Source organism: Streptosporangium sp. NPDC002524 (assembly GCF_040295985.1).
GTDB lineage: Bacteria > Actinomycetota > Actinomycetes > Streptosporangiales > Streptosporangiaceae > Streptosporangium.
This window is the reverse complement of sequence record NZ_JBEOWK010000005.1, coordinates 229843-287513: the sequence shown is the minus strand read 5'-3', so window position 1 is coordinate 287513 and position 57671 is coordinate 229843. Positions and strand designations below refer to the sequence as shown.

Below are 57671 nucleotides of genomic sequence, written 5' to 3'. Positions count from 1 at the left end.
GGTCGGCGGTTGAACCGGCGGGACTAAACAGGGAGTCGACAGCCGGATCAACGGCCGAGAAGGCCGGACGGACGCGCCGGGCGGACGCCGAAGCAGCGCGACAGCGGGCGGTTCACCTGTGACGGAGGGTGTCCGCCGGACAGGTGATCCCGGCGTGACACGGTGGTGTCCACCACGTGACCGGATAACCCTTGTCCGGTGCAACTCCCCTGCGGCACTGTGAAGCGAGTCCCACAATATAGGGTTATCAGCCCACCACGATTGGTCACGTCGTGCCCGAAGGTGCTTCCTCGTCGATCGTTCGCCGCATGCCGCCGGACCATGCCACCGGCCGGCTGACCGGTGCGCGCCACGGCCTCCCCACGGCCTATCGCGGGGCGGACCTCATCGTCCTCGGCGTCGGGGTCATGATCGGCGCGGGCATCTTCAGCCTCGCCGCCCGTCAGGCGGCGAACATGGCCGGACCGGGCGTGATCCTCTCCTTCATGATCGCGGGAATCACCAGCCTGCTCGTGGCCTTCTGCTTCGCCGAGCTGTCCTCCGCCATGCCGAGCTCGGGAAGCGCCTACACCTTCGCCTACGTCATCTTCGGCGAGGTCTGGGCCTGGATCGTAGGCTGGGCGCTGGTCCTGGAACTCCTGCTGGCCACGGCCGCGGTGGCCCGCGCCTGGTCGCTCTACGCCGCCCAGATGCTCACCGACTTCGGCGTACGCCTTCCCGAGGTGGTCGCGGGCATGGTCGGCCAGGTCACGGGTTTCGACCTTTTCACGCTGTTCATCCTGGCGATCCTCACAGCCGTGGTCGCCCTGGGGGCCCGCGTCGGACTGCGCACCCTGTGGGTCATCGTGGTCGCCAAGCTGCTGGCCATCGGCGCGGTCATCGTGGTCGGCGCCCTCCACTTCGACCAGCGCAACCTCGCGGCCATCCCGGTTCCGGCGGTGCCCGCGGGCAAGGCCGAGGAGGCCCTGCAATCCCCGCTGCTCGGCCTCCTCCTCGGCCAGACGGGCACGTTCGGCTGGTTCGGCATCTTCGCCGCCTCGGCGGCCATCACCTTCGCGTACATCGGGTTCGACGTCGTGGCCACCGCCGCCGAGGAGTCCGAGGACGCCCCCCGGTCGATCCCGAAGGGCATCATCCGCGGGCTGGTGCTCACCACGGTCATCTACATCGCGGTCGCGGTGATCATGGTCGGGATGACCCCGTACGACAAGATCGCCGCGGACGCGCCGCTCGCCAGTGCCTTCCGCGAGGCGGGCGAGGGCTTCATGGTGCACGTCATCAACGTCGGGGCGGTGCTCGGCCTCACCACCGTCGTCCTGGTGCTGCTCGTCGGCCTGACCCGCGTGCTGTTCTCCATGGCGCGCGACGGGCTGATCCCCCGCTCGCTCTCCAAGATCAACCGTAGCTACCGCAGCCCGACGAGGGTCACGCTGATCATCGGCTTCCTCGCGATCCTGCTGGCCGAGTTCGTGGACGTGCTGACGCTCGAACCGCTGGTCGTGATCGGCGCCCTGTTCGTCTTCATCGCCGTGGCCGCCGGGGTGGTCAGGATGCGGCAGACGATGCCGGACCTGCCCCGGGGCTTCCGCACCCCGCTCTCTCCCGGCGTGCCGATCGCCTCGATCCTCGCCTGCCTGTGGCTCATGGTGAACCTGCAGCTCATCACCTGGCTGTACTTCATCATCTGGATGGCCATCGGCGTGCTGGTCTACCTGGTGTACGGCAGGCGCAACAGCGTCCTCGCCGCGGCGGCGAAGCCCGTCCCGGAGCCTCCGGCGCGTCCTCCCTCTCCGGGGCAGTACCAGTACGGTCCCGTGGACGGGCGGACGGGCCAGCCCTGGCCTCCCGGACCTGCCGGACCTCCCTGGCCTCCCGGACCACCTGGGCCGCCCGGACCTCCGCCCGGCCCTCCCGGCGGCCCCGGCCCAGGATCCACCGCCGGTCCCCGCGGCAGGCACCGCCGCTGAGACCGCGCGCCTCTGAAGCTTTGAAGCGGGAAGAGGTCAGAGGCGCCGGGCGTCGATCACGCTCTGCACGAACTCTCTGGTACGAGGCTCGCGAGGGTCGGTGAAGATCTGCTCGGGAGTGCCTCGTTCCAGGAGCACGCCGCCGTCGAGGAAGCAGACGGTGTCGGCGATCTCGCGGCAGAAACCCATCTCGTGGGTGGTGAGGATCATGGTCATACCCCCCTCCTTGAGCTCCCTGATGATCCCGAGCACCTCCTTGACCAGCGCCGGGTCCAGGGCCGAGGTGACCTCGTCCAGCAGCATCAGGCGAGGCTTGGTGGCGAGGGCCCTGATGATGGCGGCACGCTGCTGCTGGCCGCCGGAGAGCTGGTCGGGATAGGCGCCCGCCTTGTCCGCCAGACCGAACCTGGCCAGCAGGTCGCGGGCCTGCTCCTCGGCCTGCCTCCTGCCCGTCTTGTGCACCTTGCGCGGTGCCAGCGTGATGTTGTCCAGCACGCTCATGTGCGGGAACAGGTTGAACGCCTGGAACACGATGCCCATGCGCTTGCGCACGTCGTCGGGATCGGTCCTGGCGTCGGTGATCTCCTCACCGTCCAGGGTGATCGTGCCGTCGTCGGCGGTCTCCAGCAGGTTGACGCAGCGCAGCAGGGTGGACTTGCCGGAGCCGGAGGCGCCGATCAGGCAGACCACCTCGTGCGGCTCGACCTCCAGGTCGATGCCGCGCAGCACGCTGTGGCCGCGGTAGTTCTTCCACAGGCCCTCGATGGACAGCAGGCTCATGCCCTCTCCTCCCGTGCCGCCGTCTCACCGGGCGGCGGGACGCTGCCGCCGTACGTCCCGATCCGGCCGCTCACTGGCCCCGCCGCCGCTGCGAACGGGCCGCCAGGTAGTCGGTGAAGCGGGCCATCGGGATGGTGAGCAGGATGAACAGCAGCGCCGCCGCCAGGTAGGGGGTGTAGTTGAAGGTGCTGGCGACGTGGATCTGCGCCTGCCGCAGCGCCTCCAGGGGGCCGATCGTGGCGACGAGCGCGGTGTCCTTCTGCAGCGAGACGAAGTCGTTGAGCAGCGGCGGCACCACCCTTCGCACGGCCTGCGGCACCACCACGTAGCGCATCGTCTGGCCGTGACTCAGCCCGAGGGAGCGGGCGGCGGCCCGCTGGCTAGGGTGCACCGACTCGATCCCGGCCCGGAAGACCTCCGCCACGTACGCGCCGTACGAGAGGGTGAGCGCGATGATGCCCAGCGTCGCGAGGTCCGTCGGCGTGCCCTGCAGGCCGAGCGCGGGCAGGCCGAAGCCGACGAGATAGATGACGAGGATCGTGGGCACGCCGCGGAAGACGTCGGTGTAGATCACCGCGAGGGCGCGCAGCGGGAAGAACACCGGCGCCGTGAGGTTGCGGGCCAGCGCGACGAGCAGCCCCACCACGAGGATGAGCGGCTCGGCGATCAGGAAGATCTTGATGTTGAGCAGGAACCCGCTCAGCACGTCCGGCAGCGCCCCGGTGAACTGGTCGAGGTCGAAGAACGTCTCCCGCACCCGGGGCCAGCCGGGCGAGGTGGTGAAGAGCCAGAGCAGCAGGACGATCACGAGGATCGTCGAGACCGTCGCGACGGAGCCCGACCGGATCGACGACCTCCTGCGGAGCCGCTCCCGCTCGACCTGCCGCTCGCTCCTCTCCCAGCCGGTGGGAACCTCCAGGCGCTCGTCGTTCCTCATCGGGCGCCGCCGCCGTGACGCGGACCGTACGCGCTCCGCGACCGCGGCCCGGTCCCATTCGTGGACATGCGCGCGGGCGGCGCCGGAAGGTACGCGCTCCGCGACCCGGCTCCGCTCGTGGACATGCGCGCGGGCGACGCCGGAAGGTACGCGCTCCGCGACCCGGTCCCGCTCGTGGTCGTGCGCGTGGGCGACACCGGAGGGTACTCCAGGGTCACTTCAGCTCCGGCGCGCCCGCGGCGGAGCCGAGCCACTCGGTCTCGATCTTCGCCAGCTCACCGGAGGCGGTCAGCTTGTCGATGGCCTCGTCGACGCAGCCCACCAGCGGGCTGCCCTTCTCGAAGACCGCGCCGAAGACCTCGGGCTCCCCGGAGGCCGTGCCGAACTGGCCGACGATCTTGGAGTTCTCGACCTGGGCGGCGGTCACGTAGAAGGCGGTGGGCAGGTCCACCACCACGGCGTCGACCTGCTTGTTCTTCAGCGCGTTGACGGCGTCGATCTGCTCGTTGTAGACGTTGAGCTCGGACGACGGCTTGATGACGTCCTTGACCGCCTGCAGCGAGGTGGTGCCGATCTGCACACCGATCTTGGCGTCCTTCAGGCCCGCCAGGTCCGTGGCGGAGGCGACCTTGGAGCCGTCCAGCGCGACCACGGCCTGCTTGACCGTGTAGTAGCCCTTGCTGAAGTCGACGACCTTGGCCCGGTCGGGGGTGACCGAGACCTGGTTGACGTCGAAGTCGAACTGCTTGGCGCCCGGCGCGAACGCGGAGTCGAACTTCACCGTGGCCCAGGTGACGTCCTCCTTGGCGTAGCCCAGCTGGCCCGCGATGGCGTAGGCGACCGCGCTCTCGAAGCCCTTGCCGTTGGCGGGGTCGTCCTCGCTGAACCACGGGTCGTAGGCGGGCTTGTCGGTGCCGATGGTCAGCTTGCCGGGGGTCTTCAGCGCGGGGCTGTCCTTGGCGCAGGCGCTCGCGGCCGTGGAGGCGGCACCGGAGGCGCCTGAGGACGCGGGACTCGCCTGGGTCGTCGTTTCCGAGGCCGGCGCACAGGCCACCGCGGTCGCCGCGAGGGCACCGAGCGCGAACAGCGTCGAGGGACGGACCATGACAAGACCTCCAGGGCGAAGCAACGGTTCCCGAATTGTATGTACTCGCGGTGACCTGGGGTAACGGGGTATCAGAATATGAAATTTCCCCGGCGGGAAAGAGGGTTTTCGTCGGTCCCCACGGGCCTGTGGAAGGACCGGGATCTCCGGACGCGCGGGAGGACCCGGGCCTTTCGCGCCGGCCGGAGAGCCCGGTTGTCCCGCTGACTCGCGGGAGGCCGGCTCGCGGGAGAACGCGGGCCCCGGGCCCGCTGAAGAACCGAGCCCGCTGAAGAACCGAGCCCGTGGAAAACCGAGTCCGCAGGAGAACCGAGCCCGCAGGAGAACCGAATCCGCGGGAGAGCCGGGTTTTCCGGGCCCGCGGGAGAACCGGGAAAGGGGACAGAGGGTCCGCGAAAGGACGAGGGGTCCAGGAAGAGGACGACGGACCGGTGGAAGGACAGCGGACCGGTGAAAAGGACAAGGGCCCCTCCCCGCGAGCGGAGAGGAGCCCTTGGTCACACGGGGCCTGTCAGGCCGCGACGACCTCGACATCGAGGGACGCGGAGACCTCCGGGTGCAGCTTGACGCTGACCCGGTGGGAACCGAGGCTCTTGATCGCGGAGGCGATCTCGATGCGACGGCGGTCGAGCAGGGGGCCACCGGCGGCCTTGACGGCCTCGGCGACGTCACCCGTGGTGATGGAGCCGAAGAGGCGGCCGGACTCGCCGGCCTTCGTCTTCAGGACCACCTTCAGGGCCTGCAGCTGGCCGGCGACTTCCTTGGCGGTGCCGAGGTCGCGAATCTCGCGGGCGTCACGGGCCTTCTTGATCGAGGAGATCTGCTTCTCGCCGCCGCGCGACCACAGGATCGCGAAGCCGCGGGGAAGCAGGTAGTTGCGGCCGTAGCCGCTCTTGACCTCGACGATGTCGCCGGGGGCGCCGAGGCCGGTGACCTCACTGGTGAGAATGAGCTTCATCTGTCCGGACCTCCTTAGCGCGCGGTGCTCATGTACGGCAGGAGCGCCATCTCACGAGCGTTCTTGATAGCGGTCGCCACGTCACGCTGGTGCTGGGTGCAGTTGCCCGTCACCCGGCGGGCACGGATCTTGCCGCGGTCGGAGATGAACTTCCGAAGCAGCGCCGTGTCCTTGTAGTCGACGTAGGAGATCTTGTCGTGGCAGAACAGGCAAACCTTCTTCTTAGGCTTGCGCAGTGCCGGCTTGGCCATCGTGGTGCTCCTTTCAGAGCCCCGCCGTCAGGCGGGAATGGTCGCTGCGGATATGGACTGGGATGCCGGGACGCGGTCGTGGCCGTCCCGGAGGGGCGTCCCTAGAAGGGCGGCTCGTCGCTGAAGTCGCCGCCGCCGAAGCCGCCGCCACCCTGCTGCTGCTGACCGCCGCCGCCCCCGTAGTTGTTGCCACCGCCGCCGGAGAAGCCGCCACCTTGCGGTGCGGCCGGCGCCGCGGAGGCCCACGGGTCGTTGGCGGGGCCGCCGCCGAAGCCGCCACCGCCGCCACCGCCCTGACGGGCGGTCTTGTTGACCTTGGCGGTCGCGTTTCTCAGGGAGGGGCCGACCTCGTCGACCTCGACCTCGTAGACGGTGCGCTTCTCGCCTTCCTTGGTCTCGTAAGACCTCTGGCGGAGCCGCCCCTGAACGATGACCCGCATGCCGCGCTGGAGGCTCTCGGCGGCGTTCTCCGCCGCCTGCCGCCAGACGTTGCAGGTCAGGAACAGGCCTTCGCCGTCTTTCCACTCGTTGGTCGTCTTGTCGAGGAACCTCGGAGTGGACGCGATGCGAAACCGGGCCACCGCTTGCCCCGTGGGGGTGAAGCGCAGCTCCGGATCGTCGACGAGGTTGCCGACGATGGTGATCGTGGTGTCGCCTGCTGCCATGGCTAGCGCTGCCCTTCCTGCGGCCTTCGCTGGTTATCGGCTCAGAGTACGGCTGCCGCCCGACAAAATGCCGGAGATTAGTGCACGTCCGGGCGCAGGACCTTGGTGCGCAGGATTCCCTCGTTGAGGTTCATCTGCCGGTCGAGCTCCTTGACCGTGGCGGGCTCGGCGCTCAGGTCGATGACGGCGTAGATGCCCTCGGGCTTCTTCGCGATGTCGTAGGACAGCCTGCGGCGACCCCACACGTCGACCTTCTCCACGGTGCCGCCGTCGTTGCGGACGACCGTGAGGAACTGGTCGAGGGAAGGGGCGACCGTACGCTCATCGAGCGAGGGGTCAAGAATGACCATCACTTCGTAACGGCGCATGCTGACTTCCAACCTCCTCTGGACTCTTGCGGTCACGACACCGTGCCGTGACAGGAGGACGCTGACGTACGCCACCTCGGGCTCCCATTTCGGCGCTCGGGGTGGAGGGTGGGCCATGACACACCCATTCGACGTAGCCGTGCCAGCCTACCAGTCCGGCAAGGGTTGGGCCGTCACCTCGCCGGGCACGTCCCCATCAGGGAAAACGGGCGTGTCCCCACGGGGACGCGCCCCTTCACGGGGAAAGGGGGGCGGTGAGGATGTCACGTGCGCCCGGACGCGGCCGGAGCGGGCCGTCCCGGTTCAGGCTGAACAGCGACGGGCGGCGCCACCCCCTGGAGAACGTGCTGAGCGTCGGCACGATCCTCTGCGGATTGATCGCCTTCGTGACCGGATTCATCCCCTCCGCGCACCCCGTCGCGTCGTTCCTGGGGGTGCTGGGGTTCGTCGGCGGCCTCTACTCCCAGTACATCTCCGCGACGACGCCGGAGCGCGCGCTGAACATCGTGGGCATCGTGGCCTCGTTCGTCGGGGTGGCCTTCGGCATCCGCCACGGGGGTTTCCTCCCCTAGGGCCCCGAGCCCCCGGGGTCCCGGGCGCTGGGCTCCCCGGCCTGACGCGGCCACACCGGCGAGGGCCGGGCCGAGAGGCCCGGCCGGATCACGCGGCACGCGAATGGGGAACGGAGAACGGGGAACGGGGAACGGGGAACGGAAGCGCGGAGCGGCTAACCCGCCAGGCGCAGGTCCACTCCCAGCAGGATGAGGAACCACAGGAAGACCGCGAGAAGGGCCTCGGCGATGTCCTTCAGGAGCGCGGGGGTGATGTAGTCGTACACCCAGGCGACGTAGATGCCGATCAGGATGTAGATGAGGCCTATGAGACTGATCCCTCTGCGATAGCGAGCAGCCACTTGGAACTCCTTGGGGTTGGCCCGTGGGGGCGGGCGGTGGGGCGCGACCTGCGTCTGCCCGAGCCCTCGGCGTTGAAACGGCTACTCTCGGATACATGCCGCTTATCGGAGCTCATGTCGATCAGGACGACCCGCTGGCGCATGCCAGGTCACGCGACGCGGAGGTCGTCCAGTTCTTCCTCGGTGACCCGAAGGGGTGGAAGGCCCCGGTCATCGGCGAGAAGACGCGGGAGATCAAGGACTCGGACGTGGAGGTCTACGTCCACGCCCCCTACGTGATCAACGTGGCGACCGCCAACAACCGGGTGCGCATCCCCAGCCGCAAGCTGCTGAGCGCGCACCTCGCGGCGGCGGCCGAGCTGGGCGCCCGGGGGCTGATCGTCCACGGCGGGCACGTCGGCGCCGGGGACGACCCGCAGAAGGGCTTCGACAACTGGCGCAAGGTGTTCGAGCGCCTGGAGGAGCACGAGGTCCCCGTGCTCATCGAGAACACCGCGGGCGGCGGCAACGCGATGGCCCGCAAGCTGGAGCGCGTCGCCCGGCTGTGGGACGCGCTCGACGGCTTCGACGTGGGCTTCTGCCTCGACACCTGTCACGCTCACGCGGGCGGCGAGGACCTGGCGGACGTGGTCGAGCGGGTCATGGCGATCACCGGCAGGATCGACCTGATCCACTGCAACGACTCGCGCGACGCCTTCGACTCCGGCGCCGACCGGCACGCGAGCCTCGGCTCCGGCCAGATCGACCCGGAGCTCATCCTGGGGGTGTGCCGGAGCGCGAACGCCCCGATCGTGGTGGAGACCCCCTTCGACGGCCAGGCCGAGGACATCGCCTTCCTCAGGACGAAGCTCTAAGAGGCTCCACGTGGCTCTACGCGGCTCTACGCGGCTTTAGGACGAGGCTCCGGCACGAGAACTTGGGAAAGCTCCAGGACGAGACCTGGGAAAAGCCCGGGACGAAGCCCCAGGTCAGGCTCCGGCGCGGCTCCGGGCCGGGAATTGATCCACAGCCTGTGGATAACTTCATGGGATTACTTTTTCCGGGAAGTGGGTAAGGAGCCATCCCCGCGGCTCAGCCCACCCAGGCCCCGTCGGCGAAGATCAACACGTTGAGCGCCATCAACGGGCCCACCACCAGCGCGTAGACGACGATGATCCATCGTCGCCACGGCGCCGGTCCGCCGCTCGCCTTGGCGATGAGGATGAAGAGCGGCCACCACAGCAGCGCCGAGCGCGGGACCGACAGATAGTAGGCGGAGCACAGCAGGGCGCCCACCTGGAGCCCCACGTAGACGAACTCGCTCCATCTCCGCAGATAGAGCAGGACCAGCACGAGCCCCACCCCGACGATCGCCCCCGCGATCTCCAGCCGGAACGCCCAGGCGAACCGCCCGTCGCCCGCGGTGGCGTTCCAGGTCGTGATCAGCGACTCCCAGGGCCACACCAGGTGGCGTCCCCATCCGGCCTCCTGCGCGCTCTTCCAGGCCAGCCAGTCGCCCGTACGGGAGTACTGGTACGCGGAGTAGAGCGCCAACGGCACGAACGGGAGGAGCAGCCACGCCGCCCGCCGCAGGGGCTGCCTGCGGACGAGGAACTCCACGATCAGCGCGACGGCCAGGAACAGGCCGGTGATGCGTACACAGGAGGCGCCCGCCGCCAGGGCCGCGGCGAGCGGCCAGCGGCCCCGGCGCGCCGCGAGCCAGGCGGGGACGGCGAAGGCCAGGAAGAGCGACTCGCTGTAGCCCGCGAACAGGAACACCGCCATCGGCCAGAGCAGCAGCGCCAGCACCGCGCGCCTGCCGGTCCCCTCCGGCCCCTCGAACTCGGCCAGCCTGGCGAGCGCCGCCATCGCGACGGCACCGGCCACCAGGGAGATCAGCAGACCGGCGATCGTCCAGTCGTCGATCACGAGATGCACCACGCGGAGCATCAGCGGCATCCCGGGGAAGAAGGCGGGCAGCCCCTTGTCGGGCTCGCTGCCCGGGGCGCCGTCGTAGCCGTGCTCGGCGATGGTGACGAGAAGACCCGCGTCCCAGTTTCGCCAGCGCTCCAGGAACGGCTTCGGCAGTGCCTCGCCCTCCATCAGCGCCTGGGCGCCGACGGCGACCAGGACGACGATTCCCAGCCGGGAGGCGAGCCAGAGCAGCAGCCCTTCCGTCGCGGTGTCGCTGTCACGCGAAGAGGTGTCGCGCGGGGGAGCGGGAGGAGTGGTCACAAGGTCGGATTGTCCCGGATCACCTCGGCGGACCGCCAGACTCGGACGCTCGCTGAACAGCCCCACTCCGCCTCCCGCCACCTCGCCGGACCCGCCGGGCGCTCGGCGAACGCCCCCGTCCCGGCCCTGCCACCTCGACGAACCCGCCGCGCGGACGCCCCGCGGAGCCACACGAACGCCCCGCGGACGTCCGGCGGACGCCCCCGCACGGACGCCCCGCGGACGTCCGGCGGACGCCCCCGCCCCGGCGCTAGGAGAGCGCGAGCCGGAAGCGGTCGGGTGCCCCGTCGAAGACCCCGCCCGCCTGGTCGTCGGTCCCGTCCTCGCGGATCACGTCCTTGTCCGGGACGAAGATGTCCCGTACGACGAACGCCATCATGATCAGAATCGTGATCGCGCGGGCCCACACGGCCGTGAAGTAGGTGTCGCCCGCGATGCCCAGGGCCTCGTTGCCCGGCTGGATGCCGACGAGGTACAGCCAGATCGCGAAGAAGTACCAGCACTCGGCGAGCTGCCAGAGCGCGATCGGCTTCCAGCCCGGCCTGGCCAGCACCGCGAAGGGGATCAGCCAGAGCACGTACTGCGGCGACCACACCTTGTTGGTCAGCATGAACGCCGCCAGGGTGAGGAAGCACAGCTGCATCAGGCGCGGACGGGTCCTCGCCGTCAGGGTGATCACGGCGATCGCCAGGCAGAACGCGGCGAGCGAGACGACGCCCAGCTTGTCGAGGAGCTCGGAGTCGCCCAGGATCGGCCACTGCTTCTGGTTGAAGAAGTACCAGATGGAGCCCCAGTCGGCCGGTCGCTCCTGGCTGAAGACGTAGAACCTCTTCCAGCCGTCGAAGGCGAAGACCATGATCGGCACGTTGACGACGAGCCAGGCGCCCGCGACGCCGCCGATCGTCTTGAGGAACGGCACCCATCTGCCGGTGCGCAGCGTCAGCAGGAACAGCGGGCCGAGGAACATCAGCGGGTAGAACTTGGTGGCGATCGCCAGGCCCAGCAGGATGCCCGCGAGCCACTGCCTCCGCTTCGACCAGGCCAGCAGCGCGCCCAGCGCGAGGGCGTTGGCCGCCAGGTCCCAGTTGATGTACGCGGTGAGGATGAGCGCGGGGGCCAGGGCGTACCAGAGCGCGTCCCAGCGCCTGGCGGGACCGGCGAGCGTGGCCATCAGCAGGACGCCGACGACCAGGCAGATCGCCATGAGGATGACGGTGAGGTCGTAGAACGCCGTCCCCTGGTCGCTCATCGGGGTGACGATCCGGCGGAAGAACTCCATGATCCCGCCGATGCCGACGGGGTACTCGACCGGATAGTCGAAGTAGGGGATCTTGCCCTCGTTGAGCTTCTCGTTCCACCACAGGGGATAGATGTCGGTGTAACAGAAGTTCGTGAACTGCAGGGTCCCGTGGTTCCACGCCCCGTCGACGCGGCACGGCCACTTCCAGAACCAGGCCAGGACCGCCCCCAGCCCCGCGAACAGGGCCAGGGGCACGTACGGGATGGCCCGGGTGCCGAATTCGGGCAGCGGGCTCCGCGGCGACAGGAGGTTCTTCATCAGGGACGTCGTCCGCTCGGGGAGGGGGTCGGGACGAGTGCGGCGGCGGGCGTGCCGGGGGCGCCGACCGCGCCCGGCGAGCCGCCGTTCTGTTCGAGCTCGCCGTTCGGCGGATCGTTGCTCGGACCGCCGTCGGTGCCGACGTCGCACGAGCCGTCCCAGGGCAGGCACTCGCGGCCTTCGGGCTCGCCGGGACCGCCGCCGTCTCCGCCGCCGTCGTTGTTGTCGTCGTTCGGCCAGCCGCCGTCGTCGCCGTTCTCGTCGGGGAACGGGTTGGTGTCGTCCATCGTCGGCGTCGGGCTGGGCGTCGGGCTGGGCGTGACCAGGTTGTTGCGCGTCCCGGTGTTGGCCCTCGGCGGGAACTGCAGGACCTCGTCCTTGGCCGTCACGACCTGCATGTAGTCGTGCCAGATCTGGGTCGGGGTGCCGCCGCCGCCGATGAACTCGGGCATGCCCTCCTCTTTCCAGAGGATGTTCTCGTTCTTGATCTTCGAGCTCGGCAGGCCGTACTTGTTGACCTTGAGCTTGCGCGTCCCGGCCCTGTTGTAGGGCACGTCGTTGGACATGCCGACCGCGGTGACGATCTGCGGGGTGAAGCCGACGAACCAGGCGTCCTTGTAGCCGTTGTTCGTGCCGGTCTTTCCGGCCACCGGCCGCGTGCCGAGGTTGGCGGCGCCGCCGGTGCCGCCCCTGACGACCTGCTGCAGCGCGACGGTCGTGTCGGCCGCGGTCTCGGGGGTGATGACCTGCCGCTCGCCGAGCTGCTCCGGGAGCACCAGGGTGCCGTCGATCTTGGTCACCTTGGTGACGGTGTGCCAGCCGAAGTGCTTGCCCTCGTTGGCGAAGATCCCGTAGCCGCTGGCCTGCTCGACCGCGGTAACCGAGGCGCTGCCGATGGTGACCTGGTACTTCTGCTCCTCGATCGCGTAGTCGACCGCGTTCTTGCGCTTGTAGAGAGGGTTGTACTTGGTCGTCTCACCGACCCCCGCCTCCTTGGCGATCCTCGCCACCTCGTCGAGGCCCACCTCCTCACCCATCTGCGCGAAGACCGTGTTGACCGAGCTGGCCATGGCCCTGACCATGTCGATCGGCCCGAACGCCTGGTTCCCCGAGTTACTGATCGGGGTGGTGTTGGGCATCTCGATCGTCCGCACGCCGTCGACCAGGCTGTCGAGCGACTTGTCGTTCTCCAGCCACGCCGCGAGCACGTAGGGCTTGAACGCCGACGCCGCCTGCTTGGTGGAGTCGAACGCGCGGTTGACGGAGTCGTTGACGAAGTCGTCGCCGCTGTAGAAGGCGAGCACCCGGCCGTTCTTCGGGTCCACCGAGGCGACCCTGGCGTGGATGGTCCGCGCCAGGCCGGCGGTGCGGGCCTTCACCGCTTTCTGCGCCGCCTCCATCATGCCCTTGTCGAAGGTGGTGTAGACCTTGTAGCCGTCGGTCTCCAGCTCCTCCTGGGTGATGTTCCGCCCCTTGAGCTCCCGGAGGACGATGTTGAGCATGTAGCCCTTGAGGCCCTTGTAGGTATTTCCGATCGCGACCTTCTTGAACTTCAGGTCGTCGAAGGAGCTTCCCGCGTACTTGCCGTACGCGGCGGGGTCGAGCTCCCCCATGTTCTTGATCGCGGCGTTGAACCGCCACTTGATCGCGGAGTAGTCGCCGGACTTCTCCTGGACGTCGAAGGCGCTCGGGTTCTGGACCCGGGCGGCCAGGTAGGCGCCCTCCGGCACGGTCAGCTCGTCGACGTCCTTGTCGAAGAACGTCTTCGCCGCCGCCTGGATGCCGTGCGCGCCGCGACCGAAGTAGATGAGGTTGAAGTACTCCTGGAGGATCTCGTCCTTGGTCTTCTCCTTGCTCAGCTTGACCGAGACGAAGATCTCCTTGATCTTGCGCTGGATCGAGACCTCCTGGCTGAGGCCCTCGTAGTAGCCGCGCGCCATCTGCTGGGTGATGGTCGAGGCGCCCTGGAGCTGGGTGCCGCTCACGGTGCTCCAGAGCGAGCGGGCCATGCCCGCGATGTCGATGCCGCTGTCGGTGCGGAAGGTCTGGTTCTCCAGGGCGATCACCGCGTCCTGGACGTGCTTGGGGATCTGCTCGAGCTTCACCGGGACGCGCTGGACGCCGATCCGCGCGATCTGCGTCTTCTTGTCGCGGTAGTAGATCACGCTGCCCCGGTCGTCCACGCTGTCCTGCGCGGAGTTGGGGATGGGCGTGTTGGCGTAGGCGACCGCGATCATGCCGAAGACGCCCGCGCTGAGGACCACGAAGCTGGCCATGACGATCTTCCAGTTGGGCAGGAAGCGCGTCCACCGCCTGGCCTTGGGCTCGTCGTCGTCGGGGCCGTCTCCCCCGGGGCCGCCGGGGCCCTCGGGACCGCCGGGCCCGCCCGCGGCGGGACCGCTCGCGCCACGCCCGCGGCGCCTGCGCCCGCCCTCGCCCGGCCTCGAACCGGCGGAACGCCCGCCCGCCTGGGCGGCGAGCATCGACTGGGTGTCCTCGAAGGCGGCCTCGGCGCGACGTCCGGTCGGGTCGGTGTCGCGGCGGCGCATCTCACCGGGGGCACCGGGACCGCCGGGAGCGCCAGGAGCACCGTGACCGGGACCGCCGGGAGCGCCGTGGCCACCGGGAGCGCCAGGGCCGCCAGGGCTGCCAGGGCCGCGTGGCGGCATGCCGCCGGGGGCGCCCGCGTCGCGCCGCGGCGGTCCGCCGGGCTGCTGGGACGCGGCGCCGGGGTAGGGCATCCCGCCGGGCTGGGACCCGGGCTGGGGCATCATCGCAGTCCGGGGATCGGCTCCCGCTCCCTGCGGGGGCCGGCCCTGCGGAGCCTGCGGTGCCTGCCGGGAAGAATCCCAGCCTGCGCCGGTTTGGGGGTTTTGTGAGGGGGGAACTGCACGGGGAGCGGCTCCTGGGCTTGAGCGACGGCGCCGCCCCTGGCGAGCCGGCCCATCGGCGCCGTCCTGGCGCCCGTCCGGCTCCGGGTCATTGCTGTGGCTGTAACTCACGCGTCCTCGTTTGGTCATCGGGGTCTACGACGGCGTGCAGGCGGGCGAGACTACCTCCCGATCATCGGAGATCTCGCCGCCTTGGCTCACTGGTAGCCGGCCTATTCGGGTGGATCTCCGTTCCCGGTGACGAACGAGATCGTCGAGTGGTTCCGGCAACAACCTTGGCAGACCTCTCCCAGGTTGACGCGGGATTCCGGGTATTGGAAAGCGGTCCACGCCGCGCGAGGACCGTGTCCCACGACCGCCTGCTGTGACCACATACGCGCCAGACTACGGCCTTTTTGTCGTTTGCTCCCAACCACTTGGGAAAGTCGCTGATTGCAGCCTTATGTTGGATGGACGTATCCTGTCGATGTATCGGTTCGATACATCGACGCGAGAGGTGGTGGTTTCCAGTGGCCGGCGGACGAGGCGGCGTGCTGGAGCTGGCCGTGCTCGGGTCGTTGCACGAGACCCCGCTCCACGGCTATGAGCTGCGCAAACGGCTCAACGCCCTGCTCGGCATGTTCCGGGCGTTCTCCTACGGCTCCCTCTACCCGTGCCTCCGTCAGTTGCTCACAGACGGGCTGATCGTCGAAGACGGCGACGCCGCCGCGGCCACCACGGCCGCCGACAGCGCCATCGTGCTCCCCGGCCGCCGTTCGAAGATCGTCTACAAACTGACCGCGGAGGGCAAGGAACGCCTGCAGGAACTCCTCACCCAGGCAGGCCCGTCCGCCTGGGAGGACGAGAGCTTCGGCGTGCACTTCGCCTTCTTCAGGCACACCGAGGCCGAGGTGCGCCTGCGCATCCTCGAAGGCCGCCGCAGCCGGCTCGAGGAGCGTCTGGACGCCGTGCGCACGGCACTCGCCCGTACGCGCGAACGGCTGGACAGCTACACCCTCGAGCTCCAGCGTCACGGCCTGGAGTCGGTCGAACGCGAAGTGCGCTGGTTGAATGAGCTGATCGCCACCGAACGGCGAGCATCGCCGCCGGAGGGGGAACGGCGGCCCGCGCGAGATGAGACGTCCAGGGCGCCCGCGCCAGGGACGGGCACGACGGGGCGGCATGCCACCCCGGAAGAAAACTGACCACTGAGAAAGAACAAAGGGGAGCGAGTGCCATGGGTTCGGTGCGCGTAGCCATTGTCGGTGTAGGCAACTGTGCCACGTCGCTCATTCAGGGCGTGCACTACTACCGGGACGCCGACCCCGGTGCCCGGGTGCCGGGCCTGATGCACGTCAAGTTCGGCGACTACCACGTCGGTGACGTGGAGTTCGTCGCGGCGTTCGACGTGGACGCGAAGAAGGTCGGGCGTGACCTGTCCGAGGCGATCGTGGCCTCGGAGAACAACACGATCAAGATCTGCGACGTGCCGCCGCTCGGCGTGACGGTCCAGCGCGGCCCCACCTATGACGGTCTCGGCGAGTACTACCGGGAGATGGTGGAGGAGTCCGACGAGGCCCCGGTCGACGTCGTCCAGGTCCTCAAGGACAGCCAGGTCGACGTCCTCGTCTCCTACCTGCCGGTGGGCTCGGAGGAGGCCGACCGCTTCTACGCCCAGTGCGCCCTCGACGCGAAGGTCGCGTTCGTCAACGCGCTGCCGGTGTTCATCGCCTCCGACCCCACCTGGGCCCAGAAGTTCGTCGACGCGGGTGTCCCGATCGTCGGTGACGACATCAAGTCGCAGGTCGGGGCGACCATCACGCACCGCGTGATGGCCAAGCTGTTCGAGGACCGCGGCGTCGAGCTGCTCCGCACGTACCAGCTGAACTTCGGCGGCAACATGGACTTCATGAACATGCTGGAGCGCAAGCGCCTGCAGTCCAAGAAGATCTCCAAGACCCAGTCGGTCACCTCGCAGATCCCGCACGAGATGCAGAAGGCCGACGTGCACATCGGCCCGTCGGACCACGTGCCGTGGCTCGACGACCGCAAGTGGGCGTACGTGCGCCTGGAGGGCAGGTCCTTCGGCGACACTCCCCTCAACCTGGAGTACAAGCTGGAGGTCTGGGACTCCCCCAACTCCGCCGGAATCATCATCGACGCGGTGCGCGCCGCCAAGATCGCCCTTGACCGGGGCATCTCCGGGCCGATCCTGTCGGCGTCCTCGTACTTCATGAAGTCACCGCCGGAGCAGTACTCCGACGACGAGGCGCGCGACTACGTGGAGAAGTTCATCCGCGGCGAGGTCGAGCGCTGACCTTCCGGCGTCGCACGACGATCGAACGGTGAACGGCGAGATCCGAAGCGGTGAGACGTGCCGGATCGTCGGGATCGACCGGCGCAACGGCCGGGCGCGAACAAGGCAGACAAGATGGGGGCACCACCGGTCGTCTGACCGGTGGTGCCCCCATCTTGCGCGTGACACGGGAGCGGGGCATCTCCCGGCCCCGCGATCGCGCCACGGTCGCCCAGGCCGTTAGCCTCGGACCGCTGTGGGCCCGCCAGACTCCCACCTGATGAGCACGGGTCGGTGGCCGAGCTGCGTACCGGTGTGAGGGTCGATCTTGAAGGCGCCGAACAGCGTGGTCGTCTCCAGTGACGCGGCAGCCGCCCACAAGGCGTCGCGCCCTGTGTCACCGGCTGCCGTCGCGCAGTGAGCCGCGATGGTCGCGGCGGCCACCGCCTGGACGGCCGGGTAGTCAGGGAGTGCCCCGGCGCGGTCTTGATAGGCGGCGAGGAAGTCAGGTTCGCCGATGCCCATTTCGGCCGGGTCTCCGGTGCCGGGGAACCACTGTCCGACCCCGTAGATGCCGTGAGGGTCGTGGAGCGCCTGGCCGAACTCGCGGACACCCGCCGCTATCGCGCACACCGCCTGTGGTGGCGTAGGCAGTGATCTGGCCCACTTGATCGTCTCGATGTCCTCTTCGAAGGCGCCGGTACAGAGGAGGGCCCAGGCGCCCCCGGTTGTTCGTGGCAGGTCGTCCCCAGGGCCGAGCCGGACCGTATCGATGCCGAGGGAATGCGCGATCACCTCAGCACCGGCGGCCACCTGCCGTCCGAAACTGCCCTTGCCGCAGACGATCCGTACGGGGAGTGCCTCGGTTTCGGCCAGATGTCGCAGGAACGGCTCCGCGTATCGGCTGGTAGGTGTCAGGACCGAGACGACGTGTCCGGGGTGGGCCGCCTCGACGTCGTCACCTGACCCGCCGTGGTTCCAGACCAGGCGGTCGAGCTCGGCGGCGACGTCGCCGGCCTTGCGCATCAGCTGGGTCGAGTACGGGCCGAGCAGGATGTCGCAGCGATCCGCCAGCTCGCGGAGGGATGCCCGCAGAACTGCGGGGTCGCTCTGGTCGTCCTGGATCACTAGGTTCACCGCGCTGTTCGAGGTGTGCCAGATCTCCAAGCCGAGCTGGGCCTGCTTGCCGAAGCGGGCATGTTTGCCGGAGAGGGACAGACAGGCGCCGATGGTGAGGGGCGTCATCGCATCTTCACCTCGTTTCGGAACTCGTGGCGGCGGTCACGCTTCCCAGGCGTTGCCGCCGCGCTGTACGAGGGCGCGCATAAACGACACAGGGGCGCCCGTCGTGTGCCTCACAAGGAAGACTTCAGTCCGGGATGGTGAAGGCGTACGACCATACGAACCGGCTTGCCGCGTGCACGCCCCGGGCGTACTCGACCACCTAGCCGTCAGCCGTACGAGTCACCCGGCGCACCTCGACGACGGGTTCACCTGACGGAAGATCGAGAAGTAGTGTCTCGTCGGCCGTGGGCATCCGAGCATGGAGCTCTTCGGCGATCTCGTGGGGCGAGAGGCCCTTGTCGGCCAGCACCCGGAACCCACCGCCCTGCCCGGCGATTCCCGGCGAAGGGTCGACCAGGGGCGTGCCTTCGACGTCGCCGGGACGGTAGTACGAGGTCATCGTGTGAGTGGGGATGTTGTCGCGGGTCATGACGCGGGCCCGCTCGTACACGGAAGAGCCGACCTCGACACCGAGCGCGGCGGCGGTCAGCTCGTCGGCGGCGACCAGGGAGACGTCTTGTGTCTGATGTCCCTGCTGTTGAGCCGACCCGCTTTCCGGATGCTCGGAGGCGAACACTTCGACCGTGGTCCGCTCCCAGCGGTGCCGGGCGTAACGGTCCGGTCCGAGGCGCCGAATCGGATGCGACTCGCGTACGTAGGCACCCGAGCCGTGCCGGGTGACCACCAGCCCTTCCGTTTTGAGCTGAATCAATGCCTTGCTGGCCGTATTGCGGGACACGCTGTAGCGATCGGCAAGATCCCGAACGGACGGCAGCTTCCCACCTGCGGGCAAGCGGCCAGTAGCGATGTCGGCCCGCAGGTCAGCCGCTATGCGACGTGCAGGCGAATGCTCATCTATATGCACACGAAACACCCTACCTAAGTGTCATACGCCATTTCCTTGACGGCCGCCCTGGCCTCCCCTAACGTCTAGTGTCCTACGACACTTTAAAAGCGGACTCGCCCGGCGCTTGCGACGTCCGGACGAGCCCTTGATCAGGAAGGGACTCCTGACCCGTGAACAACCCTAGTGCTTCGGTTCTCAACCGGACTGCGGCGAACGGCTGTGGCTGTTTCGCCGACAGTCCGCCGCTGCCGATGGGCTGCGCCGACTGCGGGCACGCGCCCTACGCGCACGGCTGCCCCGGCCAGGTCACCGACCACGAGTACGCGCAGCCGACCGGCGCGCTGATGGCCGAGCGCCTCGACGCGCGCCGCCGCCTCGGACTCGGCCGCACCCTGCCGACCGTCGAGCCCGCCCGCGAGGTTCCGGTGCAGCCGATTCCGCTGGTGCCCGCGCCCCGCCAGGCCGACCACGAGGCGACACCACCGCGCACCCGGCCCGCCGGACGCACCGACACCCGCCGCCCGACAACCCCCGCCGCCCGCCCGCACCGGCCGGTCGAGACGCCAGAGAGCCGCGCGGTCCGCCTGGCGCTCGCCCGCGACCCCCTCGCCCGCCGCCGGGCCCGCACCGTCGCCCGCGTCCACGAACACGGCGCCCCGCCTCCGAGCGCCGCCCTCCCAAACGCCCGGCCGCCACTCTCACTCCTCGACCACCAAACCCACCGGCCGGGACCCGCCGCCGCCCCCGGCCGGGGCCGCTCCCCGGAGGCCCTTCCACCCCGACGGCACCAGCCCTACCAGTGGGAGGCCGCAGCATGAACGTGGCCCCGCACCAGGGCGACCCCATGAGCAGGCGCGGCGGCGTGTCTCCTTCCCGAACACGCGTCGCCGCGCCATCGGCCGACACCGAGAGCCGGGCCGTCGCGCGGGCCACGGACCTGACCGTCGTGCTCGGCGAGGTGTACGGCATCTCGGCCGACGTCCACACGCTGCGCTCCGGCAACGCCGTCGTGTCCCTCTATCACGGGCTCCTGGCCTACACCGACGGCGAGAGGTTCTGGTGGACCGGCCCCAGGCTCAGCGACTCCGGCGCGCCCGCGCTCAGCTCCGAGCTGACGCTGCCCGTCGCCGCCGAACAGCTCGCCAAGCACTACGCGATCCTGCGCGGCGAACCGCCACGCCTCGCCGACGAACTCATGACCGATCACGCCGGGCCGGTCTGAGGAAGGAGGCGGTCGTGATCCCATCACCCGGCACACCGGCGGGCGACCGGCTCGGCGCGGCCACCTGGCGGCCCGGCGCCGTCACCGCCCTGCGGCACCTGCGCACGGCTCTGCACGACCACCGGATCTACCCGGCGATCTCCTACGACGAGGGGCAGCCCCGCCTCGTGATCAGTGCCGACCTGACCGTGTGGGCCGACCGCGAGGGCGAGTTCTTCACCTGGGGAGCCGTCCACATGGAGGAGCCCGCCGACTCCGCTCGGGCCGACGACGTGCCACGGGTCGCACGCCAGATCGCCCAGCGACTCGGCGAGCACTACACCGAGCCGACCACGGCCCCATGAGCGGCGCGGCGGCACGGCGAGTGGCCTCCCGCGCCGTCGCGCTCACCCTCCCCGCATCCCCAGAGAGGAGATCCGGATGCCGACCACCCCCGGCGCCCCGGGCGGTGACCTGGACGCCCGCGACGAATGGACCTGCCCCGGCGTCAGCGCGCACCCCGTACGCGGCGCCCCCGGACGTCGGACGCTCGACTGGAAGCCGGTGTCGCTCGGTCCCTACCGCGTGCTGGAGCACACGTGTGCCTGCCGGGCGGTCTTCTACGAGCTGATCTCCTGCGGTGGCTCCCACATGATCCACAGGGTGGTCCAGGGCGGGCCGGTCGAGCATGCCTTCACCGGGCGGTGGACGTCCCGCGAGGCGCGGGAGATGTGGCTGCTGTTGCTGACCGGGCAGGCGCGGTAATCGACATCCGGACCCGCGGAAAGGCATCGAGGTGGAACGGCCGACGGTGTGAGGGACCCTCACACCGTCGGGACGGGAGATCACCGCCTCGGCGGGCGGCGGGCGGGTCAGCGGGCGGCGGGTGGGAGGCCGGCCGGGTCGGCGGGCCGCCAGGTGAGCGGGTCGGCACCGAGCTCGGCCAGCTGGGGGACCTGCTCGCGGCACCAGGGGGAGATCGGCAGGCGGTCGCCGAGCACCCCGTCGGTGAACTCCTTCCACGGCATCCAGCGGACGTCGTCGACCTCGTCGGGGTTGGGCGCCGCCTCCGCGGTCACGAGCACCCGGTAGACCGGGCACAGCTCCCGCTCGACGGTGCCGTTGTCCATGACCGCGCGGTAGGAGAAGCGCGGCAGGAGGAGATCGACCTGACCGGCCGCGAGGCCCAGCTCGTGGGAGAGCCTGCGGGTCACCGCCTCGGGAAGCGGCTCGCCGGGCAGGGGGTGGCCACAGCAGCTGTTGGTCCACACCCCCGGCCAGGTGATCTTGTGCAGTGCGCGGCGGGACAGGAGGACCCGCCCCTGCTCGTCGAACACGTAACTGGAGAAGGCCAGGTGGAGGGGAGTGTCGAGACCGTGCACCGTGGCCTTGGCCGCCGTGCCGATCGCGTTTCCCTCGGTGTCGACGAGCACAACGTGTTCATCAGGTGTCACTCGACCGAGGGTACGTGATCATGTCGGTTTACCGCGCCCCCTAAGTGATACGTAGGCAAAGGTACTAAATGTCCATTTGGCTAATCAGGGATGTACCCGATGCCCGGCCGGGGCCGCCGCACATAGGCTGAGCGCGTGTCCTTCGTATCCGATCTACGCGTGGTCCTGGAAGGTCGGGACTTCCGGAGGCTGTACGCGACCCGCCTGGTCTCGCAGTTCTCCGACGGGATCTTCCAGTTCGCCGTGGCCGGGTTCGCCTTCTTCAGCCCGGAGAAGAGCACGAGCGCGGTGGAGATCGCCGCCGGGCTGGCCGTGCTGCTGCTCCCGTACTCGATCCTGGGTCCCTTCGTCGGGGTGTTCATCGACCGCTGGTCGCGACGGCAGATCCTCGTGATCGCGCCGCTGGTCCGCGGGGCGCTGCTGCTCGCCGCGGCGGCGCTCGTCGCCGCGGGCGCCCCCGACGGGATCTTCTACGCCGCCGCGCTCGGCGTGCTCGGGGTGAACCGCTTCTTCCTGGCCGCGCTGGGGGCCTCGCTCCCGCACGTCGTGCCGGCCGACCGGCTGATGGTGGCCAACGCCGTCACCCCGACCTCGGGCACCGTGCTCACCTTCGTGGGCATCGGCGCCGGCTACCTGCTGCGGGCGGTCTTCGGCTCCGACCACCGGGGCACGGCGGTGCTGCTCGTCGTCTCCGGTCTCGTCTTCGGGCTCAGCGCGCTCATCTCCATGACCATGGGCAGGCGGCTGCTCGGCCCCGCCTACGACCCCGCCCGGCCCCAGGCCCGCGAGGCCGTGCGCCACGTGCTGACCGGCCTGGCCGACGGCGCCCGGCACCTCGCCCGGCACCGCTCCGCCGCCGCGGCGATGGGCGCGATGGCGACCCACCGGTTCATGTACGGCATGTGCACGGCCATGATCGTGCTGCTGTCGCGCTACTACTTCGCCGAGAACGCCGAGGACGCGCTGAACGCGGTCTCCATCGTGGTCGCCACCTCGGGGGTCGGCTACTTCCTCGCCATCCTGGTCACGCCGTGGGCCACCGAGCGCTTCGGCATCGAGCGGTGGGTCCCGGCCATGCTCGTCACCTCCGGGGTGCTGACGCTGGCGCTCTGCGCGCCGTTCCAGCAGTGGGGGTTCGCGGCCGCGGGCTTCGTCCTCGGCATCGCCGGGCAGAGCATCAAGATCTGCGCCGACACCGCCGTCCAGCGGGACGTGCAGGACGCCTACCTCGGCCGGGCCTTCTCCATCTACGACATGCTCTTCAACGGCAGCTACGTGCTGGCCGCGGCCCTGGCGGCGGCGCTGCTCCCGCCGGACGGCAGGTCGCTGCTCGTGCTGGTGGTCATCGCCGCCGGATACGTCGCGGGCGCGGTGATCTACCGGATCGTCACGCCGTCCCGGGTGACCGAGCCGCTGCCGTCGTCGCCGTCGTCCCCCTCACCGTGACCGGGGAGCCGTCGCCGTCGTCGCGGGCCTCGCTGTGAACGGGGCGCCGTCGTCATCGGCACCGTCGCGGGCCTCGCTGTAACCGGGGCGCCGTCGCCACCGTCACCGTCGCGGGCCTCGCTGTGACCGGGGAGCCGTCGCCGTCGTCGCGGGCCTCGCTGTGACCGGGGCGCCGTCGTCACCGGCGCGCCTTCACAGTGACCGGGCCGCCGCCGTCATCGCGGTGGTGACCCTCTCCAGGTCGCCGTCGCCGATCGAGTAGGGCGGCATCGCGTAGATCAGCCGTCCGAACGGGCGGAGCCAGACGCCGTGCCGCATGACGAGGGCCTGGACGGCGGGGACGTCGACGGGCTCGCGGGCCTCGATCACCCCGATCGCGCCGAGGACCCGCACGTCCCGCACCCCGGGGGCCTCCGAGGCCCCGGCCAGGCCCGCGAGGAGACCGGCCTCGATCCGGCCGACCTCCTCCCGCCACGGGCGCTCCCGCAGGAGCTCCAGGGAGGCGCTCGCGACGGCGGCTGCCAGCGGGTTGCCCATGAAGGTCGGCCCGTGCATCAGCACGCCGACGCCCCTGGCCACCCGCTCGGTGCACAGCGTCGCGGCCAGCGACATGTAACCGCCGGTCAGGGCCTTGCCCAGGCACATGATGTCGGGCCTGATCCCGGCGTGGTCGCAGCCGAACAGCTCCCCGGTCCTGCCGAACCCGGTGGCGATCTCGTCGGCGATCAGCAGGACGCCGTGCTCGTCGGCCAGCTCGCGGAGCAGCCGCAGGTAGGCCGGGTGATAGAAGTGCATGCCGCCCGCCCCCTGGACGACCGGCTCCACGATGATCGCGGCCAGCTCCCCGGCGTGCCGGGCGACCAGGTCCGCCAGCCGGGCCGCGTAGCCCTCGTCGTACTCGCGCGGCGGCCGGTCGGCGAACACGTGCTCGGGCAGCACGCCGGAGAACAGGTGGTGCATGCCGTTGACCGGGTCGCAGACCGACATCGCCCCGAAGGTGTCGCCGTGGTAGCCGCCCCGCACCGTGAGGAGCCGTCCCCTGCCGGTGAGCTGGAAGGCCATCTTGATCGCGACCTCGACGGCGACCGACCCCGAGTCGGCGAGGAACACCTTCGGCAGCCCGGTCATCGCGGCGAGCGTGGCGGCCAGCCGCACGGCGGGCTCGTGGGTGAGCCCGCCGAACATGACGTGCGCCATGTCCTCCAGCTGGTCCTTCAGCGCCCGGTTGAGCCGGGGGTGGTTGTAGCCGTGGATCGCCGCCCACCAGGACGACATGCCGTCGACCAGCTCGCGCCCGTCGGCGAGCGTCAGCCGCACCCCGTCGGCGCGGGAGACGACGTGCGGCGCCACCGGCTGGGGGGTGGCCGCGTAGGGGTGCCACACGTGCTCACGGTCGAGCAGGGCGATCTCCGCCTCGCCGAGGTCAGGAGCGCCGTTCAGAGTCCACCTCACCACCGACACCACCGGTCCGGCTGTCCGTCCCGTCCACCCCGTTCGCCCGTGCCCACTCGCGGAGGGCGTCCGCGGCGGCCTCCTTGCCGAGGACGCCCTGGTCGAGGCGCATCTCCAGCAGGAACTTGTAGGCGCGGCCCACGAGGGGACCAGGCGGGACGCCGAGGAGCTCCTGGATCTCGTTGCCGTCGAGCTCGGGGCGGATCTTGCCGAGCTCCTCCTCCTCGGCCAGCCGGGCGATGCGCTCCTCCAGCTGGTCGTAGGTCTGCGACAGGGCCTGGGCCTTGCGCCGGTTGCGGGTGGTGCAGTCGGCGCGGGTCAGCTTGTGCAGGCGCTCCAGCAGGTGCCCGGCGTCGCGGACGTAGCGGCGTACGGCCGAGTCGGTCCACTCGCCCGTGCCGTACCCGTGGAAGCGCAGGTGCAGCTCCACCAGGCGGGAGACGTCGGACACCACGTCCTTGGGGAACTTCAGCTCCGCCATGCGCTTCCTGGCGAGCTGGGCGCCGACCACCTCGTGGTGGTGGAAGGAGACCCGGCCGCCGGGCTCGTGGCGGCGGGTCTTCGGCTTGCCCACGTCGTGCAGGAGCGCGGCCCAGCGCAGGATCCGGTCGGGGCCGCTCTCCTCCAGGTCGATCGCCTGCTCCAGCACGATCAGCGAGTGCTCGTAGACGTCCTTGTGCCGGTGGTGCTCGTCGATCTCCAGACGGAGCTTGGGCACCTCGGGCAGCACGTGGTCGGCGAGCCCGGACTCGACGAGGAGCCGCAGGCCCTCGCGGGGGTGGTCGCCGCCGATGAGCTTGTCCAGCTCGTCGCGGATGCGCTCGGCGGAGACGATGTCGATCCTGTCGGCCATCGCGCCCATCGCGGCGAGCGCCGCCGGGTCGACGGTGAAGCCGAGCTGGCTGGCGAACCTGGCCGCGCGGAGCATCCGCAGCGGGTCGTCGCCGAAGGAGCGCTCGGGGGGGCCCGGGGTGCGCAGCACCCTGGCGTGCAGGTCGTCGAGGCCGCCGTGCGGGTCGACGAACTCGCGGGACGGCAGGCGCAGCGCCATCGCGTTGACCGCGAAGTCGCGCCGGGCCAGGTCGCCCTCCAGCGTGTCGCCGTAGGCCACGTCGGGCTTGCGCGACTTGGGGTCGTACGACTCGCTGCGGTAGGTGGTGATCTCCAGGAGCCACCCGCCCTTGCGGACGCCGACGGTGCCGAAGTCGATGCCGATCGTCCAGATGGAGTCGGCCCAGTCGCGGACGAGCTCCAGGACCGTCTCGGGCCTCGCGTCCGTGGTCAGGTCGAGATCGTTGCCGATCCTGCCCAGGAAGACGTCGCGGACGGAGCCGCCGACGAGGGCGATCTGGTATCCCCTGGCGGCGAAGAGCTCGCCGAGCTCGTCCGCCACGGGTGCGATCTTCCGGAACAGCTCGCTCATGCCGTGGCGCTGGCTCTGGGTCAGATTTGAAAGGGACAAGCCGGGTAGGTCCTTCGGTTACGGAACATGTTCCCCTGCGGGGATACACCTGAAGCGATCACCAGGTTACGGTCGGTCAGGGAACCTCGGGGACTGTGCGTCGAGGCAAGGAGCACACACATGAAGGATGCGCTCGCGATCCACCGCTGGCTCCTCGCACACCAGGTCCATCATGAGATCGTACGCCTTCCGCGCGCGATGACATGCTCGGACGAACTCCCCGAGGTGCTGTCGGCGAGTCCCGAGATCTGCCTGGGAGTCACGGTCCTGGAGGTCACGACGCGAATCGGCCGCGAGCCCGTGGCGGTCCTCACCTCCGTCGGCTCCCCGCCGCGCCCCGGCGTGGTCGGCGGCATCCTGGAGGCCCGGCGGGTCCGGCAGGCCTCGGCCTTCACCGTCAACTCCGCCACCGACTACGCCTCGGGCCTGGTCTGCCCGCTGCTGCTGCCCCCCACGCTCACCGTGCTGGTGGACGAGCGGCTCACCCGTACCGCCACACCCGTTTACGTGCCCACCGGAGAGCGTCGTACGGCACTCCTGATACGTGCAGACCACCTGCTCACACTGGTGTCAGGAAAGATCGTCGACCTGACCCCGCATCGCTCCCGCAGCGAACCGGCGACCTTTCCCCTCGCCGGTTAGGCCATAGCATTACCGGCGTGCGCCGTACTCGACCCCTGGCCGGCACGTGATCCACAAGGCCGCGCTACTCGCCCTCCTCGCCACCACGCTGCTCGTTCCCGCGGCCGTGGTCGTTCCGGGTACGGCGAACGCCCGGACGACCCCGGCCCCGGCCTCGGCGAACCGGGCGGGCCTCCAGGTCGTGCTGGAGGCGATCGGTCCCGACGCCCCCCGTGACCCGGACACCGAGATCAAGCTCTCCGGCTCCCTGGTCAACTCCGGCGCCGAGCCCCTGAACGGGCTGCGCATCCGGATGCACTTCTCGTCCCAGCCGTTCGCCCGGCGCGCCGACCTGGAGGCCTACCAGGCGGGACAGACCCTCCCGACCCGGTGGTGCTGCGAGAGTTTCGTCCAGGCGCCGATCGCGCCCTCGGGGAAACTGCCGTGGGAGTTCTCCTTCACCCCGCTGGAGCGGGGGTTCTCCGCCTTCGGCGTCTATCCGATCATGGTCGAGGTCGTCGACGCCTACGAGCAGCAGGTCGCCACCATGCGCACCACGGTGACCTACATGCCCAGGGAGACCCGGGTGGCCCGCACCCGGCTCGCCACGGTGCTGCCCATCGTCGACCAGCCGCGCCGGGCCGTCGACTCCACCTTCGTCGACGAGGGCCTGCCCGCGGCCATGGCGCCCGGCAAGCGCCTGGGCGACCTGCTCAAGATCGCCCAGGACACGTCGTCCGCCAAGGGCCTCACCTGGATCGTCGACCCCGCCCTGCTCGACGACGCGCGGGCCATGGGCGGGCCGCACACGGTCAGGGTCAAGGACCGCTCTCAAGAGCGTCCCGCGACCCCCGAGGCCGCGCAGTGGCTGAGCGACCTCCGCGACGCCGTCGCCGACCACCCGGTGGTCGCCACCCCGTACGGCGACCCCGACGTGGCGGCCCTCGCCCACAACGGCGTCGACGACGCCACCGCGACCGGGATCGCCGCGGCCGCGATCGTCGCCAGGGAGACCCTCGGCCGCGACGTGATCACCAACGTGAACTGGCCGGTGGGCGGCCTGATCGACTACGACGGGTTGGACCTGCTGGCCACCGGCGGCGTCGGCACCGTGCTGCTGAACGTGCCGAACCTGCCGCCGGCGACGCCCCCGCTCACCACCCCCGACGCCTCGGCGACCCTGGAGAGCGTGAACGGCCCGCTCACCGCCCTGGTCGCCGACGCGGCGCTGAGCGAGACGGTCGGCGCCGACACCTCCGCCCCCGGCGCGGCGCTGGCGAACCGGCAGCGGTTCATCGCGGAGACGGCGATGATCGCTTCGGAGCCCGGCGCCCCGGTCAGGACGGTGATCGCCGTCCCGCACCGCCGCTGGGACCCCGATCCCGAGTACGTGACCGACCTGGTCGAGACGGCCGCCGCCCTGCCCTGGCTGGCACCCGTCACGCTCGACGCGGTCAAGCGCGGCAAGGGCGCCCCGGTCGCGCGGGCCGGCCTGACCTACACCGACCAGGACCGGAAGCTGGAGCTCTCCAAGCAGTACCTGACGGGCGTCAAGAGGGTCGGCGCCCGCGCCGACCTGACCGCCGCGATCACCACCGCCCAGGACCTCGACGCCTTCGACCTGGCGCTGCTGCGCCTGACCTCCTCCGCGTGGCGCGGCAGGACCGGCAACGCGGCACCGTACGTCCAGCAGCTCGCCGAGGCGGTCGACGGCCGGATCGCCATGGTCAACATCACCGGCAGCGAGCAGTCGCGGCTGCGCACCCTGGCCGGCAGCAACGGCGACGTGCCGATCAGCGTGCGCAACGGGCTGAGCGGCGAGGGCAGCAGGGTCGCGGTCCGGCTCAAGGTGACCTCCGACCAGCCCGAACTGCTCAAGATCGAGCCGTACGACGACAAGCTGGAGATCTTCGGCGGCCAGAACCAGACCATCCGGATCCCGATGACCTCCAGGGAGAGCGGCCAGTCGACCGTGACGGTCCAGCTCACCACCGAGGACGGCCGCAAGTACGGCAAGCCGATCGAGCTGACCGTGCGGACGACCGGCTACACCGGGGTCGCCCTGGTGATCGTGGGGGCGGCTCTCGTGGTGATGCTGGCGGCCGTCGTCCTGCGCGTCCTGCGCAGGCGGGGACGCCGCCGCCCCGCCGCGGCCCCGCCGCCGGAGCGCGAGCGCGAACCCGCCGGCACCGAGTCGTGAGCGCCCGGCGCTCCGAGCACCTAGCGAAGGAAAGCGCATGAGCAGGGTCCTGCGCGCGAGCGCGATCATGGCGGCGGGGACGATGGTCTCCCGCGTCACCGGCTTCGTCCGGACGGCGGTGCTCGCCGCGGCCATCGGCACCTTCGCGCTGGGCGACGCCTACAACGTGGCCTACACGATCCCGTTCATCCTGTTCGACTCCCTCCTCGGCGGGATCCTGAGCAGCGTCGTGGTCCCGATGATCATCCGGCGGCAGAAGTCCGACCCCGACGGCGGCCGGGCCTACGAACAGCGGCTGATGACGCTCGGGGTGCTCGCGCTGACGGTGGTCGCGGTGGTCTCCGTGCTCCTGGCCAAGCCGCTGATCGGCCTCTACAGCACCGACTGGGGCCCCCGGCAGACCGAGGTCGCGGTCCGGCTGGCCCAGTACATCCTGCCGATGATCGCCTTCTTCGGGGTCGGCGCGATCGCCGGGGCGATCCTCAACACCCGCGACAGGTTCGCCGCCCCGATGTGGGCGCCCGTGCTCAACAACCTCGTGATGATCGCCGTCGCCCTCGTCTACTACGTGAAGCTGGGCGGCGCGGGCACGGACGTCGACACGATCACCGACGCCGACCTGGCCCTGCTCGGGCTGGGCACCACCGCGGGCATCGTGGCGCAGTGCGCGGTGCTGGTCGTCTCGCTGCACCGGGTCGGCTTCCGCTTCCGGCCCCGGCTCGACCTGCGCAACGCCGGGCTCGGCGAGATGGGCCGGACCGCGTCCTGGACCTTCGCCTACGTCGGGATCGGCCAGATCAGCTTCCTCGTCACCACCAAGCTCGCGACCGGCGCGGGCAACCGGGCACCCGGCGCGGGCAACGCCGCCTACGCCTACGCCTACCAGCTCTTCCAGCTCCCGTACGGGATCATCGCGGTCTCGGTGATCACCGCGATGCTGCCCAGGATGAGCCGGGGGGTGGCCGACGGGGAGCTCGACACGGTCCGCGAGGAGTTCGCCTCGGGGGTGCGGCTGGTGTCGGTGCTGCTGGTGCCCGCCGGGCTGCTGCTGATGGTGCTGGGGCCCGCGGTGACCGTGCTGATCTTCTCGTGGGGCAACATGACCGTCGACTCGGCGGTCTACATCGGCAACGTGCTGCAGGTCTTCGGGCTGGCGCTGGTGCCGTTCTCGATCTTCCAGCTGCTGCTGCGGGTCTTCTACTCCTTCGGCGACACCCGCACCCCGGTCCTCCTCGCCCTCGGCAACCTGGCGGTGAACGCCACGCTCAGCCTCGTGGCCTACTACACCCTTCCCCCCCGCTACATCGTGATGGGCCTGGCCTCCGCGTTCACCGCCGCCTACGTGGTGGGCGCGGCGGTCGCGTGGATCATGGCCGCGCGGCGCGTGGGGGGCCTGGCGGGGCGCAGGGTGGCCGCCGGGCTGTCCCGGATGTACGTGGCCGCGCTCCCCCCGGCCGCGCTCGCGCTCGGCGTGCTGTGGCTCACGCAGGAGCTCACGGGACTTGACGCGCTGAGCGCGGCCATCATGCTGGCGGCGGGCGGCGGACTCGGTATGGTTCTTTACTTGGCGATCGCCCACCGGATGCGCATCCCCGAGGTGAGTTCGATCGTTGGAATGGTGGCAGGACGGGTAGGCCGGTAACCCAAAGACTTGTCTCAAACGTCTGACAAGACGAACACGGGCGGAACCGGCGCGGGACTACCATGGTGCGACGCGTGTGGTGACATGCGGCTAATGGAAGCAGGAGGGCGTGGGCGGATCCACCCAGCATCGTGTGATGTGTCGTGATGTGCTGACCGGGCATGGTGCTGTCGTGTTCTCAGGTACGGGGTCCTCGTGAGTTCCCCCGCCGTCGAGCCCGGCACCAAGCTGGCCGAGCGTTTCCGGCTCGAGGACCGCGTCCACGAGTCGGGCGGCGCCACGCTGTGGAAGGCCATCGACGAGGTGCTCGCCAGGCCCGTCGCCGTCCACACCTTCGATCCCGACTTCCCCCGGTTGAACGAGGTCGTCACGGCCGCCAGGGTGGCGAGCCGGCTGACCGACCCCCGTCTCACCCAGGTCTTCGACGCGACCGAGGACGACGGCCACTCCTACGTCGTCAGCGAGTGGGTGAGCGGCGAGTCCTTCGGCGACATGATCGCGGGAGGGCCGCTCGACCCCGAGCGGGCCGCCGCGATGGTCGCCGAGGCCGCGGAGGCGCTGGCCCACGCGCACGAGGCGAACCTCGCCCACCTCTGCCTCACCCCCGACCACCTGGTCTGGACGGCGGGCAGCACGGTCAAGCTGCTCGGCCTGGGGGTCGACGCGGTCCTGGACGACGTGACGAGCGACGACCCCGCCCGCGAGGACGCCGAGGGCCTCGGCCGCCTGCTGTACGCCGGGCTGACCGGCCACTGGCCGGGCGACGAGCGCGACGGCGGCGGCCTGCCCGTCGCGCCCATGGGCGACGGGCACTTCTGCACGCCCCGCCAGGTCACCGCGGGCGTCCCCGGCTACCTGGACGCCATCGTCTGCCGGGCGCTGCTGCCGGAGACCAGGCGCGGGCTCGAACCGCTCACCACGCCCGCCGAGGTCGCCGAGGCCCTCGCCTCGGTGTCGCGGCCCAGTCCCCTGCCGATGCCGACGCCGATGCCCATGACGACGCTGCCGGTGGCGGCCTCCCGTTCCGAGGGCATCGACACGGCGGCGCCCCAGCGCCACACGCCCCCTCCCCAGCACCACCACCAGACCCAGCACCGCCCGATGCCCCGCCAGGCGGGCGGCATGGTCAACAAGGTCGCCATGACCGTCGTCGTGCTGCTGGTGATGGTGGCCGTCGGCCTGGGCGCCTGGACCCTCGGCCGCAGCATCGGCAACGCCGGCACCCCGGTGCCCGGCGAGGAGAGCGCCACGCCCACGCCGACCGCGGCCGCCGGCACCCGGGAGGTGAAGTCCTCCTCGGTCACCGGCTTCGACCCGCTGGGCGACAACGAGGAGCGCGGCGAGCTCGCCGTCAACGCGACCGACGGCAGGGAGTCCACCGACTGGCACTCCGAGTCGTACGACTCCGCCGACTTCGGCCGGCTCAAGACGGGGGTGGGCCTCCTGCTGGACATGGGCGAGAGCGTCCCGGTCAAGCAGGTGACGGTCAACTTCGGCAGCACCTCGGGGGGCACCGCGGAGCTCAGGGTCGGCGACTCCCCGCAGCTCGACGACCTGTCCGTGCTGCAGAAGGTCAACGGGCTCTCGGGCAAGAAGACGTTCACCGCGGAGGCCCCGAAGAAGGGCCGCTACGTGCTCGTCTGGTTCACCAAGATGCCCACCTACCAGGGGAAGTACCGCGGACAGGTGCTGGACATGAAGGTCTTCGCGACCAAGTGACACCGCCCCGATTTGATCTGTTTTACGTGGCTTCTTGCAGATCATCGGAGAATCCGTGGCACCATCTATCCCGTAGAGGTGTTCTCCCCGGATCGGTATAGCAGGACTCTCCTTGTGAATTCCCCACCCGAGACCCCGCCAGCGGCGGACGAGCAGACGGCGAAGGCCCCCGTGTCCGACGCCGACCTGCTCACCCGGCACATCGCCGGGGATCCGCACGCCTTCAGTGAAATAGTCAAGCGACATCGAGACCGCATGTGGGCGGTCGCCCTGCGCACGCTGGGCGACCCCGACGAGGCGGCCGACGCCGTTCAGGACGCCTTCGTCTCGGCCTACCGCAAGGCCGGGAGCTTCCGCGGCGAGGCGGCGGTGACCACGTGGCTGCATCGCATCGTGGTCAACGCGTGCCTCGACCGCATGCGCAGGAAATCGGTGCGCCCGGTGGCCGACGACGAGCTCGTCGAGGCCGCGGAGCGCGAGACCCCGGTGCTCGACCAGACGGCCGAGCGCGAGGTGTCCATGGAGGTCTCGGCGGCCCTGAAGCTGCTGCCCTCCGACCAGCGCGCCGCGCTGGTCCTCGTGGACATGATGGGCTACTCGGTCGAGGACGCGGCCCAGGTGCTGGAGGTGCCGAGCGGCACGGTGAAGAGCCGGTGCGCGCGCGGAAGGGCGAAACTCGCCCCGATTCTTTCCCATTTACGGAACCGATCAGACCTGTCTCGCGTCTCATCCGCGAAGGGAGCAGAACTTCGTGACGGGTGATACGCACTACGACCTGGAGATCTTGGCCGAACTGGCCGAGGGGCTCCTCGACGCCGCCACGGCCATGCGGGTACGCGAGCATCTCGCGATCTGCGATCCCTGTGGTGAGAGCCTCGCCGACCTCGCGGCAGTTCGTGAGGTGCTGGCGGCGACTCCGACACCGGCGATGCCGATGGGAGTCGCGCTGAGGATCGACCGCGCGCTGGCCGCCGAGGCAGACAGCTTCCGTGGAGGTGGAGTGGGCCTGGTGGAAGCACCGGCCTGGGACGACATAATGCGCGACGCGCCGTGGGAGACGTCCTCTCCCGCAGAACCGGCGCCATGGGAGACGACCCCGCGGAGGGCTCCGGCCCCGGAGCGGGAGCCGGAGCTTGAGCCGGTGCGGCTGGGGGTCGTCGGCGACGACGGCACCGTGGTCCCGGTGGTCCCGGCCAGGCGTCGCGGCGCGGACCGGCGGCGCCGGTGGGCGATGCCCGCCGCGGCGGCGGGCGTGGCCGCGGCGGTGATCGGCGCGACCGTGCTGGCGACCGGGACGCTGACGGCGTCCGGCCCGGACCGCGTGCCGGTGATCGCTAAGCCCGTGCCGGCGGACACGATCCAGTACACGCTGACCGACAGCAACTACAACTACACCGACGCCGAGCTGCGCGACTCGCTGCTCGAGTACATCAGCCCGGCGACCATCGTCGGGACGACCGAGAACTCGAGCATCGACAAGTGTGTCCGGCAGGTCTCAGCACAGGTCGGCCTCTCGCCCTTCGCCGTGGACCAAGGGTTCTACAACGGGCAGGAGGCCAACATCCTGCTCTTCTGGCAGAACCAGGCCAAGAACACGGTGCGCGTCCACGTCGTGGGCCCGCAGTGTGACGACGTGCGCAGGCCGGGCCTCGCGCGCTGGGAGTGACCGAAGCGGATCGGCTCCGGGTGACCTCGACAGGCCACCCGGGGCGACCGTGGTAAGACGTCCGGGATACCGGTGACAGAGGTCCCGGGGACGGGTGAGACGCCGGGAACAACCGGTGACAGAGGTTCCGGGGACGCGGTGAGACGCCATGACAGGGGTTTCGAGGGCCGGTGACAGGGTCTCGGGGACCGGTGACAGGGGGCTCGGGGAATCGCGGTGACAGGTCCGGGACGGCCGGTGACAGGTGGCCCGGGGTGATCCGTGACGGGTAATCCGTTCCCAAAACCCGCGCCCCCGCCAGGGTTGCCCGGCATGGATTCGTCCGTGCCGGGCTTTCCGGTTCCACCGGGGGATCCGTCACCGCGCCGGGCGGGAATCACCGGCCCCTAGGATCTGTTGACGCCGGTGGCATCGACAGAGGGAGAGGCGCGAGCACTGATGGACGTCCGAAATGTGATCATCATCGGGTCGGGTCCCGCGGGTTACACGGCGGCCGTGTACTCCGCGCGTGCAGAGCTGAATCCGCTGGTCTTCGAGGGGTCGGTCACCGCGGGTGGCGCCCTGATGAACACCACCGAGGTGGAGAACTTCCCCGGCTTCCCCGGCGGCATCATGGGCCCGGACCTGATGGACGGGATGCGCAAGCAGGCCGAGCGGTTCGGTGCCGAGCTCGTCGCCGACGACGTGGTCGAGGTCGACCTGGCCGCCACCCCGAAGGTCGTCAAGACCGCCACCGACACCTACTACGCCACGTCCGTCATCCTGTCGATGGGCTCGGGATACCGCGAGCTGGGCGTTCCCAACGAGAAGCGCCTGTCGGGCCACGGCGTCTCGTGGTGCGCCACCTGTGACGGGTTCTTCTTCCGCGGCCAGGACATCGTGGTCGTCGGCGGCGGCGACACCGCGATGGAGGAGGCGATCTTCCTGACCCGGTTCGCCGCCTCGGTGACGGTGGTGCACCGCCGTGACGAGCTGCGCGCCAGCAAGATCATGCAGGACCGGGCGTTCGCGAACGAGAAGATCCGCTTCCTGTGGGACAGCGAGGTCGTCGACGTGCTGGGCGAGACCAAGGTGAGCGGGTTGCGGGTGCGCAACCTCAAGACCGGCGCCGAGGCGGAGCTGGCGGCCACCGGCCTGTTCGTCGCGATCGGGCACGACCCGCGCACCGAGCTGGTCAAGGGCCAGATCGATCTCGACGACGAGGGCTACATCACGGTCGACGCGCCCTCGACGCGCACGAACCTGGAAGGCGTCTTCGCCGCGGGCGACGTCGTCGACCACACCTACCGCCAGGCGATCACCGCCGCCGGCACCGGTTGCGCCGCCTCGCTCGACTCCGAGCGCTGGCTGGCCGAGCACGGCGCGTGACGACGGCGTGTGACGCCCCCCGCGAGGCGGGCCTCGCGGGGGGCGTCACACCGCCGGCCACCCATCGGCAACGTCATCAGGGACAGCCCCCGGACAAGAGGGCAAGAGGAGAGCAGGAACCTTGGGCACCATCAAGCACGTGACGGACGCCAGCTTCGAGGCCGACGTCCTCAAGAGCGACAAGCCCGTGATCGTCGACTTCTGGGCCGAGTGGTGCGGCCCGTGCCGCCAGGTCGCGCCGATCCTGGAGGAGATCGCCGGGGAGCAGGCCGAGAAGCTCACCGTCGTCAAGCTGAACGTCGACGAAAATCCGACAACGGCGACAAACTACGGCGTACTCCAGATTCCCACTCTGAACGTCTATAAGAACGGAGAGGTTGTGAAGCAGATCATCGGCGCCAAGCCGAAGGCCATGCTGCTTCGCGAGCTCGAGGGCATCATCTAGGCCCCCTGCGGGTCGGCCGCCCCCCACGGCGTCCGCCCGTATCACCCGCTTCCGAGCGGCACACCCACCCACTGAAAGCCCCCCGTCTCACCGCGGGGGGCTTTCACATGCGCCCGGTGACGCCACCGCTCCGGGAGGGCTCGTACGGGCCCCGGGAAGGCGCGTCCGGCTGCAGAGCGTGCCGGACGGGCTCCAGGGGGTCTCAGACGGGCCGCAGCGCCCTCTCCGGGCTCATCGACCCGAGCAGCCTCTCCAGCGCCACCTCGACGTCCTCACGCCACGAGACGGCGTTCTTCAGCTCCAGGCGGAGGCGGGGGAAGCGCAGGTGCGGGCGGACCGTCTTGAAACCCACGGAGAGCAGGTAGTCGGCGGGCATCAGGCACGCGCCCGGCTGCTCCCACTTCAGGTCGCCGAACGCCTCGATCGCGCGCACCCCGCGCCGGGTCAGGTCCTTGGCCACGCCCTGGACCAGCATCCGGCCCAGGCCGCCCCCGGAGAACTCCGGGATGATGTGCGCGGTCATCAGCAGCACCGCGTCCGCGCTGACCGGGGAGGTCGGGAAGGCCACCGAGCGCGGCACGTAGTGGGGCGGCGCGTAGAGCACGAAGCCGGCCGCCACCCCGTCGACGTAGACGATCTTCCCGCAGCTTCCCCACTCCAGGAGGGTGGAGGAGATCCAGGCCTCCTTCTCCAGCCCCGGGTCTCCGGCCTTCACGGCCCGGTCCGCGTTGACGGGGTCGAGCTCCCAGAAGACGCACCGGCGGCAGCGGCGCGGCAGGTCGTCGAGATTGTCGAGAGTGACGTTTGCCAGCCGACGCGACACCTGTTGGCCCCAATCCTGGCGAGACGAGTGCAAGCCATGGCGAAAAACGCGCGAAAACGGCGTCTCCAGCTGGCATCGTAGCCCAGTAAGGGTCTTGGTTTCAGGAGGTCCCGTCCCCACACGCAGGCGACTACAACCCCTGACGTAACCTGGTTTCTCTAGTATGAGCGCTTTGCGCTCCACACAACCTAGGAGGTGGACCGTGCCCCAGGATCACGATCACGGTCAGGCCATCGCCCCCACCCAGGGGTCGCGCATCGACGCCTACGTCGACCGTTACGCGGCACGGGCAACCGGGATGGTCGCCTCCGAGGTGCGAGCTCTCTTCTCCGTCGCGTCGAGGCCCGAGGTGGTCTCACTCGCCGGAGGCATGCCCTACGTCACCGCCCTCCCCCTGGACGTGGTGGGGGAGCTGGTCGCCGACCTGATCGCCAAGCGCGGCCCGGTCGCGCTCCAGTACGGCTCCGGGCAGGGCGACCCGCACCTGCGCGAGCAGATCTGCGACGTCATGCGGATGGAGGGCATCGAGGCCAACCCCGACGACGTCGTCGTGACCGTCGGCTCCCAGCAGGCCCTCGACCTGATCACCCGGATCTTCATCGACCCGGGTGACGTCGTGCTCGCCGAGGGGCCCTCCTACGTCGGGGCCCTGGGCACGTTCTCCGCCTACCAGGCCAGGGTCATCCACGTCGCGATGGACAGCGAGGGGATCATCCCCGAGTCGCTCGCCCAGACCATCTACGCCCTGAAGAGCGCGGGCAACCGGATCAAGTTCCTCTACACGATCCCCACCTTCCAGAACCCCGCCGGGGTGACGCTCAGCGTCGCGCGCAGGCAGCAGGTCCTGGAGATCTGCCAGCGGGCCGACGTGCTGATCGTCGAGGACAACCCGTACGGCATGCTCGGCTTCGACGGCGACCCCATGCGGGCGCTGCGCGCCGACAACGCCGACGGCATCGTCTATCTCGGCTCGTTCTCCAAGACCCTCGCCCCCGGCTTCCGGGTCGGCTGGGCCCTCGCCCCGCACGCCATCCGCGAGAAACTGGTGCTGGCGATGGAGTCGGCGGTGCTGTCGCACTCCTCCTTCACGCAGCTGGCCGTCGGCCAGTATCTCGCCACCCAGCCCTGGCGCGAGCAGATCAAGTCGTTCAGGGAGCTCTACCGCGAGCGACGCGACACCATGCTCGCCTCGCTGGAGGCCCTGATGCCCGACGGCGTCACCTGGACCCGCCCCGGTGGCGGGTTCTTCGTCTGGGCCACCCTCCCCGAGGGGCTCGACTCCAAGGCGCTCCTGCCCCGCGCGGTCGCCGAGCGGGTGGCCTTCGTGCCGGGCACCGGCTTCTTCGCCGACGGCGGCGGCGCGCGGCACATGCGGCTCTCCTACTGCTACCCCGAGCCCGAGCGGATCCGCGAGGGCGTCCGCCGCCTGGCCGGGGTGATCGGGCAGGAGCTCCGCGTCCGCGACACCTTCGGGACCGGCTCGCCCGCCGAGCGCGCCGGGATCGACACCCCGGGTCCCGACCTCGCGTAACCCCGCCCTCCGGGGGTGCTCCGTACCAGCGGGGCACCTCCGGCATGAGCTCCTCCCCGCCGGTACCGTACGGTGACTTCCTGCGCCGGTGCGCGGTGATCGATCCGGTTCGCCGGGACAGCCGGACCGCGCGTGACGAGAGCGACAGGACAGGCTCGGAGCGGGCCTTGACGAGAGGTATGTCGGATGAGTGACCTGGGCCATGTGCTCGTCCTGGCGGGCGGGCTCTCCTACGAGCGGGAGGTCTCGCTGCGTTCCGGCCGCCGGGTGAGCGAGGTGCTGCGCGGGGCGGGCGTCTCCGTGGAGACCCGCGACACCGACGCGTCCCTGGTTCCCGCCGTGCTCGCGGACCCGCCGGACGCGGTCTTCGTCACCCTGCACGGCGGGGCGGGCGAGGACGGCGCCATCCGCTCGGTCCTGGAACTCCTCTCCGTCCCGTACGTCGGCGCCGGCCCCGACGCCTGCCGGGTCGCCTACGACAAGCCCACCGCCAAGACCGTCGTCCGCTCCGTCGGGCTGCGCACCCCCGAGTCGGTGACGCTGCCCAAGGAGACCTTCCACGACCTCGGCGCCTCCGCGGTGCTGGCCCGCATCGTGGACCGCCTCGGCCTCCCCCTGTTCGTCAAGCCGTCCCGCGGCGGCTCGGCGCTCGGCGCGTCGATCGTCCGCAGCGCCGAGGAGTTCCCCGCCGCGATGGTCGGCTGCTTCGCCTACGGCGACACCGCGCTGATCGAGCGCTGCGTGGAGGGGGTCGAGGTCGCCGTCTCCGTGGTCGACCTCGGGAACGGGCCGGTGGCACTGCCCCCCGTGGAGATCGTCGCCAACGAGGGCGTGTACGACTACGCGGCCCGCTACACCGCCGGGCACACCGAGTTCTTCGCCCCGGCGCGCCTCTCGCCCGAGGCGTCGGCGGCCTGCGCCGCGATGGCCGTGACCGCGCACACCGCCCTCGGCCTCAGGGACGTCTCCCGCACCGACCTGATCGTCGACGCGGACGGCCTGCCCCACTTCCTCGAGGTGAACGTCGCCCCGGGCATGACCGAGACGTCCCTCCTCCCCATGGCCGCGGAGGCCGCCGGGGACGACCTCGGCACCCTCTGCCGCGTTCTCCTGGAACAGGCCGCCAGCCGCGGCGCCTGACCTCTCGCGTCACCCATCACCCCTCTCGCGCCCGTCCCCTCGTGCCCGGCTCCTCCGCGTGGCCCACCGCGGGCGCGGGCCGGGCCGAATCGTGAGCGGCCCGGATCGTGAGAGGCCCGAATCGGGAGAGGCCCGGATCGTGAGCGGCCAGGATCGTGAGCGGCCAGGATCGTGAGCAGACCAGATCGGGAGCGGGCCGGGCCGAGCCGGGCAGGCGGGCAGGACGGATCGGATCGGCAAGCGGGGCCGGGCCGGGTCGGGCGGGCAGGATGGACCGGCCCGCGAGCGGGGCGGGTCGGTGGGCGGGGCGGATCGGATCCGGCAAGCGAGGCCGGGGCGGGTCGGATGGACCGGCCCGCGAGCGGGCGGGGCGGGTCGGAGGCCGGGGCGGGGTTCCCCCTACGCTGGCCGTGTGCTGACCTCCACCCCATTTCCCAAGAGCTTCGCCAGCGACAACCACTCGGGCGTGCACCCCGCGGTCCTCGCCGCCATCCTCGAAGCGAACACCGGAGACGCCCCCGCCTACGGCGGTGACGCCTGGACCACCGCGATGCAGGACGCCTTCCGCGCCGAGTTCGGCGCCCACGCGACCGCCTACCCGATGTTCAACGGCACCGGCGCCAACGTGGTCGGCCTCGGCCTCGTGCTCCGGGCGTACGACGCGGTGCTCTGCCCGGCCACCGCCCACATCCACACCAACGAGTGCGGTGCCGCGGAACGCTTGCTGGGCGCCAAGCTGGTCACCCTCCCGACGGGGGACGGCAAGATCTCCGTGGACGACGTCCGCGGCCAGCTGTCCGTGCTGGGGGACGAGCACCACTCCCAGCCCAGGGTCATCTCCATCTCCCAGGTGACCGAGTGCGGCACCTGCTACACCGCCGACGAGATCGCCGAGCTCGCGGAGTTCGCGCACGCGCACGGCCTCTTCCTGCACATGGACGGCGCCCGGCTGGCCAACGCGGCGGCCGAGCTCGGCTGCTCGCTCCGCTCCCTCACCACGGACGCGGGCGTGGATCTGCTCAGCTTCGGGGGCACCAAGAACGGCGCCATGGGCGCCGAGGCGCTCGTGATCCTCCGCCCGGAGCTGGACGCCCCGGCGCTCTTCCTGCGCAAGCAGGGGATGCAGCTCGCCTCCAAGATGCGCTTCGTCTCCGCCCAGCTGACCGCCCTCCTCACCGATGACCTCTGGCGCGAGAACGCCGCCCACGCCAACGCGATGGCCCACCGCCTGGCCGACGGCATCGCCGATCTCCCCGGCGTCTCCCTGCGCTACCCCGTGCAGTCCAACGCCGTCTTCCCCGCCCTCCCCGAGAAGGCCGTCGCGGAGCTGCAGCAGCGCTATCTCTTCCATGTCTGGGACGCGGCCGAGAACGTGGTCCGCTGGGTGACCGCCTTCGACACCACCCCAGAGCACGTCGACACCTTCCTCGCCGACATCCGTCTCGTCGTCCAGGAGACCACCGGCTCCTGACCGGCCCCTGTTTCACGTGAAACAGCCCACTCCCAGCGCGGCGGCTGTTTCACGTGAAACACCGCCCGCCGCCCCCGGGCCGCCTTCTTCTCCCATACGTCAACCGCAGCCGCCTTCACCGCGAAGCAGGCCCCGCTCCCCTTCCACCGAGGAGCGACCCTCACGGGCTTCGGTCGCGCCACCCCGATTCGTGTTTCACGTGAAACAGCACCGCCTCCCCCCGGCGACAGCGAGGGCATCGAGCAAGACTGCACGAAATGACAGCCCTCCAGCTCCAGCGAAAAGCCTCTGCTGGAATACAGCACTCCCACTCACGATGGCCCCCGCGAAGCGAGGCGTACGGCCCTGAAGACGCTCACGCGTACGCGCCAGGCGCACCGGAGGGCAGGGGGCCCAGTAGATCATCGCAACGCCGTACGGCGAGCACAGGGCGGCGGGCGGAAGGAGCGGGAAACGTACAGGCGCCCGGGGGCGGAGCGTGGAACCACCGCGCGAACGACAGAAGAAGCGGGAGAACGCGAACGGCCGCGCTGTTTCACGTGAAACAGCGCGGCCGTTCGTCGTCGGGGAACCGTCAGGGAAGGTCGGCCGCCGGGGGTCGTCCCGGAAGGCAGCCATCCCGGAAGGGGCCTCGGGGAAGATTCACCGGCCCGGTGAGTGCGCCACGGGATCGCTCTCCCGGGCCTCCGGAGCCGGTGTGATCATCCTTCCATCGCCTGCAGCGAGCCCGGAGCCATCGTGCCGATGATGCGCTCCAGATCGTCGATGGTCGCGAACTCCACCACGATGCGTCCCTTGCGACGGCCGAAGTCGACCTTCACCCGGGTCTCGAAGCGGTCGGAGAGACGGTCGGCCAGCTGCCGGAGGGCGGGCTCCTCGTCGGGCTTCGCCCGGGGGGCGCGCGGAGCCGGGGCCGCGTCCGGGGCGGCCTTGGCGTCGCCCACGGCGACGATCTCCTCGACCGCGCGGACCGAGAGCAGCTCGGCCGCGATCCGGCCGGCCAGATGCTCCTGGGCGGCGGGATCCTCCAGGCGGAGCAGTGCCCTGGCGTGGCCCGCGCTGATCGTCCCGGCCGCGACCCTGCGCTGCACCGAGGGAGGCAGCTTCAGCAGGCGCACCGTGTTGGTCACGTGCGAGCGGGACCGGCCGATCCGGGTGGCGAGCTGCTCGTGGGTCGCGCCGAAGTCGCTGAGCAGCTGCTGGTAGGCCGCCGCCTCCTCCAGGGCGTTGAGCTGCTCGCGCTGGAGGTTCTCGATGAGCGCGTCCAGCAGGAGCTTGTCCTCCTGGGTCTCCCGCACGATCGCGGGGATCTCGGAGAGCCCGGCGAGCCGGGAGGCGCGCAGGCGGCGCTCACCCATGATCAGCTCGTAGAGTCCCCCGCCCGTGGCGCGCACCACGATCGGCTGGAGCAGGCCGACCTCGCCGATCGAGACGGCCAGCTCCTTCAGGGCCTCGTCGTCGAAGATGTCGCGGGGCTGACGCGGGTTGGGCGCGATGTCGTCGACGGGGATCTCGAGGAAGTAGGCGCCCGCGACCGGCTGGGGGCCGGGCTGTTCCGGCACCACCACCGGCTCGGGGGCGACCATGGTCACGGTCATCGACACGGGCGGCTCCGTGACGACGGCCGGACCCGTCGGGATGAGCGCTCCCAGCCCCCTGCCCAGCCCTCTCGGCTGCTTACTCACTGCCCCTCCCGAGACTCAAGGTGTCGCCCTCACTGACATGCCCGTGGCCGAGGCCGCGGGGTTCCCGGTGCTCATACGGCCGCACCGCGGTAAGCGATCTCGCGGGCGGCGTCCATGTACGCCATCGCACCGCTGGAGCCCGGATCGTACGTCATGACCGACTGACCGTAGCTTGGAGCCTCGGAGACACGCACGCTCCGGGGGATCAGCGTGCTCAGCACCGTCGCGCCGAAGTGGGAGCGGACCTCGTCGGCGACCTGCGAGGCGAGGCGGGTGCGCCCGTCGTACATCGTCATGAGGATGGTGGAGAGGTCGAGCGTGGGGTTCAGGTGGGCGCGGACCAGGTCCACGTTCCTCAGCAGCTGGCCGAGACCCTCCAGCGCGTAGTACTCGCACTGGATGGGGATGAGCAGCTCGTTCGCGGCCATCAGCGCGTTCACCGTGAGGAGGCCGAGCGAGGGAGGGCAGTCGATGAGGATGTAGTCGAACTCGACGGCGGCGTACGCGGCCAGCGCGCGCTGCAGGCGGGCCTCGCGGGCGACCATGGAGACCAGCTCGATCTCGGCGCCGGCCAGGTCGATCGTGGCGGGAGCGCAGTAGAGGCCCGGCATGTCCGGGACCTCCTTCACGACCTCCGCGAGCGGCAGGTCCTCCACGAGCACCTTGTACATGTCCGGCACGTCGCCGCGGTGCTCGACGGCGAGGGCCGTCGAGGCGTTCCCCTGGGGGTCGAGGTCGACCACGAGCACCCGCTGGCCGTGCATGGACAGCGCCGCCGCCAGGTTGACCGACGTGGTGGTCTTGCCGACGCCGCCCTTCTGGTTGGCGACGGTGAAGATCCGGGTCTTGGCGGGACGGGGCCAGTCGCCGTCCCGGACCCCGGCGGAACCTCCGGGAGCGGCGGCGGTCTTCTGGGCCGATGTTTCACGTGAAACCACTGAGCTGAGTGCCTCTCGTACCAGCGGCGAGTCGCCGGGATTAAGGGGGGTCTGGGTCACGGTCGTCTTCCTTTCAACCGGCCTGACTACGGCACCGGGTGCCGGTGCCGGCCAGCCCAGACCGGAAAGGCGTCCATGGGGCAAAATGGCGGGAACCTCGGGCCAGCCGAGACCGCTCCTCGCGCTGGCGATCGCACTCGAACGGTCGTTCACTGGCCTCGTACTCGCTTTGCTCGGTTTATCCGGTGCCTCGCGCTATCTGCCTCGCGAGGCACGATCCTTCCGGCGAGAGGCCTTCCGCGCTCCCTCGGGAGCCCGACCGGCGACCACCCGGATGAGAGTTGCGGGCGGCTCGACCTTACCGTGCCCGACCGATGTAAGCTCCGCGGTTTGTACCCCACTCGCCCGCAATTGCGGCTCGGCGTCCGCCAATTCCTCCGCGGCGCGCTCACCCTTCATCGCCAGCAGCTCGCCCCCCTCGCGCAGCAGGGGCAGCGACCATTTCAGCAGGCGGTCGAGCGGCGCCACCGCGCGGGCGGAGGCGACGTCGAACTCCCGCCTGCCCGCGAACTCCTCGGCCCGGCCGCGCAGCACCTCGACGTTGCCGAGTTTCAGCGACTCCACGCACTCCTCCAGGAACACCGTCCGGCGAAGGAGCGGCTCCAGGAGGGTGACGGTGATGTCGGGCCGTACGATCGCCAGGACCAGGCCCGGCAGGCCGGCACCGGACCCGATGTCGACCAGGCGCACGTCGGCGGGCACGGCCTCGGCGATCACCGCGCAGTTGAGCAGGTGGCGGTCCCAGATGCGCGGCACCTCCCGCGGGCCGAGCAGCCCGCGCACCACCCCGGGACCGGCCAGCAGCTCCGCGAAGGCCTCCGCTCTGGCCCAGGCGTCGCCGGTGAACACCTCGCGCGCGACCTCGGGCGGTTCGGGGATCTGGTCACTCACTCGATGCTCACTCTTCCCTCGGAATATCGGGGTCAGGCCGATCTCAAGGCTAACGGCCCGCCTCCGCGCCGTCGTACGGCACGGGGTGGCGGCGGGGCCGCAGGACGCCGGGACACGAAAGATCACGGAGACGGGCCGCAGGACAGGCCACCGGAGCGGGACACGAAAAAGGCCGCCGTCCCCGGGAGCCGGGGACGGCGGCCTGCGGTCGGCTCACGCCGCCGCGGGGAGGTACTAAACGGGAAGGACCACCACGAAGCGACGGGGCTCCTCGCCCTCGGACTCGCTCCGCAGGCCCGCCGCGGCGACGGCGTCATGCACGATCTTCCGCTCGAACGGGGTCATCGGCTGCAGCGACTTGGGCTCGCCGTTCCGCTTGACGTCCGCCGCGATCTTGGTGCCGAGCTCGCTCAGCTCGCTCCGGCGCCGGTCGCGGTAGCCGCCGATGTCGAGCATCAGGCGCGACCGCTCGCCCGTCTGACGGTGGACCGCCAGGCGGGTCAGCTCCTGGATGGCCTCCAGCACCTCGCCGTTGGGGCCGACCAGGTCGCCGCCCTTGATATCGACGACCGACACCACGGCGCGATCACCCTCGACATCCATGTCGATGTCACCGTCGATGTCGGCGATGTCGAGCAGACCCTCGACGTAGTCCGCCGCGATCTCGCCTTCCTGCTCCAGGGCTGCGAGATCGGGAGCCGCCTTCGCGGGCTCCTTCTCGGCCTCGGCCTCGGTCACGTCCGGCCACTCCTTCGTGCTGTCGGGATGAGACGTCAGGACTTCTTGCTACCGGTCCGCTTGCTGCGGGGCTGGCGGGTGGGCTGCTGCCGGATGACCTTGGCCTCCGGCACGGGCGGCGCCTCGGGCTCGGGGGCGGTCTTCTTGACCTTGCTCAGCAGGCTCGGCTTGGGCTCGGGAGTCGTGATGTTGCCCTTGGCGTCGACCACCGGGGAGGGGTTGCGGCTGTAGAACCAGTGCTGCTGGCCGAGGGTCCAGAGGTTCGTGGTGACCCAGTAGAGGATCAGGCCGAGGGGGAAGTTCAGCGAGAAGACGGCGAACAGCGGCGAGACGTACATCAGGATCTTCTGCTGCTGCGCCATCGGGTTGTCCGGCATCTGGGCCATCGAGCGGGTCACGCTCTGCCGGACGGTGAGGAAGGTCGTCAGCGAGCTGACCGCCACGAAGATGGCGAGCACGACCTTGGTGACGATCGGGTCGGCGCCGAGCTTGACGATGTCGGCCGAGTCGGTGAAGAAGGTCGCCGGGATCGGCGCGCCGAAGATGTGGGCCGCTCGGGCGCTGTCCATCATCTGCTGGGTCATGCCGAACTTGGGCACCGGGCTGTTCGCCATGGCCTGCAGCACGGTGAACATCGAGATGAAGATCGGGAACTGCGCCAGGATCGGGAGGCAGCCACCCAGCGGGTTGGCCCCCTGCCCCTGGTACAGCGCCATGACCTCCTGGTTCATCCGCTGCTTGTCGTTCTTGTAGCGCTTTCTGATCTCCTGGACCTTGGGCGCCAGCTCCTGCATCTTCTTCGACGAGCGCATCTGCTTGAGGAAGAGCGGAAAGATCAGCAGCCGCATCAGCACGGTGAGCGTGATGATGGTCAGCGCCCAGTTGAGCCCGCTGTCCTTCGGGATGAAGGTGCTGTAGCCCTGGTGAATCCAGGTGATTACATGGGCGACGGCTGTGTATAGCCAGTTCAGCCAGGACAGCTCCACCGAGCTAGCTCCCTTGCGTTTCGTCGGACCGGCCCGGGCGCGGGGGCACCGGGTCAAAGCCTCCGGGATGGAATGGGTGGCAACGCCCGATTCTCCGGATCGTCAACCATGTGCCGCGCAGCGCGCCGTGAACGGCCACGGCTTCGAGGCCGTAGGCACTGCACGAGGGGTGGAAGCGGCAACGGGGACCCAGCAGAGGGCTCACGAAGGACCGGTAGAACCGGATCGGAGCCATCAGGATCCTGGCAGCCGGAGAAATTCCAGCGGTCTGCTGCGCCGTCATCATCGCCCATCCATGCGAGCCCCGGGGGGCTCCAGCCGCCTGAGTAAACGATCCAGCGCGACGTCGAGTTCGGCGGCTATGCGCTCGCTTCGCGCGGACGCGGCCGGTGGATTGGCGCGTACCACCAGCAGGCTACCTCTCGGAAGCCGGTCGAGACGGTCTCGCATGAGGTGTCTCAACTGACGTTTAACCCGATTTCTGATGACCGCGCCTCCTACGGCACGGCTCACCACGAATCCGACCAGGGGGGGAGTGTCCCTGTCAGAGCGCATGCCAAGGTGCGCGACCAGGGTGGGGCGGCCTGCTCGGCTTCCCCTTCTGACCGCGCCGGCGAACTCGTCGCCCCGGCGCATGCGGGACCCGGACGGCAGCACGAGAGATCTTGGCGACCCTGGGCAGGTACGGCCGTCGCCCGCCGACAGCGATGCCGGCGGGCGACGGGCGCCACTGCCTAGGCCCGGCGAACCGGGCGCAACGGATGCGTCAGGCGGAGATCTCGGCGCGGCCCTTGCGACGGCGAGCGGCAAGGATGGCGCGGCCGGCGCGGGTGCGCATGCGGAGCCGGAAGCCGTGGGTCTTCGCACGACGGCGGTTGTTCGGCTGGAAAGTACGCTTGCTCACGAGTGGGCTCCAGGCTCAAGACGCATCCCCAGCACATGGGGACGCTCGACAGTGGCTGGCTTACCGGATGCGGGGCATGCGAAATAGCCGCCGCGTGGCAAGCCGACCGTCGTACGTTACGGGTCAGACGTGTCCCAGGTCAAACCGGAAGGGTTCCCCGAGCACGCCCTGACAGGTTATCCACGTTTCCACAGGCACGTTATCCACCGGCGCCTCGCCGTCCACAGGATGTGCGCCCCGTCCCTCCCGTACGCCACTAGGCTGTGGACAACGTCTTGTACACAGCTGTGGACAGGGCTACTGTCGGCCCTTCCAGACCCTCTCTCCGCTGCGAGGACGCGTCGGACCGCAGGTAACGGGCTGTGCACAGCCTGTGGATTCGATGTGGATTTCGTATGGCGCCCACGAAGGGGCCACGGGACTCCCGGCATGTGGACAACGACGAGATCCGGTGCGCCCGGCGGCCACCATTGTGGATAAACAGATCGCGGTAGGCCAGCGGGGCCGCGTCGGGAGGAGGGGAGCCGGACCATGGACGGAACGGACCTCAGCGCGGTCTGGGCGAGGGCCCTGGAGAACTCGCTGAACGAGAACGTCCCGTCCCAGCAGCGGGTCTGGCTCAACATGACCCGGCCCTTCGGCCTGATGAACGACACCGTGGTGCTCGCCGCACCCACGGATTTCGCCAGGGATGTCCTGGAGAACAAGCTTCGTCCGCTCATCAGCCAGGCGCTCTCCCAGGAGTTCGGCCGCCCGATGCGGGTGGCGGTCATGGTCGACCCCAGCGCGGCGGGCCCCGAGTCCGGGCTCACCCCCCGCCAGGACGCTTATCCCCAGGCCCAGCCGCCGGGTTATGCACAGGCCGGCGGGGGCCAGCAGGGTTATGCACAGCCCGCTCCGCCCCAGCACCACGGGGGTTCCGGGCTCCAGCACCCCTATCCGGGGGGCAACCAGCCCGCACAGCCGTCCACCGACTATCCACAGGCGCAGCCGTTCTCCTACCCGTACCAGCAGGGCGAGGAGTCTCCCCAGTCGTACCTCCCCGCGGAGCCCTCGCAGGCGCCCGCGCAGGGGGAGCAGAGCCCCGGGTACGGCCGCGGATACACCCCGCAGCCGTCACCGCCGCGGCCCGAGCCCGACTCCTTCGACCGAGGCGCTCCCGCCGTGCCCGCCGCGGGCGGCGCCGGTGGCGTGCAGAACAGGTGGGACGGCCGCGGCAGCCGGACGCAGGGGGAGCCGGCCCGGCTGAACCCGAAGTACACCTTCGACACCTTCGTGATCGGCTCCAGCAACCGGTTCGCCCACGCGGCGGCGGTCGCGGTGGCCGAGGCGCCCGCGAAGGCGTACAACCCGCTGTTCATCTACGGTGACTCGGGCCTGGGGAAGACCCACCTGCTGCACGCGATCGGCCACTACGCGCAGAGCCTGTACGACGGCGCGCGGGTGAGATACGTGAGCTCGGAGGAGTTCACCAACGACTTCATCAACTCCATCCGCGACCACAAGGCCGACAACTTCCGGGGCCGCTACCGGGCGGTGGACATCCTGCTGGTGGACGACATCCAGTTCCTGGAGGGCAAGGAGCAGACGCAGGAGGAGTTCTTCCACACCTTCAACACGCTGCACAACTCCAACAAGCAGATCGTCATCTCCAGCGACCGGGCGCCGAAACAGCTGGTCACGCTGGAGGACCGGCTGCGCAACCGGTTCGAGTGGGGCCTGATCACCGACGTCCAGCCGCCCGAGCTGGAGACCCGGATCGCGATCCTGCGCAAGAAGGCGATCCAGGAGGGCCTGGCCGCGCCGCCCGAGGTGCTTGAGTACATCGCGAGCCGCATCTCGACCAACATCCGCGAGCTGGAGGGCGCCCTGATCAGGGTGACCGCGTTCGCGAGCCTGAACCGGCAGTCGGTGGACCTGCAGCTCACCGAGGTCGTGCTCAAGGACCTGATCACCGAGGACGCGGGGTCGGAGATAACGGTCGCCACGATCATGGCGTCCACCGCCGCCTACTTCGGGCTGTCGATCGACGACCTGTGCGGCGGGTCGCGCTCGCGGGTGCTGGTGACCGCCCGCCAGATCGCCATGTATCTGTGCCGGGAGCTGACCGACATGTCGCTGCCGAAGATCGGCCAGCAGTTCGGCGGCCGCGACCACACCACGGTGATGCACGCCGACCGCAAGATCCGCTCGCTGATGGCCGAGCGACGCTCGATATACAACCAGGTCAACGAGCTGACGACCCGGATCAAGCAGCAGTCCCGCAACGGATGATGAGGTTTTTCACCCCGTGATGCACAGGCTGTGGAAAACCTTGTGGATCAACGGTTCGCGAGGGCCCGGGAGGCTCCGGAGGGCCGAACCATGATCATCCGGAAACCCGCTGGTCCGAACAGCATTCGGAGCATGTGGACAACCCTGGGGAGAACTTGGGGACAACCTGGGGACAACTCGTGGATAACCTGGGGACGCCCTGTGGGGAGAGTTTTCCACAAGGACAAAACGACCTCCTACCCCGTGGATAACCTGGGGAAACCTCGTGGAAAACTTGGGGACAGAGAGCCCCGAATCTGGGGACGGCCTGTGTGTACTCCGAGGTTCTCCCCAGCCCCAAGAGTTGTCCACAGTCTCCACCCACAGCCCCGGTGGATGAAAAAACAGCACTTGACCTGCGGAAACAATGGCTTTCCACAGTATCCACAGCCCCTAATACGAAGGCCACTTGTATCTCTAACCAGGAAACCCAAGAGCCATAAGAGGGGTTCCGAGGGAGCGCAGGTGCGCGACAGTGAACACTTGAACCCCAGGCACCGAGCGGATGGCGCTCGACACACAGGAGGCGGATCCACGTGATGTTCCGGGTCGACCGAGACGTGCTCGCTGAGGCGGTCGCATGGACGGCGCGCAGCCTGCCCGCGCGTCCCTCCGTGCCGGTGCTGGCCGGCATGCGTCTTGAGGTCACGGAGAGCGGGCAGCTCAAGCTCTCGGGCTTCGACTACGAGGTCTCCGCCGAGGTGACCCTTGAGCTGCAGACGGGCGAGGCGGGCGTGGTGCTCGTCTCCGGCAGGCTTCTGGCCGAGATCACCAGGGCGCTTCCCGCGCAGCCTGTGGATTTCGTGGTGGAGGGCGCCAAGGCGGTCGTCACCTGTGGCAGCGCCCGGTTCACCCTTCTCACCATGCCTGTGGAGGACTACCCCTCCCTGCCGACCATGCCCCCCGCCGCCGGCCGGGTGGGCAGCGACGTGTTCGCGTCGGCCGTCGGCCAGGTCGCCGTGGCGGCGGGCAAGGACGACACCCTGCCCATGCTCACCGGCGTGCGCGTGGAGATCGAGGGCGACACGGTCACGCTCGCGGCGACCGACCGCTACCGCCTCGCCGTGCGCGAGCTGAAGTGGCAGCCGGGCCAGCCCGACTTCTCGGCGATCGCGATGATCCCGGGCCGGACCCTCGCCGACACGGCCAAGGCCCTGGGCGGCACCGGCGCCGAGGTCGAGATCGCGATGAGCTCCGCGGGCGGCACCGGCGAGGGCATGATCGGCTTCTCCAGCGCGGGGCGCCGCACCACCACCCGGCTGCTCGACCCCGAGTTCCCCAAGTACCGCTCGCTGCTGCCGACGGAGTTCTCCGCCCGCGCGGAGCTGCCGACGGCCGCCTTCGTCGAGGCCGTCAAGCGCGTGGCCCTGGTCGCCGAGCGCAACACGCCCGTACGGCTGGCCTTCCGCGGCGACGAGGTCGTCCTGGAGGCGGGCAGCGGCGACGAGGCGCAGGCGGTCGAGGTGCTCCCCGTCGAGTTCGAGGGCGACGACATCAACATCGCCTTCAACCACCAGTTCCTGCTGGAGGGGCTCGGCGCGATCGACTCCGACGTGGCCCGCCTGCAGATGACCACGTCCACCAAGCCCGCCATCCTCACCGGAGGCAAGCCCGCGGACGACGGCGGTGTCCCCGACTACCGCTACCTGATCATGCCCATCCGCCTGTCCAGCTGATGACGGCCCCGCGACGGCCCGGCGCGGCGGATCCCCCGGCGAGTCTCCCGGCGGATCCCGCGACGGGCCGCGAAGGCGATCTCACGCCAGGCGCGGCGACCGGCACTCCACGGGCAGGCTCGGGGACCGGCCCTCCTGCGGCGGGCGCGGCGACCGGTTCTTCCGGGGCGGGCGCGGCGACCGGCCGCGAAGGCGATCTCGCGGCGGAGACGGTTGTCCACAGGGCCTCCAAAACGCGCGGCGAGGCCGCGCGGGGGCCGACGTGGCTCAAGGCGTGCCTGAACGGCGCCAGGCGGCCCGGCGAGCACCCGGCCGTCCCCCTGACCCCCCTGGAGCTCGCTGAGGCGGCCCGTGGGGCGCGTGGGGCGGGTGCGGACGCCGTTCACATACATCCGCGCGACGAGGCGGGCAGCGAGTCGCTCAGCGCCGTCCACATCGGGGCGGCCGTACGCGCCGTGCGTGAGGCCTGCCCCGGCCTTCCCGTCGGGGTGAGCACAGGGCTGTGGATAACCGGCCGGGACGTGGACGCGCGGCGCGAGGCCGTCCGCGGCTGGGCCGCGCTCTCCCCCGGTGAGCTGCCGGACTTCGCGTCGGTCAACCTCTCCGAGCCCGGCTTCGAGGCCCTGTGGCATGATCTGCGACGGCTCGGCGTGGGGGTGGAGGCCGGGGTCTGGTCCGTGGAGGACGCCGACGCGCTCGCCGCGACCGGCCTCGAATGCGCGAGGGTGCTCGTCGAGATCATCGGCGGCCCCGCCGGCACCGCCCTCTCCCGGGCGCGGGCCGTCCTGGACCGTCTCGCCGAGCTCGGCGTCCCCGGCCCGAGACTGCTCCACGGCGAAGGGGACCCGGCCTGGATTCTCCTGGACGAGGCGGGGCAGTCTGGACTCGCCACGCGCATCGGCCTGGAGGACGTCCTCCACAGCCCTGTGGGTGACCCTGTCGGCGGGAACGCCGAGCTGGTAAGGCTTGCGCGGGCACGCCTGGCGTAGGTGAATGATGAAACCCTGAAGGGGGTGCTCGTATGCAGATCGGCATGGTCGGGCTGGGCAAGATGGGCGGCAACATGGCCGAGCGCCTGCGCCGCGGAGGCCACGACGTCGTCGGTTACGACCGCGATCCCGCGGTCAGTGACGTCTCCGGCCTGGAGGAGCTCGTGGAGCGGCTCCAGGCGCCGCGCACCGTGTGGGTGATGGTGCCCTCCGGCGACCCGACCCGGGCGACGGTCAAGGCGCTCGGCGACCTGCTGTCACCCGGCGACATCCTCGTCGACGGCGGCAACTCGCACTACGTCGACGACCAGAAGCACGGCGCCGAGCTCGCCGCCAAGGACATCGGCTTCGTCGACTGCGGCGTGAGCGGCGGCGTCTGGGGATTGCAGAACGGCTACGCGCTCATGGTCGGCGGCGAGAAGGCCGACGTCGAGCGGGTGATGCCGATCTTCGAGACCCTCAAGCCCGAGGGGGAGGACGGTTTCGTCCACGCCGGCACGGTCGGCGCCGGCCACTTCGCCAAGATGGTCCACAACGGCATCGAGTACGGCATGATGCAGGCCTTCGCCGAGGGCTGGGAGCTCCTGGAGGCCTCCGACATCGTGACCGACGTGGCCGGGTCCTTCAAGAGCTGGCGGCAGGGCACGGTGATCCGCTCCTGGCTGCTCGACCTGATGGTCCGCGCGCTCGACGAGGACCCGTCCCTGGCGGAGCTGGAGGGCTACGCCCAGGACTCGGGCGAGGGCCGCTGGGCGGTGCAGGCCGCCGTCGAGCACGCGGTCCCGCTGCCGGTCATCACCGCCGCCCTGTACGCCAGGTTCGCCTCCCGCCAGGAGGACTCGCCGGCGATGAAGGTCGTCGCGGCCCTGCGCAACCAGTTCGGCGGCCACGCGGTCACCTCCAAGGCGGGCGCCGCCGAGAAGGGCGCCGACTCCCCCGGCGCCGACGTCACGCCCCCGGTCGAGACGGCCGGATAGCCCGCCGCTCCGCTGCGGCTCGCGCCATACCTTTTCCACAGGGCGCGAGCCGTACGGACGCCGGAGGCCCCGGTGACGGACGGGGCCGACTAATCTTCCTGGGGTGCATGTCGCCCATCTCTCCCTGACCGACTTCCGGTCCTACGAAACCGTCGATCTCGGCATGGAGCCGGGGGTCACGGCCTTCGTCGGGCCCAACGGCATGGGAAAGACCAACCTGGTCGAGGCGCTGGGTTACGTGGCGACGCAGGCCAGCCACCGGGTCGCCACCGACGCGCCGCTGGTCAGGCAGGGCGCGGCGCGGGCGATCGTCCGCTCGTCGGTGGTGCGCGACGACCGGCGCGCGCTGGTCGAGCTGGAGATCAACCCGGGCAGGGCCAACCGGGCCAGGCTGAACCGCTCGCCCGTCTCCCGTCCCCGCGACGTCGTCGGCCTGCTGCGCACGGTGCTGTTCGCCCCCGAGGACCTCGCGATGGTCAAGGGCGACCCCTCCGAGCGGCGCCGGTTCCTCGACGACCTCCTAGTGGCCAGGACGCCCAGGTTCGCGGGGGTGCGCGCCGACTACGACCGGGTCCTCAAGCAGCGCGGCGCCCTGCTGCGCACCGCCGCGCAGGCCCGGCGGGGCCGGGGCAGGAGCCCCCGGAGGGCCGAGAGCGAGGCCGCGTTCGCCGAGGCGGGGGCGGGAGACCCGCTGAGCACCCTGGAGGTCTGGGACGCCCACCTGGCCACGCACGGCGCCGAGCTGCTCGCGGCCAGGCTGGAGCTGGTCGAGACGCTGCGCCCGCTGGTCGCCGCCTCGTACGCCGCCCTCGCGCCCGACTCCGCCCCCGCCGGGCTGGAGTACCGGGGCACCCTGCCCCCGGACGCCGGGACCGACCGCGCGGAGCTGGCGAAGCGGCTGCGGGCCTGCCTGCTGGAGGTCCGCGCCTCCGAGCTCGAACGGGGCGTGACCCTCGTCGGGCCGCACCGCGACGACCTGTTCCTCGGCCTGGGCGAGCTGCCCGCGCGCGGCTACGCCAGCCACGGCGAGTCGTGGTCGTTCGCGCTGGCGCTGAGGCTGGCCGCCTACGACCTGCTCAGGGCCGACGGCGGCGACCCGGTCCTGATCCTGGACGACGTCTTCGCCGAGCTCGACAACAAACGCAGGCGCCGCCTGGCCGAGATGGTCGCCCCGGCGGAGCAGGTGCTGATCACCGCCGCGGTCCCCGACGACGTGCCGGGGGAGCTGGCCGGGAGCCGCTTCGACGTGACCGAGGGGGGCGTGGCCCGTGTCCGATGACGGCGGGGAGGGCACCGGAGGCCCGGTGCCGGGGCCTCGGGGCCCGGAGCCGAAACGGCGCGGCACCGCGCCGGGCGACGCGGGCGGTACGGGTGATACGAGTGATACGGCCGGTACGGACGCGGACGGAGCGGCCGCCGGTTCCGCGAGGAGCGCGGCCGCCAAGGGGGCCGCGATGGCCAGGGAGAAGCTGGCCCAGGCCAAGTCGGACGCCGCCAGGCGGGGGCAGCTCCCCCGCCGCGAGCCGCGCCGCAAGGCGTCGGGGGCGCGCAGGGACTCCGGCGACCCCCAGCTCTTCGGCCGGGCCATCGCCGACCTGCTGTCCGACCGGGGCTGGGAGCAGCCCGCCGCGATCGGCGGGGTTTTCGGTCGCTGGCACGAGATCGTCGGCGCCGACATGGCGGCCCACACCAAGCCGGAGACCTTCGCCGAGGGGGAGGTCGTGGTGATCGCCGACTCCACCGCCTGGGCCACCCAGGTGCGCCTGCTCGCGAGGACGCTCGTCAGGAGGTTGAATGAGGAGCTCGGGGACGGAACGGTGCAAAAGGTAAAAGTTCGCGGACCGCAGAACGGCCCTCGCTCCAGCGGCGGCCTGCGCGTCACCGGAAGCCGCGGTCCGGGCGACACCTACGGCTGAACCGGGGCTCGAAAACGGATCAGTGGCCCTTCTGGCGCGGCGAACCCCGTCCCCGTAGGGGGATGTCCAAGACGATGATCGTCGCGCGACAGGCCATTCCAGAGGCCGTCAATGCCACATGATGTGCTCTGAGCCGCTAGAATGAAATCGAATTCCGGACACGTCCGTTTGCGTGTCACCCCCGGCGCGCATGCCGGCTCCCCTGGGTGAACGCATCGGGGCATTCACGACGGTGACGGGCACGGCGGGGCTACATGTTGTCTCCCTGCCGCGTGTCCGCGGCAGGAGGATTTCGCACTTGTCCTACGACGCTAGCTCAATCACCGTTCTCGAAGGGCTCGAGGCGGTCCGTAAGCGCCCCGGCATGTACATCGGCTCCACCGGCGAGCGCGGTCTGCACCACCTGGTCCAGGAGGTCGTGGACAACTCCGTCGACGAGGCCCTGGCGGGACACGCGGACCGGATCGAGGTCACCCTGCTCGCCGACAACGGCGTGCGGGTCGTCGACAACGGCCGTGGCATCCCCGTCGGGAACGTCCCCGGCGAGAACCGTCCCGCGGTCGAGGTCGTCCTGACCGTGCTGCACGCGGGAGGCAAGTTCGACGACAAGTCGTACGCGGTCTCCGGCGGCCTGCACGGCGTGGGCGTCTCCGTCGTCAACGCGCTGTCCAGCAAGCTCGACGTGGAGATCCGCACCGAGGGCCACCACTGGCGTCAGAGTTACGTCGAGAGCAGGCCCACCGCCCCGCTGGCCAAGGGCGAGAAGACCGACGAGACCGGCACCTCGATCACCTTCTGGGCCGACGAGACGATCTTCGAGACCACGACCTGGCACTTCGAGACCCTCGCGCGCCGCTTCCAGGAGATGGCCTTCCTCAACAAGGGCCTGACGATCTCGATCAGGGACGAGCGCCCCGAGTTCGCCGAGGGCGAGGACGGGGAGCCCAAGGAGGTCACCTTCCACTACGAGGGCGGCCTGTCCGACTTCGTCAAGCACCTCAACTCCAAGAAGGAGTCGGCCCACCTCTCGGTGATCGACTTCGAGGAGCAGGGCGAGGGCATCGCCGTCGAGATCGCGATGCAGTGGAACAACTCCTACAGCGAGTCCGTCTACACCTTCGCCAACACGATCAACACGGCCGAGGGCGGCACCCACGAGGAGGGCTTCCGCGCGGCGCTGACGTCCATCGTCAACCGCTACGCGCGCGAGCAGAAGTTCCTCAAGGAGGGCAAGGACGACAACCTCGCCGGAGAGGACATCCGCGAGGGTCTCACCGCGATCATCTCGGTGAAGCTGACCGACCCGCAGTTCGAGGGCCAGACCAAGACCAAGCTGGGCAACACCGAGGCCAAGTCGTTCGTCCAGAAGGCCTGCAACGACCACCTGCGCGACTGGTTCGAGCGCAACCCCGGCGAGGCCAAGGACATCATCACGAAGTCCCTGCAGGCCTCCCGCGCCCGCCTCGCGGCCCGCCAGGCCCGCGACCTGACCCGGCGCAAGTCGCTGCTGGAGTCGGGCTCGGGGCTGCCGGGCAAGCTGGCCGACTGCCAGTGGAGCGACCCGGAGAAGTGCGAGCTCTACATCGTCGAGGGCGACTCGGCGGGCGGCTCCGCCAAGGGCGGCCGCGACTCCAAGTTCCAGGCGATCCTCCCGATCCGCGGCAAGATCCTCAACGTCGAGAAGGCCCGGATCGACAAGGTCCTGCAGAACAACGAGGTCCAGGCGCTGATCACCGCCATGGGCACGGGCGTGCACGACGAGTTCGACATCACCAAGCTCCGCTACCACAAGCTCATCCTGATGGCGGACGCCGACGTCGACGGCCAGCACATCACCACGCTGCTGCTGACCCTGCTGTTCCGCTTCATGCGGCCGCTGATCGAGGCCGGGCACGTCTACCTCTCCCAGCCGCCCCTCTACAAGATCAAGTGGGACCGGAAGGGCGAGGACGCCTCCTACGCCTACTCCGACCGCGAGCGCGACGTGGTCATCCAGGCGGGCATCGACGCGGGCAAGCCCGACCCCCGGCCGCGCGACAACGTGCAGCGCTTCAAGGGACTGGGCGAGATGAACGCCAACCAGCTCTGGGACACCACCATGAACCCCGACACCCGCCTTCTCCTCCAGGTCACCCTCGACGACGCGGCCCAGGCCGACGAGCTGTTCAGCGTGCTCATGGGTGAGGACGTCGAAGCCCGCCGTTCCTTCATCATCAGGAACGCCCGGGATGTCCGTTTCCTCGACGTGTAGCGGTAGCCGTACCAGAAAAGGATCCTGACCTGTGACGGAAGTCAACACTCCGCCCGGCCCTCCGACCGACCGCGTCGAGCCGGTCGACATCCAGTCCGAGATGCAGCGCAGCTACATGGACTACGCGATGTCGGTCATCGTCTCGCGCGCGCTGCCGGACGTCCGTGACGGCCTCAAACCGGTGCACCGCCGCGTGCTGTACGCCATGTACGACGGCGGCTACCGGCCCGACCGCGGCTACTTCAAGTGCTCCCGCGTCGTCGGCGACGTCATGGGCTCCTACCACCCGCACGGCGACACGTCGATCTACGCCACCGTGGTGCGGATGGCCCAGCCCTGGTCGCTGCGCTACACGCTGGTCGACGGGCAGGGCAACTTCGGCTCGCCGGGCAACGACCCGCCGGCCGCGATGCGCTACACCGAGTGCAAGCTCGCGCCCATCGCGATGGAGATGCTGCGCGACATCGACAAGGACACCGTCGATCTCGTCCCCAACTACGACGGGCGCTCCCAGGAGCCCCTCGTCCTGCCCTCGCGCTTCCCCAACCTGCTGGTCAACGGGGCCGCGGGCATCGCGGTCGGCATGGCCACCAACATCCCGCCGCACAACCTGCGGGAGGTGGCCGGCGGCATCGTCTGGTGCCTGCAGAACCCCGACGCCGACGACGAGGAGCTCCTCGAGGCGCTGATCGC

General features: G+C 70.2%; 55 protein-coding genes (2 of these 55 only partly in view). 30 read left to right on the top strand and 25 right to left on the bottom strand.

Features of this window, described 5'->3' with window-relative positions; translation table 11 throughout:
- Together ABT053_RS10680 and ABT053_RS10675 are read left to right on the top strand one after the other, a co-directional pair.
- Positions 1-13: the end of an MATE family efflux transporter gene (locus ABT053_RS10680; RefSeq protein WP_350968833.1), read on the top strand. Its footprint begins 1256 nt before the window's first position; 13 of the gene's 1269 nt are visible here — the last part of the coding sequence; its start codon lies off the left edge, out of view; the stop codon is at positions 11-13.
- 295 nt (positions 14-308) lie between these two features.
- Entirely contained in the window at positions 309-1967 is a 1659-nt protein-coding gene (locus ABT053_RS10675; RefSeq protein WP_350968678.1) for an APC family permease, read from the top strand.
- 36 nt (positions 1968-2003) lie between these two features.
- On the opposite strand, the gene ABT053_RS10670 is transcribed toward ABT053_RS10675, so the two are convergent.
- The 7 genes from ABT053_RS10670 to rpsF all read right to left on the bottom strand — a co-directional run bounded on the left by ABT053_RS10670 (position 2004) and on the right by rpsF (position 7031).
- Positions 2004-2747 (bottom strand): amino acid ABC transporter ATP-binding protein, encoded by a 744-nt coding sequence (locus tag ABT053_RS10670; protein WP_350968677.1) that lies wholly within the window; start codon positions 2745-2747, stop codon positions 2004-2006.
- A 70-nt stretch (positions 2748-2817) separates the two neighbouring features.
- Entirely contained in the window at positions 2818-3684 is an 867-nt protein-coding gene (locus ABT053_RS10665; protein ID WP_350968676.1) for an amino acid ABC transporter permease, read from the bottom strand.
- A 214-nt stretch (positions 3685-3898) separates the two neighbouring features.
- Positions 3899-4789: an ABC transporter substrate-binding protein gene (locus ABT053_RS10660; RefSeq protein WP_350968675.1), complete on the bottom strand. Its 891-nt coding sequence runs from the start codon at positions 4787-4789 to the stop codon at positions 3899-3901.
- Positions 4790-5300: 511 nt separating this feature from the next.
- Positions 5301-5747, bottom strand: a complete 447-nt coding sequence (gene rplI, locus ABT053_RS10655) for a 50S ribosomal protein L9 (protein ID WP_350968674.1) — start codon at positions 5745-5747, stop codon at positions 5301-5303.
- Between the two features lie 14 nt (positions 5748-5761).
- Positions 5762-5998: a 30S ribosomal protein S18 gene (gene rpsR / locus ABT053_RS10650; protein ID WP_012895699.1), complete on the bottom strand. Its 237-nt coding sequence runs from the start codon at positions 5996-5998 to the stop codon at positions 5762-5764.
- Between the two features lie 101 nt (positions 5999-6099).
- Complete coding sequence (locus ABT053_RS10645; RefSeq protein WP_350968673.1) at positions 6100-6663, bottom strand: single-stranded DNA-binding protein; 564 nt, start codon at positions 6661-6663, stop codon at positions 6100-6102.
- 77 nt (positions 6664-6740) lie between these two features.
- Positions 6741-7031, bottom strand: a complete 291-nt coding sequence (gene rpsF, locus ABT053_RS10640; RefSeq protein ID WP_030919721.1) for a 30S ribosomal protein S6 — start codon at positions 7029-7031, stop codon at positions 6741-6743.
- Positions 7032-7291: 260 nt separating this feature from the next.
- On the opposite strand from rpsF, the gene ABT053_RS10635 reads away from it, so the two are divergent.
- Positions 7292-7603, top strand: coding sequence for a hypothetical protein (locus ABT053_RS10635; RefSeq protein ID WP_350968672.1), 312 nt, complete (start codon positions 7292-7294; stop codon positions 7601-7603).
- Positions 7604-7758: 155 nt separating this feature from the next.
- Here ABT053_RS10635 and ABT053_RS10630 read toward each other — a convergent pair whose 3' ends face one another.
- Positions 7759-7944 carry a hypothetical protein gene (locus ABT053_RS10630; protein WP_329088054.1) on the bottom strand — a complete coding sequence of 62 codons (186 nt, stop codon included), beginning with the start codon at positions 7942-7944 and terminating at the stop codon, positions 7759-7761.
- 95 nt (positions 7945-8039) lie between these two features.
- Here ABT053_RS10630 and ABT053_RS10625 point away from each other — a divergent pair, with 95 nt between their 5' ends.
- A complete protein-coding gene (locus ABT053_RS10625) occupies positions 8040-8798 on the top strand; it encodes a deoxyribonuclease IV (RefSeq protein WP_350968671.1) in 759 nt (252 codons plus the stop codon).
- A gap of 217 nt (positions 8799-9015) precedes the next feature.
- Here the strand turns inward: ABT053_RS10625 and ABT053_RS10620 are convergent, their stop codons facing one another.
- The 3 genes from ABT053_RS10620 to ABT053_RS10610 all read right to left on the bottom strand — a co-directional run bounded on the left by ABT053_RS10620 (position 9016) and on the right by ABT053_RS10610 (position 14265).
- Complete coding sequence (locus tag ABT053_RS10620) at positions 9016-10158, bottom strand: putative hexosyltransferase (RefSeq protein ID WP_350968670.1); 1143 nt, start codon at positions 10156-10158, stop codon at positions 9016-9018.
- A gap of 250 nt (positions 10159-10408) precedes the next feature.
- Positions 10409-11716 carry a glycosyltransferase family 87 protein gene (locus ABT053_RS10615; RefSeq protein ID WP_350968669.1) on the bottom strand — a complete coding sequence of 436 codons (1308 nt, stop codon included), beginning with the start codon at positions 11714-11716 and terminating at the stop codon, positions 10409-10411.
- Positions 11716-14265 carry a transglycosylase domain-containing protein gene (locus tag ABT053_RS10610; RefSeq protein WP_350968667.1) on the bottom strand — a complete coding sequence of 850 codons (2550 nt, stop codon included), beginning with the start codon at positions 14263-14265 and terminating at the stop codon, positions 11716-11718. The genes ABT053_RS10615 and ABT053_RS10610 overlap by 1 nt, the downstream gene beginning before the upstream one ends.
- A gap of 851 nt (positions 14266-15116) precedes the next feature.
- Between ABT053_RS10610 and ABT053_RS10605 the strand changes: the two genes are divergently transcribed.
- Positions 15117-15791, top strand: coding sequence for a PadR family transcriptional regulator (locus tag ABT053_RS10605; RefSeq protein WP_344744221.1), 675 nt, complete (start codon positions 15117-15119; stop codon positions 15789-15791).
- A 32-nt stretch (positions 15792-15823) separates the two neighbouring features.
- The gene (locus ABT053_RS10600) at positions 15824-16903 is read left to right on the top strand and encodes an inositol-3-phosphate synthase (RefSeq protein ID WP_350968666.1); all 1080 of its coding nucleotides are present in this window, start codon (positions 15824-15826) and stop codon (positions 16901-16903) included.
- Between the two features lie 219 nt (positions 16904-17122).
- On the opposite strand, the gene ABT053_RS10595 is transcribed toward ABT053_RS10600, so the two are convergent.
- Positions 17123-18127 (bottom strand): ABC transporter substrate-binding protein, encoded by a 1005-nt coding sequence (locus tag ABT053_RS10595; protein ID WP_350968665.1) that lies wholly within the window; start codon positions 18125-18127, stop codon positions 17123-17125.
- Between the two features lie 199 nt (positions 18128-18326).
- Positions 18327-19031 (bottom strand): GntR family transcriptional regulator, encoded by a 705-nt coding sequence (locus ABT053_RS10590; protein ID WP_350968664.1) that lies wholly within the window; start codon positions 19029-19031, stop codon positions 18327-18329.
- 152 nt (positions 19032-19183) lie between these two features.
- Here ABT053_RS10590 and ABT053_RS10585 point away from each other — a divergent pair, with 152 nt between their 5' ends.
- The 4 genes from ABT053_RS10585 (at position 19184) to ABT053_RS10570 (ending at position 20979) form a co-directional block, all read left to right on the top strand.
- The gene (locus tag ABT053_RS10585; RefSeq protein ID WP_350968663.1) at positions 19184-19831 is read left to right on the top strand and encodes a hypothetical protein; all 648 of its coding nucleotides are present in this window, start codon (positions 19184-19186) and stop codon (positions 19829-19831) included.
- On the top strand, positions 19828-20235 hold the full coding sequence (locus tag ABT053_RS10580) for a hypothetical protein (protein ID WP_350968662.1): 408 nt from the start codon (positions 19828-19830) through the stop codon (positions 20233-20235). The genes ABT053_RS10585 and ABT053_RS10580 overlap by 4 nt, the downstream gene beginning before the upstream one ends.
- Before the next feature lie 14 nt (positions 20236-20249).
- On the top strand, positions 20250-20579 hold the full coding sequence (locus ABT053_RS10575; protein ID WP_350968661.1) for a hypothetical protein: 330 nt from the start codon (positions 20250-20252) through the stop codon (positions 20577-20579).
- Positions 20580-20655: 76 nt separating this feature from the next.
- Positions 20656-20979: a hypothetical protein gene (locus ABT053_RS10570; RefSeq protein ID WP_350968660.1), complete on the top strand. Its 324-nt coding sequence runs from the start codon at positions 20656-20658 to the stop codon at positions 20977-20979.
- Positions 20980-21086: 107 nt separating this feature from the next.
- On the opposite strand, the gene idi is transcribed toward ABT053_RS10570, so the two are convergent.
- Positions 21087-21668: an isopentenyl-diphosphate Delta-isomerase gene (idi, locus tag ABT053_RS10565; RefSeq protein WP_350968659.1), complete on the bottom strand. Its 582-nt coding sequence runs from the start codon at positions 21666-21668 to the stop codon at positions 21087-21089.
- Positions 21669-21803: 135 nt separating this feature from the next.
- On the opposite strand from idi, the gene ABT053_RS10560 reads away from it, so the two are divergent.
- Positions 21804-23114, top strand: a complete 1311-nt coding sequence (locus tag ABT053_RS10560) for an MFS transporter (RefSeq protein WP_350968658.1) — start codon at positions 21804-21806, stop codon at positions 23112-23114.
- 192 nt (positions 23115-23306) lie between these two features.
- Here the strand turns inward: ABT053_RS10560 and ABT053_RS10555 are convergent, their stop codons facing one another.
- Both ABT053_RS10555 and ABT053_RS10550 read right to left on the bottom strand, forming a co-directional pair.
- The gene (locus tag ABT053_RS10555) at positions 23307-24566 is read right to left on the bottom strand and encodes an adenosylmethionine--8-amino-7-oxononanoate transaminase (RefSeq protein WP_502991722.1); all 1260 of its coding nucleotides are present in this window, start codon (positions 24564-24566) and stop codon (positions 23307-23309) included.
- The gene (locus ABT053_RS10550) at positions 24538-25989 is read right to left on the bottom strand and encodes a CCA tRNA nucleotidyltransferase (RefSeq protein WP_350968831.1); all 1452 of its coding nucleotides are present in this window, start codon (positions 25987-25989) and stop codon (positions 24538-24540) included. The genes ABT053_RS10555 and ABT053_RS10550 overlap by 29 nt, the downstream gene beginning before the upstream one ends.
- A 159-nt stretch (positions 25990-26148) precedes the next feature.
- On the opposite strand from ABT053_RS10550, the gene ABT053_RS10545 reads away from it, so the two are divergent.
- The 8 genes from ABT053_RS10545 to trxA all read left to right on the top strand — a co-directional run bounded on the left by ABT053_RS10545 (position 26149) and on the right by trxA (position 35689).
- The gene (locus tag ABT053_RS10545; RefSeq protein WP_350968657.1) at positions 26149-26670 is read left to right on the top strand and encodes a YbaK/EbsC family protein; all 522 of its coding nucleotides are present in this window, start codon (positions 26149-26151) and stop codon (positions 26668-26670) included.
- Positions 26671-26716: 46 nt separating this feature from the next.
- Positions 26717-28849, top strand: coding sequence for a DUF6049 family protein (locus ABT053_RS10540; RefSeq protein WP_350968655.1), 2133 nt, complete (start codon positions 26717-26719; stop codon positions 28847-28849).
- A 37-nt stretch (positions 28850-28886) separates the two neighbouring features.
- A complete protein-coding gene (gene murJ, locus ABT053_RS10535) occupies positions 28887-30491 on the top strand; it encodes a murein biosynthesis integral membrane protein MurJ (RefSeq protein ID WP_350968654.1) in 1605 nt (534 codons plus the stop codon).
- 195 nt (positions 30492-30686) lie between these two features.
- A complete protein-coding gene (locus ABT053_RS10530; protein WP_350968653.1) occupies positions 30687-32210 on the top strand; it encodes a protein kinase family protein in 1524 nt (507 codons plus the stop codon).
- A gap of 114 nt (positions 32211-32324) precedes the next feature.
- On the top strand, positions 32325-32972 hold the full coding sequence (gene sigM, locus ABT053_RS10525; protein WP_329088091.1) for an RNA polymerase sigma factor SigM: 648 nt from the start codon (positions 32325-32327) through the stop codon (positions 32970-32972).
- Positions 32962-33876, top strand: a complete 915-nt coding sequence (locus ABT053_RS10520) for an RsmA family anti-sigma factor (RefSeq protein ID WP_350968652.1) — start codon at positions 32962-32964, stop codon at positions 33874-33876. Before sigM ends, ABT053_RS10520 begins: the two co-directional genes overlap by 11 nt.
- A 435-nt stretch (positions 33877-34311) precedes the next feature.
- On the top strand, positions 34312-35244 hold the full coding sequence (trxB, locus tag ABT053_RS10515) for a thioredoxin-disulfide reductase (protein ID WP_350968830.1): 933 nt from the start codon (positions 34312-34314) through the stop codon (positions 35242-35244).
- A gap of 121 nt (positions 35245-35365) precedes the next feature.
- Positions 35366-35689, top strand: coding sequence for a thioredoxin (gene trxA / locus ABT053_RS10510; protein WP_350968651.1), 324 nt, complete (start codon positions 35366-35368; stop codon positions 35687-35689).
- A gap of 202 nt (positions 35690-35891) precedes the next feature.
- Here the strand turns inward: trxA and ABT053_RS10505 are convergent, their stop codons facing one another.
- Complete coding sequence (locus ABT053_RS10505) at positions 35892-36512, bottom strand: GNAT family N-acetyltransferase (protein WP_326646217.1); 621 nt, start codon at positions 36510-36512, stop codon at positions 35892-35894.
- 298 nt (positions 36513-36810) lie between these two features.
- Between ABT053_RS10505 and ABT053_RS10500 the strand changes: the two genes are divergently transcribed.
- The 3 genes from ABT053_RS10500 to ABT053_RS10490 all read left to right on the top strand — a co-directional run bounded on the left by ABT053_RS10500 (position 36811) and on the right by ABT053_RS10490 (position 40654).
- Entirely contained in the window at positions 36811-38043 is a 1233-nt protein-coding gene (locus tag ABT053_RS10500; protein WP_350968829.1) for an aminotransferase-like domain-containing protein, read from the top strand.
- A 186-nt stretch (positions 38044-38229) separates the two neighbouring features.
- Complete coding sequence (locus ABT053_RS10495; RefSeq protein ID WP_350968650.1) at positions 38230-39183, top strand: D-alanine--D-alanine ligase family protein; 954 nt, start codon at positions 38230-38232, stop codon at positions 39181-39183.
- A 412-nt stretch (positions 39184-39595) separates the two neighbouring features.
- Positions 39596-40654 carry a threonine aldolase family protein gene (locus ABT053_RS10490; protein ID WP_350968649.1) on the top strand — a complete coding sequence of 353 codons (1059 nt, stop codon included), beginning with the start codon at positions 39596-39598 and terminating at the stop codon, positions 40652-40654.
- A gap of 701 nt (positions 40655-41355) precedes the next feature.
- Here ABT053_RS10490 and ABT053_RS10485 read toward each other — a convergent pair.
- The 8 genes from ABT053_RS10485 to rpmH all read right to left on the bottom strand — a co-directional run bounded on the left by ABT053_RS10485 (position 41356) and on the right by rpmH (position 46856).
- Positions 41356-42339 (bottom strand): ParB/RepB/Spo0J family partition protein, encoded by a 984-nt coding sequence (locus ABT053_RS10485; protein WP_350968647.1) that lies wholly within the window; start codon positions 42337-42339, stop codon positions 41356-41358.
- Positions 42340-42410: 71 nt separating this feature from the next.
- Complete coding sequence (locus ABT053_RS10480; protein WP_350968646.1) at positions 42411-43337, bottom strand: ParA family protein; 927 nt, start codon at positions 43335-43337, stop codon at positions 42411-42413.
- 195 nt (positions 43338-43532) lie between these two features.
- Positions 43533-44228: a 16S rRNA (guanine(527)-N(7))-methyltransferase RsmG gene (rsmG, locus tag ABT053_RS10475; RefSeq protein ID WP_350968645.1), complete on the bottom strand. Its 696-nt coding sequence runs from the start codon at positions 44226-44228 to the stop codon at positions 43533-43535.
- A gap of 234 nt (positions 44229-44462) precedes the next feature.
- Positions 44463-44966 carry a Jag family protein gene (locus ABT053_RS10470; protein WP_350968643.1) on the bottom strand — a complete coding sequence of 168 codons (504 nt, stop codon included), beginning with the start codon at positions 44964-44966 and terminating at the stop codon, positions 44463-44465.
- A gap of 35 nt (positions 44967-45001) precedes the next feature.
- Positions 45002-45952 (bottom strand): membrane protein insertase YidC, encoded by a 951-nt coding sequence (yidC, locus tag ABT053_RS10465; protein WP_350968642.1) that lies wholly within the window; start codon positions 45950-45952, stop codon positions 45002-45004.
- A 4-nt stretch (positions 45953-45956) separates the two neighbouring features.
- Positions 45957-46238 (bottom strand): membrane protein insertion efficiency factor YidD, encoded by a 282-nt coding sequence (yidD, locus tag ABT053_RS10460; RefSeq protein ID WP_425582575.1) that lies wholly within the window; start codon positions 46236-46238, stop codon positions 45957-45959.
- Entirely contained in the window at positions 46235-46609 is a 375-nt protein-coding gene (gene rnpA / locus ABT053_RS10455; RefSeq protein ID WP_350968641.1) for a ribonuclease P protein component, read from the bottom strand. Before rnpA ends, yidD begins: the two co-directional genes overlap by 4 nt.
- 109 nt (positions 46610-46718) lie before the next feature.
- Positions 46719-46856, bottom strand: coding sequence for a 50S ribosomal protein L34 (gene rpmH, locus ABT053_RS10450; protein WP_329088117.1), 138 nt, complete (start codon positions 46854-46856; stop codon positions 46719-46721).
- 531 nt (positions 46857-47387) lie between these two features.
- On the opposite strand from rpmH, the gene dnaA reads away from it, so the two are divergent.
- The 8 genes from dnaA to gyrA form a co-directional block, all read left to right on the top strand.
- Positions 47388-49130 (top strand): chromosomal replication initiator protein DnaA, encoded by a 1743-nt coding sequence (gene dnaA / locus ABT053_RS10445; RefSeq protein ID WP_350968640.1) that lies wholly within the window; start codon positions 47388-47390, stop codon positions 49128-49130.
- Positions 49131-49705: 575 nt separating this feature from the next.
- Positions 49706-50845 (top strand): DNA polymerase III subunit beta, encoded by a 1140-nt coding sequence (gene dnaN, locus ABT053_RS10440; RefSeq protein ID WP_350968638.1) that lies wholly within the window; start codon positions 49706-49708, stop codon positions 50843-50845.
- The gene (locus tag ABT053_RS10435) at positions 50845-51834 is read left to right on the top strand and encodes a 3-keto-5-aminohexanoate cleavage protein (RefSeq protein WP_350968637.1); all 990 of its coding nucleotides are present in this window, start codon (positions 50845-50847) and stop codon (positions 51832-51834) included. The genes dnaN and ABT053_RS10435 overlap by 1 nt, the downstream gene beginning before the upstream one ends.
- A gap of 32 nt (positions 51835-51866) precedes the next feature.
- Complete coding sequence (gene gnd, locus ABT053_RS10430) at positions 51867-52811, top strand: phosphogluconate dehydrogenase (NAD(+)-dependent, decarboxylating) (protein WP_350968636.1); 945 nt, start codon at positions 51867-51869, stop codon at positions 52809-52811.
- 103 nt (positions 52812-52914) lie between these two features.
- Positions 52915-54090 carry a DNA replication/repair protein RecF gene (gene recF / locus ABT053_RS10425; RefSeq protein WP_350968635.1) on the top strand — a complete coding sequence of 392 codons (1176 nt, stop codon included), beginning with the start codon at positions 52915-52917 and terminating at the stop codon, positions 54088-54090.
- Positions 54080-54727 (top strand): DciA family protein, encoded by a 648-nt coding sequence (locus tag ABT053_RS10420; protein ID WP_350968634.1) that lies wholly within the window; start codon positions 54080-54082, stop codon positions 54725-54727. Before recF ends, ABT053_RS10420 begins: the two co-directional genes overlap by 11 nt.
- A 298-nt stretch (positions 54728-55025) precedes the next feature.
- Positions 55026-56978, top strand: a complete 1953-nt coding sequence (gyrB, locus tag ABT053_RS10415) for a DNA topoisomerase (ATP-hydrolyzing) subunit B (RefSeq protein WP_350968633.1) — start codon at positions 55026-55028, stop codon at positions 56976-56978.
- 31 nt (positions 56979-57009) lie between these two features.
- Positions 57010-57671, top strand: partial view of a DNA gyrase subunit A gene (gene gyrA / locus ABT053_RS10410; protein ID WP_350968632.1) — the 5' end (the start) only. The gene runs 1888 nt beyond the window's last position; only the first 662 of its 2550 coding nucleotides appear in the window; it begins with the start codon at positions 57010-57012; its stop codon lies beyond the right edge, outside the window.

Excerpts from the sequence above, each read along its gene's own strand:
- ABT053_RS10675 (WP_350968678.1), top strand. The coding sequence starts at position 309 with ATGCCGCCGGACCATGCCACCGGCCGGCTGACCGGTGCGCGCCACGGC.
- ABT053_RS10670 (WP_350968677.1), bottom strand. The coding sequence starts at position 2,747 with ATGAGCCTGCTGTCCATCGAGGGCCTGTGGAAGAACTACCGCGGCCAC.
- ABT053_RS10665 (WP_350968676.1), bottom strand. The coding sequence starts at position 3,684 with ATGAGGAACGACGAGCGCCTGGAGGTTCCCACCGGCTGGGAGAGGAGC.
- ABT053_RS10660 (WP_350968675.1), bottom strand. The coding sequence starts at position 4,789 with ATGGTCCGTCCCTCGACGCTGTTCGCGCTCGGTGCCCTCGCGGCGACC.
- rplI (WP_350968674.1), bottom strand. The coding sequence starts at position 5,747 with ATGAAGCTCATTCTCACCAGTGAGGTCACCGGCCTCGGCGCCCCCGGC.
- rpsR (WP_012895699.1), bottom strand. The coding sequence starts at position 5,998 with ATGGCCAAGCCGGCACTGCGCAAGCCTAAGAAGAAGGTTTGCCTGTTC.
- ABT053_RS10645 (WP_350968673.1), bottom strand. The coding sequence starts at position 6,663 with ATGGCAGCAGGCGACACCACGATCACCATCGTCGGCAACCTCGTCGAC.
- rpsF (WP_030919721.1), bottom strand. The coding sequence starts at position 7,031 with ATGCGCCGTTACGAAGTGATGGTCATTCTTGACCCCTCGCTCGATGAG.
- ABT053_RS10635 (WP_350968672.1), top strand. The coding sequence starts at position 7,292 with ATGTCACGTGCGCCCGGACGCGGCCGGAGCGGGCCGTCCCGGTTCAGG.
- ABT053_RS10625 (WP_350968671.1), top strand. The coding sequence starts at position 8,040 with ATGCCGCTTATCGGAGCTCATGTCGATCAGGACGACCCGCTGGCGCAT.
- ABT053_RS10615 (WP_350968669.1), bottom strand. The coding sequence starts at position 11,716 with ATGAAGAACCTCCTGTCGCCGCGGAGCCCGCTGCCCGAATTCGGCACC.
- ABT053_RS10610 (WP_350968667.1), bottom strand. The coding sequence starts at position 14,265 with ATGCGCCGCCGCGACACCGACCCGACCGGACGTCGCGCCGAGGCCGCC.
- ABT053_RS10600 (WP_350968666.1), top strand. The coding sequence starts at position 15,824 with ATGGGTTCGGTGCGCGTAGCCATTGTCGGTGTAGGCAACTGTGCCACG.
- ABT053_RS10595 (WP_350968665.1), bottom strand. The coding sequence starts at position 18,127 with ATGACGCCCCTCACCATCGGCGCCTGTCTGTCCCTCTCCGGCAAACAT.
- ABT053_RS10580 (WP_350968662.1), top strand. The coding sequence starts at position 19,828 with ATGAACGTGGCCCCGCACCAGGGCGACCCCATGAGCAGGCGCGGCGGC.
- ABT053_RS10570 (WP_350968660.1), top strand. The coding sequence starts at position 20,656 with ATGCCGACCACCCCCGGCGCCCCGGGCGGTGACCTGGACGCCCGCGAC.
- ABT053_RS10550 (WP_350968831.1), bottom strand. The coding sequence starts at position 25,989 with ATGAGCGAGCTGTTCCGGAAGATCGCACCCGTGGCGGACGAGCTCGGC.
- ABT053_RS10545 (WP_350968657.1), top strand. The coding sequence starts at position 26,149 with ATGAAGGATGCGCTCGCGATCCACCGCTGGCTCCTCGCACACCAGGTC.
- murJ (WP_350968654.1), top strand. The coding sequence starts at position 28,887 with ATGAGCAGGGTCCTGCGCGCGAGCGCGATCATGGCGGCGGGGACGATG.
- ABT053_RS10500 (WP_350968829.1), top strand. The coding sequence starts at position 36,811 with ATGGTCGCCTCCGAGGTGCGAGCTCTCTTCTCCGTCGCGTCGAGGCCC.
- ABT053_RS10495 (WP_350968650.1), top strand. The coding sequence starts at position 38,230 with ATGAGTGACCTGGGCCATGTGCTCGTCCTGGCGGGCGGGCTCTCCTAC.
- yidD (WP_425582575.1), bottom strand. The coding sequence starts at position 46,238 with ATGATGACGGCGCAGCAGACCGCTGGAATTTCTCCGGCTGCCAGGATC.
- dnaA (WP_350968640.1), top strand. The coding sequence starts at position 47,388 with ATGGACGGAACGGACCTCAGCGCGGTCTGGGCGAGGGCCCTGGAGAAC.
- ABT053_RS10435 (WP_350968637.1), top strand. The coding sequence starts at position 50,845 with ATGACGGCCCCGCGACGGCCCGGCGCGGCGGATCCCCCGGCGAGTCTC.
- gnd (WP_350968636.1), top strand. The coding sequence starts at position 51,867 with ATGCAGATCGGCATGGTCGGGCTGGGCAAGATGGGCGGCAACATGGCC.